The organism is Stenotrophomonas sp. YJH_SMC_20 (assembly GCF_059367845.1).
This window is the reverse complement of sequence record NZ_JCAFRG010000004.1, coordinates 336645-393565: the sequence shown is the minus strand read 5'-3', so window position 1 is coordinate 393565 and position 56921 is coordinate 336645. Positions and strand designations below refer to the sequence as shown.

Sequence of the window (56921 nt, the reverse complement as noted above, 5' to 3'; positions counted from 1 at the left end):
GATCGCATCCAGGTGCGGCCCCACCTGGTCGAGCAGGCGCTGTCCCTCCAGGGTGAGCGAGACACCCCGCGGCTGGCGGATCAGCAGCGGCTGCCCGAGCCGCTCTTCCAGTTGCCGCATCTGATGGCTGAGCGCGCTGACGGTCAGGTTCATCGACGCTGCCGCACGCGACAGGTTGCCCAGCCGGGCGGCAGCCACGAAGCCCTGCAGGGCATGGAGCGGAGCACGGGACATCAGGCTTGAAATCCTCTCACGTCACGCTTGCGGAAATGTCGCTTCTTGCCGCTTCATGCTGCCCGTATCGTGCAATCCACTCAAGTGGAGGCGCGCTCATGAACATCTTCGGCGGTTTGTTGTTCCTGCACGGCCACGTGGCCAGCGCCGAGCTGGCACGCCAGCTGGCCGGCCCGTCCACACCGGCTCCGCCGCGCGCGCCGCAACCGGCCACGCCGGTTCAGCGGCCGCGAACCCGTTGAACGCTCTTCAACCTGCATACCAGCGTTGGACGTGTTCAGGCAGCCACGGCATTGGATCGATATCCAATGCCCGACAACCGTCGAGGGTGTCCCGCAGCACACCCTCGCCGGGGCCGCCCGGCATCCGCAGGCCTTCCTCTTCCGGAAGCTGCACCGCCGCCCAGTCGTGCAGCCGGTCCATGCGCACGCGCAGCGCAGCCCGCAGCCATGCCTTCAGCGGGAAACAGCGATAGCCCTGTTCGCCCAACGCATCAACCGCGAGCAACAACGCCTGGTTGGCACCACGTACCCACTCGGTGTGGCCTCCGGCCTTGTCCTGGACCGTCATCGGCGCCGGTGCGCGGTGCGCCTTGAACGGCGAACGCAGCTGCAGCTCCAGATCCCGCGCATCGCGCTCGCTTTCCGCTTCCACCAGTGCGCCGGCGTCGAGGTCGAAGAGCTCGAACCAGCGCCGGTGCAATGCGCTGATGCGTCCGAGCGGATCACGTGAAAAGCCGATCTTCGCGTAGTCTTCCCACGCACAGGGGAAGACATAGGCAAAGACACGACCGTCGATGCGGATATCCGATTGCATGTGCGCAGGCTGCCTCGTCAACAGCCCGGGCGCAACCGGGCGTTACCGTGTGCACTGCGGCGCTTGGGCAGTGCGGCTTCATGCAGCCGCTGCGGACTATCCTTGCTGGCTGTCGCTGTCATCACCGCCGCCATGCCCTCTGCTGCACCTGCCCCCCTACCGGCCTCGTCCATCACTCTGGAAGCGGCCACCTTTGCGGTGATTCACCAGTACAACGCGGACATCGCCAGGCAACCGGCTTCGCTGACCAAGCTGATGACCGCCTATGCGGCTTACGAATGTGTGGAAGAGCGCGGGCGTTCGTGGGACGACGAAGTCCCCATCGCCGCCGACGACGTGCATGCGGTCGCCGACGATGAAACGCGCATGGGCCTGGTGCCCGGCGAGACAATCTCCCTGGCGCGCCTGCTGGAAGGGTTGATGGTGGTTTCCGGCAATGACGCTGCATTGGCGATCGCGCGCCACCTGGACGGATCGCAGGCGGCATTCCTGGAACGCATGAACCGGCACGCACGCCAGCTCGGGCTGGGCAGCACCTGTTTTGCCAGCGTGTCGGGCATCACCACACCGCACCATGCCTCCAGCGCGCGCGACATGGCGGTGCTGGCCGCCCGCCTGTTGAACGATCATCCGCAGATCCTGGCGATCACCGCGCAGCGCGCGTTCGCCCATGGCAGCTTCAACCGCAACAACCAGAACGCCCTGCTCGGCGAAGACGGCGTGGACGGCTTGAAGACCGGCTACACCCAGGCCGCAGGCTTCTGCCTGGCCGCCACCGCGTGCCGGCCAGTACCCGGGCGGGACCAGCCGGTACGGCTGATCACCGTGGTGCTGGGCTCTGCAAGCCGCGACGCGCGCGACGCGCTGGTGCGCGACCGGCTGGCCGCGGGATTCGCCGCTCTGGCCGGCGGCTGACCGCTCGTGCGGCTCAGCGCCGCTTGACCGTCGCCACGATCAGCCGCTGCAGCTCGGCCACGGCACCGGCCTTGTCCAACGCGCCGGCAACAACACCCTCTGAAAGGGCTTCAGCCGCACCGAGGATGGCCCAGCGCCCCGCCAGCGACACCGTGCCGCCGGTTGCGAACGGGCCCAGCCAGACCTGGCAGTTGTCGATGAAATCCTGCTGGTAGCGCCGTCGCACCTCATACAGTTCCGGCGCCCCCACCAGCGCGGCGAGGATGCCTTGCACTTCGCTGCCCTGGCTGAGGACGCAGTCGATGTAGCCGGAGGCGATGGCCGCCGCCCGATCGACCAGTTGCGCCCGGGCGCGGCCGATGCGCTCGTGGAAGACCACGGTCTGGCGTCCGTCATAGTCATCGTAGAGCGCCGCCAGCAAGCCATTGCGGGTCACGAAGTGATCGTAGGCCACAGGCTTGGTCACGCCCGCCGCCTCGGCCAGCCGCCCCAGCGTCAACGCTCCGGTACCTTCTCCGCGAACCAGTGCCCAGGCCACATCCAGCAACTGGCGGGTGCGTTGCTCCCGGGTCATTCGGCGGCGCGTGGGGGTGGCGTTGGCGGGCATCGGCGGAGCACGGCGATCAGCGCATCGGAACACCGATTTTACGGCCGATCGCCAGCGCGGTCTGCAGATGCGCTTCAGCGGCACCGGTATCGGCGTCCAACAGCAGGTCGGACGACAGCACGCGTGCGCCGCAATAGTCGAAGATGCCCATGTCGATCTGCGTCCTCATTGCCGCGTCGTAGCCACGACGTTCGACCATGGCTGCGTCGGCGCCGCCCAGCGCCACCAGATGCACATTCAGGCGCTGCAGCTTCTTCACCAGCCTGCCCTGCGCGTCCTGCGCGTAGGCCCAGCCGTTGGTGAACACACGGTCGATCCAGCCTTTCAGCAGCGCCGGGAACGACCACCAGTACAACGGGAACACCAGCACCAGCGTATCGGTGGCATCCAGCCTCGCGTGCTCGGCAGCGACATCGGCGGGTACCGCGCCGGTGCTGCGGAACAACGCCTGGTCCTGCGGGTTGAAGCGCGGATCGAAGCCTTCGGCCATCAGGTCGGCATAGGTCACGGTGTTGCCGGTGTCGGCCGCGGCAATGGCATCACCGATGCGACGCGCCATCGCGTGGGTCAGTGAACCGGGCTCAGGGTGGGCGATGACAATGAGGCTATGCATGGGGATCTCCAGACATCAATACCTACCAATGGTAAGTATCGATTCCGGGGAAACCAGCGCCACCGATGGGACGCTGTTTTCGTGTCCAACGTATAGTGCGGCGTTCCCGCTGAGCTGCCCGACGATGCACCGGTATCTGCTTGCCCTTCTGCTGGCCCTGCCGATGGCAATGGACGTTACGCCCGCGCTGGCCGGTGAACTCAGTCCGGAAGACTCGGCCGCATTGCGCAAGGAGGTGCAGGCGATGATGGGCGCCTTCGCCCGTGGCGATACCGAGCTGATCATCGCGCGTACCCATCCCAGCCTGAAGCAGCTGGCCGGTGGCGACGAGGCCTATGCGCGGGCGACCCGCGACACGGTGAAGGCGCTGCGCAAGGCCGGCGTCACCATCATCAGCGACGAGGCAGGCGTGCCGGGCCGCACCTATGCGGCCGGTGACGAGGAAGTCTGCTTCGTACCGCGCCAGTCACTGCTGCGCGTGCGCGAAGCGCCGATGCGCAGCACGTCATTCATGGTTGCTGTGCGACGCGTCGGTACAACGCAATGGCGCTATCTGGACGGCGCGGCGATGCTGGACAACCCGGCACTGCTGCGGCAACTGCTGCCGGCACTGGAGCCGGGTGTGACGCTGCCCAGGGGTGGGATGGAAGCGCTGTAGTCGCAGGCGCGCGTCCATCCACGCCCGGGCTGGATCCATTGCAGGCCTGGGTGTGTGTCAGCGGAACAGCGCGTTCAACGCCGCGCCCGAAGCCGCCTGCTGCAGGCCATCGAAGCGTCCGTCCTGCACGATCGGCTGGGTCGCCTGCATCAACCCACCCCACGCAGCTCGCGCCAGCGCACCACCCAGGCTGACCCGTCGCACGCCGAGTGCGGCGATGTCCTGCAGGCTCAGCGGTGTCGGTCCACCCACCAGCAGGTTCACCGGCTTCGCCCCCGCAGCGGCAACCACCGCGCTGATCTGTTCGCGCGTGCTGATGCCCGGTGCATACAGCACATCGGCGCCGGCCTCGGCATAGGCGCGCAGGCGCTGCAGGGTGTCCTCCAGATCCGGCACGCCAACGAAGAAATTCTCGGCCCGCGCGACCAGCAGCACATCGCCCCCCGCGCGGTCGATGGCCGCACGTGCTGCACACAGTCGCTCGACCGCCTGCCCGATCGGCCGCAGCGGCGCATCGGCCACGCCGGTGGCGTCCTCGATCGACAGCGCCGCGATACCGGTGTCGATGGCCGCCGCCACCGCCTCGCCCACTGCCTGTGGCGTGGCGCCGAAGCCATCACCGAAATCGGCGTTCAACGGCAGCGGTGTCGCGGCCGCCATCAGCCGCAGATGTTCCAGTGTGGCCTGCAGCGAAACCGCCCCATCCGGTCGCCCTTCACTCCAGGCGCAGCCGGCACTGGTCGTGGCCAGTGCCTGGAAGCCCTGCCGCTGCAGGTAGCGGGCGCTGCCCACGTCCCACGGATTGGGCAGCACGAAACAACCGCGCGCATGCAGCTGGCGGAAACGCGCGCGCTTGCGCTGGGTGTCGGCATCAAGCGAGGTCATGGCGGGTTCCCGGGCGGCGGACCTGCACCCTAGCCCGCCCCGCGGCGGCACTCAATCACGGCGTGGGCCAACGTGCATGAGGTGATGCCGGCTGCTTATTGGACACCACCGTGCACGCTGCCCGAGCGTGCTTGCCTGCCACACAGTGCCCCACGGAGCCCCAGATGCACCCGGACCCGCAGACCCTGATCGATGCCGGCGACGATGACACCCACTGGGCCGACCTGCTCTCGTCCGCACGCCGACGCCTGATCGCTTCGGCGGGTCTGGCCGCTGGCGGCCTGGCCAGTGCCTCGACCGCCGCCGCAGCACCGCGCGGCAACGACGCGGTGAACACCACCGAGCCTGGCCGCCCCGGCTTCCGGGCCATCGTGCCGCCAGCACCGGAAGGGCGCAGCCCCTGGGGCCAGGCCACGGCCAGCGAACCGACCCCGCGCCCGGCCAGCGTGCGTCCCGGCGAGGCCACCCTGCCCGTGACCCCACGCGCCTACACCGACATCAAGAGCTATCACGCTCACATCTACTTCGATGAGGACAGCTTCGAAAAGGCTGCGCTGCTACGGCGCTGGGCCACCGAGCGGTTCCCGGTGGAGCTGGGCAACTGGAACCTTGAGCCGCGCGGGCCGCATGTCACGCCCTCGTTCTATTTCGGCTTTACCAACGACCTACTCCCCGTGCTGGTGCCCTGGCTGCAGCTCAACAGCCTGGGCCTGACCATCCTGATCCATCCCAACACCGGCGACGGCCGCGCCGATCATCTGTATTACGCGTTGTGGGTGAACCGCGCGCAGCCGGTCAATGCCTACAACTGGCCGGCGCCGAAGCCCGGGCAGCCGGAACCGCTGGAAGAGGTGTTCCCGAACGTGGTGCCGACGGTGCCGCTGGAGACCTGACCCGCCCTTCCGGTGGGTGCGTGGCTTGCTGCATATGGAACTTCCTTCATCCACGCATGGCGTGGATCTACTGACCGCCGGCCCCGTCGCCCGCGCTTGGCGCGGATCCCCCGGCGTGGCCCTTGCCGCCATCGTCGGCCTACGTGCATCCATCCCCCGCCCGCAAGGCATTCAGCGCGCCTTGATCCGCCGCCCCGCATAGGGCCGCAAGCGCTTCCGCAGATTTCAAACGGTCGATTGAAACGCTGCAAACTTCGCCGAACTGGACAGCATCCGCCGGTTCCGCCAGACTGCCGCCCTTTCCCGTCTTCCGGATCCCATGGCGAAGCTGCTGGTCCTGCACGGCCCCAACCTCAACCTGCTCGGCACCCGCGAGCCGGAGGTCTACGGCCACACCACGCTGGCCGACATCGACCAGGCCCTGGTTGCCCAGGCCTCGGCCGCCGGGCATGCCGTAGAGAGCCTGCAGTCCAACGCCGAGCATGTACTGGTGGACCGCGTGCAGGCCGCACGCAACGACGGCACTGCCTTCATCCTGATCAACCCCGCCGCGTTCACCCACACCTCAGTGGCCTTGCGCGATGCGCTGGCGGCGGTGGCGGTGCCGTTCATCGAAATCCACCTGTCCAACCCGCATACCCGCGAACCGTTCCGCCAGCACAGCTACTTCAGCGACAAGGCGATGGGCGTGGTGTGCGGCTTCGGTGCCGACAGCTACCGCTACGCGATGGACGCGGCGCTGCTGCGGGTATCCGCCACCTGATTGTCGACCCGGGCGCCCACGGCGCTCTCCTCACCTAGAAGAAACCAAAGAGGCCCTCATGGATCTGCGCAAAATCAAGAAGCTGATCGACCTGCTGGAAGAGTCGAACCTGGCTGAGATCGAAATCAAGGAAGGCGAAGAGTCGGTGCGCCTGTCGCGCGCGCCGGTGGCCGGCTACGCCGCCCCGGTCGCCGCCCCGGTGTATGCCGCTCCGGCCGCTCCGGCGGCGCAGGCGATGCCGATGCAGTCGCCGACCGAAGCCTCCACCGGCGGCACCGCCAAGCCGGGCCCGGCACTGCCGGAAGGCCACGTGCTGCGCTCGCCGATGGTCGGCACCTTCTACGCCTCGTCCGCCCCGGACAAGCCGGCCTTCGTCACCGTTGGCCAGCAGGTCAAGGAAGGCGAGACCCTGGCCATCATCGAAGCGATGAAGATGTTCAACCCGATCGAAGCCGACACGTCCGGCACCATCGTCGCCATCCTCGGCCAGAACGGCCAGCCGGTCGAATTCGACCAGCCGCTGTTCGTGATCGGCTGAGGGGCACGCCATGCTCGACAAAGTCGTCATCGCCAACCGAGGGGAGATCGCGCTGCGCATCCTGCGCGCGTGCCACACCCTCGGCATTCGCACGGTGGCCGTGCACTCCACGGTCGACCGCAACCTCAAGCACGTGGCCATGGCCGACGAGTCGGTCTGCATCGGTCCGGCGCCGTCGCCGCAGAGCTACCTCAACATCCCGGCCCTGATCGCCGCCGCTGAAGTCACCGACGCCCAGGCCATTCACCCGGGCTACGGCTTCCTTTCGGAGAACGCCGACTTCGCCGAACGCGTGGAGGAGTCCGGCTTCATCTTCATCGGCCCCAAGGCCGACACCATCCGCATGATGGGTGACAAGGTCGAGGCCATCCGCGCGATGAAGGCCGCCGGCGTGCCGTGCGTGCCCGGTTCGGGCGGCCCGCTGGGTGAGGACATCGTCGCCAACACCAAGATCGCCCGCGAGATCGGTTACCCGGTCATCATCAAGGCGGCCGGCGGTGGCGGTGGTCGCGGCATGCGCGTGGTGCACGCCGAAGCCTCGCTGAAGACCTCGATCGAAACCACCAAGAGCGAGGCCAAGGCCGCGTTCGGCAATGGCGAGGTCTACATGGAGAAGTTCCTGGAGAATCCGCGCCACGTGGAAATCCAGGTGCTGGCCGACGGCCAGGGAAACGCCATCCACCTGGGCGAGCGTGACTGCTCGATGCAGCGCCGTCACCAGAAGGTGGTGGAAGAAGCGCCGGCACCGGGCATCACCGCCGAGCAGCGCGAGCAGATCGGCAAGGTGTGCGTGGAAGCCTGCATCCGCATTGGTTATCGCGGCGCCGGCACCTTCGAGTTCCTGTACGAGGACGGCCGCTTCTACTTCATCGAAATGAACACCCGCATCCAGGTGGAGCATCCGGTCACCGAAATGGTCACCGGCATCGACCTGGTGGCCGAGCAGCTGAAGATCGCCGCCGGCCAGAAGCTGTCGATCAAGCAGAGTGACGTGGTGCTGACCGGCCATGCCATCGAATGCCGTATCAACGCCGAGGATGCAGAAACCTTCGTGCCGAGCCCGGGCACCATCACCGGCTTCCATCCGCCGGGCGGTCCCGGCGTGCGCGTGGACACCCACATCTACAGTGGCTACCGCGTGCCGTCGAACTACGACTCGATGATCGGCAAGCTGATCGTGCACGGCCCGGACCGCGAAACCGCCATTGCCCGCATGCGCGTGGCACTGAGCGAAATGGTGGTCGATGGCATCAAGACCAACGTCGCGCTGCAGCAGCGGATCATGCGCGACAAGGGCTTCCAGGCCGGTGGCCAGAACATCCACTACCTGGAAAAGCGCCTGGCCGAACGCAAGAACAAGCCGATCGCGCTGACCTGATCGGCGCCGCGTGCTGGACATGAAAAGGGCGGGGATATCCCCGCCCTTTTCCGTTTGCTGCAGCGCCGAGCCCATGCCCGGTGCTACAGCAGGCGCATCAGCGCTTGTCGGCAGCTTCGGCCGGGATCTGCGAGTTCGCCAGCGGACGCACGCCGTTGGGCGAGGTCGGGTCGACGATCACCATGGTCTCGGTCGAACCGTCCGGCCACACCACCTGGAAGGTGCTGCCCGCCGGCAGCGACGCAAATGGCATGCCGCTCTGCGCCCGATAGACCGCGGCCACCTGGCTGGCACCGGCACGGCGCACGTCTTCCTGCGCCTTCACCGTAGTCAGTTCCACCTTCGACAGATGCCGGTAGCGATCTTCATAGGTATCGATCATCAACAGGCCAACGGCGCCGGCCGAGTAGGCCACGAACAGGGCCACCCAGAACCAGAACTTGGCCCCGTGCAGGAATCGGCGGTAGTTCATTGCTCGTTCCTCTTTCCAACCAATCGCTTGATCCATTCCTTCATCTTCCCAGCGCCCTGCCGCGATACCGCAGCGTCATACACGAAATCCCGGAAATCCTGCGTACCATCCTGCGAACAGATCCCTCCGTTCGCACAAAAACTGTTGACCAGCACACTGTCTGCCCCACACGGTAGACCGAGTTCGCAGGCCGCGAGCCGCCATGCGAGTTCACTCAGCTGCTCGCCCGCCACCAGCCCGCTGAGCGCGCGGTCACCCGAGGCACGCACGCCCATCCCCGGAGCGATGGCCATGAAGGCCTCCGGGTCGCGCGAGGTGCGCACCCGTTCAACCAGGTCACGGCGGTACTCGGGGCTGTCCTGCAGCGGTTCGCCCTCGGCGAACAGCGCAGCCTCGGCAGCCAGGTTGCCCTGTGCAGCCGCCTTGCGCCGTTCGGACAGCACCAGGGCCGTGCCCAGCTTGTCGCCCGGCACGAACCCGCCGCAACGCTGCGCGACGCGTTCGCGCGCCTGCACCATCGCCGGTGCGGCAGTCAGGCCCAATCCGGCCAGCACGTTGTTGTCCAGGCGGTAGCCACCCGGATCGACCGCATACTGCGCGCAATAGTCGTAGACACGGCTGAGCATCCAGCGCGCCTCGTGATTGCCTTCGTCCGCCTGCGCACGCAAACGCTGCGCATAGGCGTAGAGGTCGGTGGCCTCTTCGAGATCAGCGCGGATATCCAGGGGCAGCCCGGACGGCAATGCACCGCCACGCTCGAAGGGTGCCAGCCGGCGCGCGAGCGCCTCCGGCATCACCGGCAGCGGTGCCGCACTGTCAGTGGCCGCCCCCCCAACGGCCAGATCCGCCGAGGCTACCGAAGAAGCCGGAGCATGGCCGCTGGCCCGATAACCGGCCACGCCCAGCACGGCCACGGCCGGCAGCACGAGCAACCAGGTTTTCAGGGTAGGAGCGAAGGCCATCGGCGGCGGCGGGCGATACGGCACACAGGAAAGCACGAAGTTTAGCAAGGCCCGACGGGCCTGTCTGAACGGGCTTCGTTCAGACAGGCACAGCATCTCAGGCAATACGGAGACGCTCCGATGGTCTAGCATGGCCCCCTTTCCTGCGATTGCCCCCACCACCATGCCGTTCCTGGAACTGACCCTGCGCTGCACCGAAGCCACCCAGCCCCGCTATGAAAATGCGCTGGAGGACGTGGGTGCACTGGCCGTGACCCTGCTCGATGCCGAGGCCGATACCAGCAACGAACAGGCCATTCTCGAACCAGGCGTGGGCGAGACCCCGCTGTGGGACACCCTGGTGCTGAGCGCGCTGTTCCCCGCCGACAGCAACGCGCTGTTGCTGCTGGCCGCACTGGAATCCTTCGATCCAGAACTGGACTGGAGCAGCGGCAGCTTCCGCGCGGTCGAGGATGAAGACTGGGAACGCGCCTGGCTGGACCAGTTCCAGCCGATGGATTTCGGCAGCCGTACCTGGATCGTGCCGTGGAATCACGAACTGCCCGACGCCGCACAGGCCGCCGACGCCGCCGTGGTACGGCTGGACCCGGGCCTGGCGTTCGGTTCGGGTACCCACCCGACCACCGCACTGTGCCTGCGCTGGCTGGACCAGTTGGCCGTGGATGGCCTGCTGCAGGGCCAGCGCGTGCTCGACTTCGGTTGCGGCTCAGGCATCCTTGCACTGGCCGCGCTGAAGCTGGGCGCCGCTGAAGCCATCGGCGTGGACAACGATCCGCAGGCGCTGGTCGCCACCGCCGACAATGCCGAACGCAACGGCGAACAGGCCCGCATGCACGTGTACCTGCCGCAGGACGAACCGGCCGCGACCTATCCGATCGTGGTCGCCAACATCCTCGCCTCGGCGCTGGATGCGCTGGCCGAACTGCTGGCCGCACGCGTCGCCGCCGGCGGCCGCATCGCCCTGTCCGGCATCCTGCATGGTCAGGAAGGCGAACTGCTGCAGCGCTACGCGGCCTGGTTCGATGATCTGCAGGCCACCCAGGACGGCGACTGGATGCGCATCACTGGCGTGCGCCGCGCCTGATCGTGGTTGAATGACCGCTGGATCCGAGCCCGCGCCCTGAGCATGTCCGAGCCGAACCCACCCCGCCGCCCCCTGGCCACCTTCCTGCGCAAGACCCCGGAAGGTGAGGTTGCGCCTGCGTCCGATCCGCGCATGCAGGATCAAACCGGGCAGACAACGCCTGTGGAGCAGGTGCAGGCCGAGCCCAGCAATCTGGCGCAACCACCGGCCAGACAAATGCGACACGACGATGACGCTGTCATCGTTGCTGAAGCTGCAGCCATCGAACCGGCGCTGGCCGCGGTGCAGGCAACGGCGGTCACCAGCGATGCCCCCAGCTTCCTCGGCAGCGCACGCCAGCGCAGGCTGCCAGCCCCCCGCTGGCACTGGCTGCTGGTCGCCGGGCTGGCGTTGTTGCTGGTCCTGCAGAGTGTGCTGGCCGACCGTGCGCGGCTGGCTGCCGACGCCGGCAACCGCGTATGGCTGGGTGCACTGTGTGGCGTGCTGCGCTGCAGCCTGCCCGCCTGGCACGAGCCCGCTGCGTTCACCATGACCAGCCGCGAGATCCGCCCCTTGCCAGGCCAGGCCGGCGTGCTGCAGGTGCAGGCCAGCATCCGCAATGATGCGCGCTGGGCACAGGCGTGGCCGGACCTGCGGCTGTCATTGTCCGATGCCGATGGCCGGGTGATCGGCAGCGGCGTGTTCACGCCCGCGCAATACCTGGGTGAGAACCCCGGCGCAGCCCTGCTGGAACCGGGCCAGAGCGCGCGCATCGCGTTCCGGGTACAGGAGCCCGCTGCGTCCACCGTCGCATTCACCTTCGACTTTCTCTGACCGGGGGCAGGCGACCAGCCGTGGCAGGCTGGGCACGCTCGCGCTAGACTGGCCGCCACCACCTCGTCCGGCCGCGCGCTCCGCGCGCACGGGCCAACCGAATCGGGAACCCCCTTGAACGCTGTCCTTTCTCGTCCTGACAACAGTCGTGGCGCTCCCCGGCCACCGCTGCGTGAACACGTCGCCCAGTCCGTGCGCCGCTACCTGCGTGACCTTGATGGCTGCGATGCGGACGATGTCTACGAGATCGTGCTGCGCGAGATGGAGATCCCGCTGTTCGTGGAAGTGCTCAACCACTGCGAAGGCAACCAGAGCCGCGCCGCGGCGATGCTGGGCATCCACCGTGCCACCCTGCGCAAGAAGCTGAAGGAATACGGCATCAGCGCGTAAGCGCGCGCGTGGGTGGCGCCAGCCGCTGGCGGGCAACCCAATGATGCACGATGGCACGATGTTGCAGTTGCCGGCCAGCGGCCGGCACTACCGGTAGATCCACGCCATGCGTGGATGGAAGCCGGCAGAATCAACCGCCGCCGCCCGCCTTCCAGTAATACCGCACCACGTGGAAGAACACCGGCGCGGCGAAGCACACCGAATCCAGCCGGTCGAGCATGCCACCATGGCCCTCGATCATGTGGCCCCAGTCCTTGATGCCACGATCACGCTTGATCGCCGACATCACCAGGCCGCCCCAGAACCCCATCAGGTTGATCAGCAGCGACAGGCCGAACGCCTGCAGCGGCGTGAACGGGGTGATCCACCACAGCGCTGCGCCCAGCGCGCTGGCACTCAGCACGCCACCGACGAAGCCCTCCACCGTCTTCGATGGCGACAGCTTCGGCGCAATCAGATGCTTGCCCAGCAGCTTGCCCCAGATGTACTGCAGCACGTCCGAGGACTGCACCACGATCACCAGGAAAGCGAACAGCAATACGTTGCGCGCCGGATCGTAGCCCGGCACGTGCAGGTTCAGCAGCAGCGGCACGTGCGAGATGCAGAACACGCAGATCATCAGGCCCCACTGCACCTTCGCGGTCCGCTCCAGGTAGTGCGTGGTGTCACCGCCGATGGTCGACAGGATCGGCAGGAACAGGAACGCATAGACCGGAATCAGCAGCGTGTACATGCCGTACCAGTCGATCCACACCAGGTAGTACTGCCACGGCAGGACGATGTAGAACGCGGCCAGCAGCGCGTAGTAGTCGCCCGAGCGGGTCGGCGCCAGCGTGATGAACTCGCGCAACGCGAACAGCGAGATGATCGCGAACAGCACGATCACCCCGGCACGTCCGAAGAACAGCGCCAGCCCGACCACGATCGCCATCACCCACCAGGCGCGGATGCGTGACACCAGGTTGGCGATGACTGCACTGGGCTGGCCGCGCTGGCGCCAGCGCAGGGTCTCGGCCACCAGCGTGGCCAGCACCAGCACCGCCCCCACACCGGCAAACAGCAGGCCGGTCTGCTGGCCGACACTCTGCGTTGCCAGATCGCCAGATACATCCAGCACGAAACTCATGCACGACCTCCATTCGGCGCCAGGTCCAGCAGCGCCTGTCGGCTGCGGGCCAGGAAGGCGGCCTTGTCCTCGTCAGCCTGCAGCCGCAGCGGCGTACCGAAGGTGGCCGTGCACAGCAGCGGCAGCGGCAGGAACCGGCCCTTGGGCATCACCCGCTTCAGGTTGTCGATCCACACCGGCACGAACTCCAGTTCCGGTCGTTGCCGTGCCAGGTGGTAGATGCCGCTCTTGAACGGCAGCAGCGGCTCATCGCCCACATTGCGCGTGCCTTCCGGAAACAGGATCAGCGAGCAGTCTTCGTCCACGGCCTCGCGCAGTACCTGCAGCGGATCCTGCTGACGATGCCCGGCCTCGCGCTCGACCAGCACACCGTTGAACACCGCGTCGATCAGGTAGCGACGCAGGCCGTCGCGCTGCCAATATTCGGCCGCGGCCACCGGGCGCACCTGCCGTCGCAATGCCGGTGGCATCGACGACCAGATCAGCACGAAGTCACCATGGCTGGCATGGTTGCCGTAGTACACGCGACGCTCGCTGGACGGCGCACAGCCGATCCACAGCGCGCGGGCGCCGGTCACCACATGGATCGCGCCACTGCAGGCGCGGGCAATCAGTTCGGCAAGCATCGGTCCCTCCCGTTCACGTCTGCGGCCACAACACGGCCACCACCAGCAGTACGAACTGCACTGCGGTCAGCAGGTACTGGCGCAGCAGCAGGCGGCGCATGCCGGCCCAACGCGCATCCCAGCCGCGCAGTTGTGCAGCGGGCGAGGCACGGCGCAGGCCACTGTCGTGCAGCAGCTGATCGGTGCGGCGCGCGGCGGCTTCGTCGTGCAGGCCCTCATCGCGCAGCAGCTGCAGCAGGTTGGCATCCAGCCCCACACGCCACGCGTGGTAGGCCTGTGCGATGCCCGCGGCAACACTGAGCAGCAACAGCCCGGCAGCGATCATCGCCAGCCCCGTCTCGATGCCGAGCAGCAGCAACGCCACCAGCAACAGGCCCAGCGACAGGCATGCCGGCCAACGCCCCTGCCGCAGCAGCAGCTGCATGGTCGCCAGATCGGGAACGGTGCTCATGCGCGCGCTCCTGCTGCAGCGGTGATGGCATGCAGATGCGCCGCGCCCAGCACGATGCCGGGGCGTGCCACACGCACGATCGCGACCGCAGCGTCAGCATCGGCCGCACGACCGCTGCGCAGCAGCCAGGTGGCCACGCTGGCCGCACTGCGCGAATAGCCCAGCGCACAGCACACCAGCAACGGTCCGTGCGCATGGAGCCGCTCGATGGCCTCGACTGCCTCGCGCAGCTGCTCCGGCGTGGGCACTACCAGGTCCAGCATCGGCACACTGGCGTACGCCGCGCCTGGCGCGCGGCAGGACAGCTCGGCACAGGCATCCACCACGCCCGACAGTGGCGGCGGCAACGCGCCGTCGGGAATGCGCCCCAGCCACACGCCGTCCATCACCGGCACCGGCTGCGGCACACGCCGCGTCCATAGCCGCGAATTGATCCAGGCTGCACCCAGGTACGGCGCCAGCAGCCAGCACGCGGCCACGGTCAGGCGACCATCGGCGCGTTTCTGGAACACCGCCGTACCCAGCCCGGCATAGGCCAGCGCCACCAGCAGCAGCGACACCACCGGCCACAGCAGCCAAAGCGCCGTGCCCCCCAGCACCACCACCGGCACCAGCAGCACCCCCGCGCCCAGCAGATAGAACGAGGCCAGGCGCCAGCGCTTTGGATCACGCGCCGTGCGCCAGGCCCGCAGCGGCGGCGTACCCTGCTCCGGCCACAGCCATACGCACAGCCAGCCGGCCAGCAGGCCGGTCGGGATATCGATGAAATGATGCTGGAACGTGGTCAGCACCGAGACACCGATCAGCAGTGCCCACACATGCAGCACCCAGCGCCACACGCCGTGCAGGTACTGCGCGAACTTCACCCACAGCACGATCAGCAGCACGATGTGCAGCGATGGCGCCTGGTTGAACGGCTTGTCGAAGCCCAGCAGCACATCGAACAGCCAACCGAACACGCCGCCGATCTCCGGCCGCTCGAAACTGAAGCGCAGCGGCCACAGCAGGAAGCAGGTGACCGCGATCAGCTGTGCACTGAACAGCCGCAGCGCATGCCGGTCCAGTTCGAGGCGCTGACGGCACAGGAAGAAGGAGACCGCGTAGAACAGGTCGATCGACCAGTACGGCACGATCGTCCACGGCACGAAGGGAATGCGCGTCTCCCAGGCGAACGCCATCACCGGCAGTTCGGGATGGCGACCAGCCATCCAGTTGGCGAAGCCGTAGCTGGCGAAGAAGAACGGTCCCAGCAGAACCAGCCACAGCAGGGCGCGCCGCCAGGGGCGCCCTTCCGCGGCCAGTGGGGTTGCGGCCAGCGTCGCCATCACGCGGTCCGGCGCGCCAGCGACACGGTGAAGATGCCGAAGTCATCGATGCGCTGCGCCACCTTCTCGAACCCGGCCAGGCGCACCAGCTCATCCATCTCCTGCTGGGTACGGCGGCGCATCACCCACGCGGCGCCGCCTCGATGGCTGGTCAGCGCGCGGGCGATGAATTCCAGCTGCGGGTGCCAGGGCTGGCCGGTGTAGGCCAGGTAGCCGCCCACCGGTACGGTTGCGGCGATGCCCTGCAGCGAGCGCAGCACGGCGTCGTTGTCGGGGAATAGTTCGTACAGGCCCGATACCACCGCCAGCGTAGGCGCCGGGTCCACCGCCGCCAGTTGCGCCGGATCGAACGCATCGCCCTGCTCGAAGTGGGCGATGTCGGCTGCACCGAGGCGCTCGATCAAGGCCTGGCCCTGGGTCACGTTCAGATCGCTGAAATCACGCAGCACGATGCGGTCGGCGCGCTGTTCGCCCTGGCCCAGCGCTTCCAGCACATAGCGGCCATGGCCGGCGGCCACGTCCAGCACGCGCACCGGCGTGCCCTGCCCGCGCAGGCGCTGGGCAGCATCGCGCAGCAGATCCTGCAGGTGCTGGCCACGGATGCGGATGCCGCGCCAGCCGATTGCGTCCAGGTAATTGCGGTCGACCATGCGGCCCAGCGGGCCCTTGCCGCGCGCTTCGTTGCGATAGATGTAGTCGAGCGTGCTGCCGGAATCGAAACCGGTCTGCAGGCCCAGCGCAATGCCTTCGGACAGCGTGCCACCGAAGCGCAGGCCGCCGCGCACCACGCGCCAGCGCAGGTCGGCCAGGCTGTTGCGTTCGGGTGGCCACGCCAGGATCTCTGATTCCTCGAAGGTCGGTCCATGACGGTGCGCGTCACGCCGCGGCAGTTCGCGCAGCGGCTCGGCAAAACGCGCCTGGATGAAGCTGCGGATGCGCGCCAGTGCTGGTGCCCGATCGCGCTCGCCCAGCGTGTCGTGGAAGAAGCCCGGCAGATGCACCCGCTCCTTGATCGGGCTGGACAGGCGTTCATAGAAGCGATCCTGCGGGCCACGGTGCACCACGAAGTCCGAACCGGACACCAGCAGCTGCACCGGCACGCTGATGGCCTGCGCATCGGCGACGATGCGGTCAGCCGCTTCGTACAGGCCCAGCAGCACGCGCACCGAGATCGGCCGGGTGATCAGCGGATCGGTACGGTAGCTTTCCACCCGCGCCGGATCATGGGTCAGCCACTGCGGCTTGACATAGCTGTTGACGAAGAAGTTGCCGCGCAGCTTCTGCATCAAGGCCAGGCCCGGGCGCGCGAACGGCACGTACAGCTTCACCTTGAACGCCGGCGAAGCCATCACCAGCGCACGCAGGCGCGGCGCGTAATCGTGCACCCAGGTCGCGGCGACCACCGCGCCCACGCTCTGCGCGATCACCACGATATTTTCCACCGCGATGCCGTGCTCGGCACCGATGTGGGCAATGAAGCTATCGAGGTCGCGCACCAGCGCCGGGAAGCCCGGTGCATCGCCACGTGCGCCCGGCGAACGGCCATTGCCGCGCGCATCCCAGGCGAAGAAGGCGGTGTCGGGCAGGTCCAGCTCATCGACCAGGTGGGTGACCCGGCCGGAGTGCTCGTGGCCGCGGTGCAGCAGCACGATGGCCTTGGTGGCCGGGGTTGCGGTGGTGCCCGCCCAGTACCGGTAGAACAGCGGTACCTGGTCGAAGCTGTGGAATTCCCGTTCCTGCGCCTGACGCATGCAATCTCCTGATTGTCTTTTTGTATCTGCTTGATTAATTCGGCGAAACCGCCGCTTCCCGCAGTCCGCGACGGACGCGGTTGATCATCGTCAGCACGCACAACACTGCCATGGCTGCAGCCACGCCGCTGGCCGTCAGTGCACCGCCCCAGCCGAAGGCCAGCAGCAAGCCCAGCGCACCGATCACGAAGGCGCGGTCGCTCTTGCCCATCGGGCCGTCATAGCGGCGGCTGGCACCGACCATCAGCCCCAGCACGCCGGCGTACTCGCTCAGCGCCGCCGTCCAGGCCAGCAGCCACAGCGCCTCCGGGCGCACGCCGGGTACGCTGAGCAGGCTCAGGTACAGCGCCGCATCGGCGATCACATCGCACAATTCGTTCAGATAGGCGCCCAGCCGCGATTGCTGGCCGAATTCGCGCGCCAGCATGCCGTCCACCGCGTTGAGCGCCATGCGCAGCAGCATCCACAACGGCAGCAGCAGATACAGCAGAGGCTGGGCAGGCGCGCAGCGCCACACGGCCGCGGCCACCAGCAGCGAGACCACGGCAGCGGCCACGGTCACCGTATTGGCAGTGATCCCCATGCGGAACAGACCGCGTACGGCTGGACGCAACAGGTCCTGGAAACGTCCCTTCAATGCATAGATCGACATGATCCGTACCCGCTGATCCTTGGCAGTGCGGGCACAGCCTACCCCATCGTTGGCAGATTCCGACAACCCGGCTCTGGTCCGCAGCCCAGACTCCGGATCGGGCCGGATCGGTGTGCCCGACCCGGCCTTACGCCGATTGCCACGGCAAATTACCCCTTCCAGCGCCCGCCACGGGCCCCCACCGCCTACAATATCGGCCCCGCTCCGCTGCCGATTCTGTCCCATGACTGCTGATCTGTTGCCCGTCCGCCGGGCCCTCCTCTCCGTTTCCGACAAGACCGGTCTGGTCGAGCTGGCCACTGCGCTGGCGGCACGCGGCGTGGAGCTGCTGTCCACCGGCGGCACCGCCAAGGCGATCCGCGATGCGGGCCTGGCTGTGAAGGACGTGGCCGAGGTCACCGGTTTCCCGGAAATGATGGACGGCCGCGTCAAGACCCTGCACCCGATGGTGCACGGTGGCCTGCTGGGCCGCTCCGGCCTGGATGATGCGGTGATGGCCGAGCATGGCATCGGTGCCATCGACCTGCTGGTGCTGAACCTGTACCCGTTCGAGTCGGTCACCGCCAAGGCCGACTGCACCCTGGCCGACGCGGTCGAGAACATCGACATCGGCGGTCCGGCCATGCTGCGCTCGGCGGCCAAGAACTTCGCCCGCGTGGCGGTGGCCACCGATCCGTCGCAGTACGCCGAACTGCTGGCCTCGCTGGACGCCAACGACGGCCAGCTGTCGGCCGCCACCCGCTTCACGTTCTCGGTGGCCGCGTTCAACCGCGTCGCCCAGTACGACGCGGCGATCAGCAACTACCTGTCGGCGGTCACCGCCACCGACGCCGCCGTGCCGGTGCGTGCCGAGTACCCGGCACAGATGAACTCGACCTTCGTGAAGGTGATGGACCTGCGTTACGGCGAGAACCCGCACCAGAGCGGCGCGTTCTACCGCGACCTGTACCCGGTGCCGGGTACGCTGGCCACGTTCCAGCAGCTGCAGGGCAAGGAACTGAGCTACAACAACCTGGCCGATGCTGACGCGGCGTGGGAATGCGTGCGCCAGTTCGATGCGCCGGCCTGCGTCATCGTCAAGCACGCCAACCCGTGCGGCGTGGCCGTCGGTGCCGGCAACGGCGATGCCTACGAGCTGGCCTACGCCACCGACCCGACCAGCGCCTTCGGCGGCATCATCGCCTTCAACACGCCGCTGGACGCCGCCACCGCCAAGGTGATCCTGGACCGCCAGTTCGTGGAAGTGCTGATTGCCCCGGACTACGAGCCGGCCGCGCTGGAGTACGCGCAGAAGAAGGCCAACGTGCGCGTGCTGCGCATCCCGCATGGCGATGGCCTGAACAACTTCGACAGCAAGCGCGTCGGCTCGGGCCTGCTGCTGCAGTCCTCGGACAACCGCGGCATGACCCGCGACGAGCTGAAGGTGGTCAGCAAGCTGGCACCGACCGACAAGCAGTTCACCGACCTGCTGTTTGCCTGGAAGGTGGCCAAGTTCGTGAAGTCCAACGCGATCGTCTATGCCAAGGACAACCGCACCATCGGTGTCGGTGCCGGGCAGATGAGCCGCGTGTACTCGGCCCGCATCGCCGGCATCAAGGCCGCCGATGCGAACCTGGTGGTGGAAGGTTCGGTGATGGCCTCCGATGCGTTCTTCCCGTTCCGCGATGGCATCGATGCCGCCGCTGCCGCCGGCATCAAGGCGGTCATCCAGCCGGGTGGTTCGATGCGCGATGCCGAAGTGATCGCCGCCGCTGACGAACATGGCCTGGCCATGGTGTTCACCGGCGTGCGCCACTTCCGCCACTGATCCGCATCACCAAGCCGGGCCCTGCCCGGCTTTTCTTTTCCGCACCCGAGAACCCTGTCCCATGAAGATCCTCGTCATCGGCTCTGGCGGCCGCGAACACGCCCTGGCATGGAAGCTGGCCCAGTCCTCCCGTGTCACCGAAGTGATCGTGGCGCCCGGCAACGCCGGTACTGCCAGCGAAGACAAGTGCCGCAACGTGGCGGTGAAGGTGACCGACATCGAGGGCCTGCTGGCGCTGGCCCAGGCTGAAGGCGTGGCGCTGACCGTGGTTGGCCCGGAAGTACCGCTGGTGGCCGGCGTGGTCGACCACTTCCGCGCCGCTGGCCTGCGCATCTTCGGGCCGACCGCAGCCGCCGCGCAGCTGGAAGGCAGCAAGGCCTACGCCAAGGACTTCCTGGCCCGCCACAACATCCCCACCGCGTTCTACGCCGTGCACACCGACGTGGACGCCGCGCTGGCCTACATCCGCGAGAAGGGCGCCCCCATCGTGGTCAAGGCCGATGGCCTGGCCGCCGGCAAGGGTGTGATCGTTGCGATGACCCAGGCCGAAGCCGAGGACGCCGTGCGTGACATGCTCTCGGGCAACGCCTTCGGCGATGCCGGCGCGCGCGTGGTCATCGAGGAGTTCCTCGACGGCGAGGAAGCCAGCTTCATTTCGATGGTCGATGGCGTGCATGCGCTGCCGATGGCCACCTCGCAGGACCACAAGCGCGTCGGCGACGGCGACACCGGCCCGAACACGGGCGGCATGGGCGCGTACTCGCCGGCGCCGGTGGTCACCCCGGAAGTACACGCCCGCGTGATGCGTGAGGTGGTGAATCCCACCGTGCAGGGCATGATCGCCGACGGCATCCCGTTCACCGGCTTCCTCTACGCCGGCCTGATGATCGATGCCAGCGGCGCACCGAAGGTGATCGAATTCAACGTGCGCTTCGGCGATCCGGAAACCCAGCCGGTGATGCTGCGCCTGCAGTCGGATCTGGTGGACCTGGTGGAAGCGGCGATTGATGGCCGCCTGGACCAGATCGAGGCACAGTGGGATGCGCGCCCGTCGCTGGGCGTGGTGCTGGCGGCGAAGCCCTACCCGGAAGCGCCGATCACCGGTGACGTGATTTCCGGCCTGGACGACGTGCCGGCCGCTGCCAAGGTGTTCCATGCCGGTACCGCATTGGATGCGCAGGGCCAGGTGGTCAGCGCCGGCGGCCGCGTGCTGTGCGTGGCCGCACTGGGCGACAGCGTGCGCGACGCGCAGGCCAATGCCTATGCCGGCGTAGCCAAGGTGAGCTGGGCCAACGAATTCCACCGCAACGACATCGGCTGGCGCGCGATCGCGCGTGAGGGGTAAGGCCTGATAGATCCACCACGCAGCCTCCTGCATGGAACCAGATCACGGATTCTGGGAGTCTTCACCGTCCTCGGCATGGAAGCCGGGACGGTGCGCTTCGGGAAGAGGCGACGCACGTCAAGCGAAGGAAATTACGCTGAGTGAATCCGCTATTTCGCCGAGTCAAGATAACGTTTCCAGTTCTCGAAGAGCCGCGCAACGTTCTGCTCATGTGAGTGAGCAGACGGATCATACCCATCAGAAGCTGGCATGTACCTGACAAAGCTCTCCAGAGACTCCGGGTAATCAAAATCAGCGTAGATCCTCTCAACCTCTCCGAGCGGATCAGCAATCTCATCGCGCTTGGCGTAGGCGTCCGCGAGAAATGCAACAAGCCATCTTCTGAGAATCTCATCCTCGTTTGAGTTCTTATCGAATGCCGCCAACTGCGCAGCTACGCTATTACGCTCATCGGGAAGAACCCCTTCAAGCCTTTCAATCAAGGCGTTCAGATTGAACTTCCCTTCCAGTTCCTTCTGCTCCGACGCGCAGTGCTTCACAACCTCAAAGTCAATCAGATGGCGCCCCAGTGCCCATGCCACCTCGGTCTGATTCCAGGGTCCATAGGGTTGAATAGAGTCATACGTTCTCATGGGCACTCACTTCTTGTTTGGTATTCCGTTCATGCTGCCACCTTCCACAAATCTTTGATGGGTCAAGTCGCCAGCCTTGTCGACTATGTATTCAAATCGACCGGCCTTTCCATTGAGTTCACCTGGCAGCTGCGTCAGAGTGCGGACCACGCCGTCACCCCCTGTCAACGGAGTATGAACACCCGCTTCTGCAGCCGTCTCTCGCATAAAGGTCGCCGAATTGTGCCCAGCGTCGGCTTTGAGTGCACTTCCCACAGGTCGGGAATTCAGAAGTGCCCGACCTTCAACACTCAGAGCTTTGGATGCCGCCACACCTGCTCCACCGGCACCTGTAACTCCTGCGATATCAGCAGCGATACTGGTAGCTGCTGATATGACACTTGGATTGGCCATCGCAACCATGCCAGCTTCGATCAGCACTGGGGCAGCCATTGCCGCTGTAACAGCGATTGCGGCCGGTCTCATCGGCTCGTATACGGCGCCATTTCCGGCAGCAATATCCCTCCGATGCTGCTCAACGAATCGCTCTGCGGCCTGCCTTCCATCCGCATCGACGAACCTGTAGGGATTCCCGTTCGCGTACCGATACCTATTGAACTGCTCAACTGGCTTTTGGTGAGCGGTGACTGGGTCCACTGACAAAAACACACCCAATTGTGGATCCATGTAGCGCTGTTGCATGTAGCTCAGCCCTGTGGCCGAGTCACTCACATGTCCGGCGTACCCAGGTCCATCCGTGACCTGACCGCCTACCACGGCCCCGTAGGGCTCGTAGTCATATCGTTTGATGACGTTGCCGTTGGCATCGCTTTCGGCCACAACCGAGCCGAGGGCATCAGTGTGAATGTATGTGATCGTTGTCTGGGCGATTGCGGATGGTGACAGGCCAAGGCCCATCAGCAGCAAGCAGCACAGCCAGGCGCCTATGACACCAAGCTTGCGAGTTCGACCTTCAAATGCCCCGAAGCGGGTGGACACACCGCCTGCAGTTCCCCCGAACCTGCGCATCATTCCAATCCATGAAAGAGCCTTGAAGCAAGGCTTGGCATTCATAGCACAGGAAGGCAGTCATCGGAGTCCAACTCCAGGACTGAGGCCAAAGGGACCATTCTGAATTGGACCAGGCCCTTGGCTATAAACCTCGCGAGGGCTTGAACGGCCACCGGAAGCGCATGACTGCCAGCCATGGGCTGGTACTACTGAAGCAGCCGATCAGCGGCCTGCATTACCAACTGCCATGCCGGCCGAACAAAAAAGCCCCGACCAACGCCGGGGCTTTTCATCAGAACGGGTCCGGAAATAGGAACCGAACCTAAGATCCATGCCTTACGCGGTGAACAGCGCCTTCATCTTCTTCAGCGCGTTCGCCTCGACCTGGCGGATGCGCTCGGCCGACACGCCGTACTCGTCGGCCAGCTCCTGCAGCGTCACCTTGCTGTCGGCATCCAGCCAGCGACGACGGATGATGTCGCGCGAACGCGCATCCAGTTCGGCCAGGCCTTCGCGCAGCAGCTGCATCTGGTTGTCTTCGCTGTCCTCGCGCTCGTAAGCCATCGACGGGTCTTCATCATCGGCAACCAGGAACGCAGCCGGCGACGGCGGTGCGTGTTCGTTGTCCTCGTCGGACGGCGCATCGAAACCGATATCGCGGCCGGACAGGCGCGACTCCATTTCCATGACCTCGCGCTCGGACACGTTCAGGTCCTTGGCCACCGCGCTCACTTCCGCCGCGTTCATCCAGCCCAAGCGCGTCTTCGACTTGCGCAGGTTGAAGAACAGCTTGCGCTGCGCCTTGGTGGTGGCGACCTTCACGATGCGCCAGTTCTTCAGGATGAACTCGTGCATTTCGGCACGGATCCAGTGCACGGCGAAAGAGACCAGGCGCACGCCCATGTCCGGGTCGAAGCGCTTGACCGCCTTCATCAGGCCGATGTTGCCTTCCTGGATCAGGTCGCCCAGGGCGAGGCCGTAGCCGTTGTAGCCGCGGGCCACGTGCACCACGAAGCGCAGGTGCGAATGCACCAGCTCGCGGGCGGCGTCCAGATCGTTGCCGTCGCGGAAGCGACGGGCCAGGTCCTGTTCGTCATCGACCGACAGCACCGGAATCTGGTGCACGGCACCGATGTAGGCGTCCAGCGAACCGAGCGCACTGGGAATCGGGAGATTGTTTGCCACAAGGGCAGTAGAGGTGTTCTGGCTCATAGGCACCCATCTTAGCAGTCCGGGATTTGGACTGCTAAAGGAGGAAAAAGTTCCAGCATCCCATTGATGCAACACTGGTCCCAAACAGAGCCCTACCGTAGCGCGATTTGATGACAGTGGCGAGCACGCTTTTCGGGATTCACAATCCCTTGGAATTCAAGCAATTACCCACTGAAAACCTGCTGATTCCGGTCAAGCGGAGCTGAACGCGCCGTTCCGGAGGCCCATTCAGGACGGGGAACGTTGTCCGGCGTTCAGGCCCGGCCACTCGCCGGCGCTCAGAGCGCCGAGCGCGGCGGCAGCGACCAGTCGATCGGGGCCTGGCCGCGGCGCTGCAGGTACTCGTTGGCCATGGAGAAATGGCGGCAGCCGAGGAAGCCACGATGGGCCGACAGCGGCGACGGATGCGGGGCCTTCAGCACGCGATGGCGGCGGGTGTCGATGACCTTGCCCTTCTGCTGCGCGTAGGCGCCCCAGAGCATGAACACCAGGCCTTCGCGCTCGCGGTTGAGCACGTCCACCACATGATCGGTGAAGCCTTCCCAGCCACGGCCCTGGTGCGCGCCGGCCTTGCCCTCCTCCACCGTCAGCACGGCATTGAGCAGCAGCACGCCCCGTTGCGCCCACGGGATCAGGCAGCCGTGGTCCGGGCGCGGGATACCGAGATCGCTCTCGATCTCCTTGTAGATGTTCAGCAGCGACGGCGGCACCGGCACGCCGGGCGGTACCGAGAAACTCAGGCCGTGGGCCTGGCCGCGCCCGTGGTACGGGTCCTGGCCGAGGATCACCACCTTCACCTGCTCGAACGGCGTGGCGTCAAACGCTGCGAAGATCTGCGGCCCGGGCGGGAACACCGCCGCACCGCTGGCCTTGCGCTGGCGCAGGAAGGCCGACAGCTCGCGCATCTGCGGCTGCAACAGGTACTCACCGACGTGCTGCTTCCAGCTCGGTTCCAGCTGGATCGTCGGGGTGTCGGTTACTTCATCGATCATCGCAACAAAGGTCCATCATTCAATCGAGCCAGGCGCAGCTGGAACAGCACCTTGGTGACCAGCAGCCGCTCTTCGATCGGCTTGAGCACCAGGTCGTTGGCACCGGACTGCAGCAGCCCGGTCTGGTTGTGGGGGTTGCCGTCGCCGGTCATCACCAGCACGGGCAGGCGGCGCTTGCCGTAGCCGAAGTCCACGCGCACGCGCTGCACCACGTCGCGGCCGCTCAGCTCGCCCTTCAGGGTGACGTCGGTCAGCACCAGGTCGATGCGGTGGCGGCTGCGGCCCAGCGACTCGGCGGTGAGCAGGGTGAAGGCCTCTTCGGCGCTGACCACGTGCAGCACGTTCAACTGCTGCCGCTCGAGCATGCGCTTGGTGGCCTCGGCCACTACGCGGCTGTCCTCGATATAGAGGATGGTGGCGCCGGGGATGGTCTGCGGCTGCACATAGCCACGGATGAAGGTCGCCAGCGCTTCATGGCCCAGGGATTTGTCGAAATAGTCCGTGACGTACTCGGTGAAGCGGCGCTGCTCCAGGTGCTGCTGGGCGTCGCCGGAAACCACGATCACCGGCACATAGGCCTGTCCGGCCGCTTCGCGGACCATGCGCGCCAGCGCCAGGCCGTCGCCATCACGCAAGGTCAGCGAGGTCGTCACCAGGTCCACCGGGCCCTGCGCCAGCGCCTGCTGCGCGTCTTCGATGCTGTCGCAGCCAATCACATCCACGCCCGGCAGGTCGCGCTGCAGGACGTCGGCGATCAGCTTGCGGACCAGCTTCGAGCCATCGACCACCATCACCCGCGTCGCGGGCCCTTCAAGGTGCTTCAGCGCTTGCGGTTGCATGCCGGTCTCAGGTATCGGTCGGGCGGGTCTGGCGGAGGAAGTGGCCGGTCACCAGCCAGGCACCCAGCCAGCCCAGCAGCAGCGTGCCGAGCAGGACCAGGCCACCATGCAGCAGGTCCAGGCCATGCAGCACGAACGGGCTGCCGTAGCTGCGCGAGAGTTCGGCCAGCGGCACGCGCAGCGCGGCACCGGCGGCGCCGATCAGGGCCAGTGCAACCGCGCCTGCGCCCAGGCCATACCACGCACCCAGATACAGGAAGGGGCGGCGGATGAAGCCATCGCTGGCGCCAAGCAGCTGCAGCACGCCGATCTCTTCGCGGCGCGCCTGGATGTCCAGGCGCACCGTGTTGCCGACCACCAGCGCGGCACCCGCGCCGAGCAGCACCGACAGCACCTGCACCAGCCGCGCGCCGAACGCCAGCCAGGCGTCCAGGCGCTGGCGCCACAGCGCATCGTGCTGCACCAGATCGGCCTCGGGCAGGCTTTCCAGCGCGCGTGCCAGGCGTGCGTCGTCCTTGCCCTGGCCCGGGGTGATCACCAGCAGCGAGGGCAACGGATTGTCGTTGAGCGCATCGATCGCCTCACCGAGGCCGGCATCGCGCAGTTCCTGCAGGCCCTGCTCGGGTGTGCGCACATTCACTTCGGCCACGTCATCGCGGTCGCGCAGCTGGCCGGCCAGGCGAAGCGCGCCGGGACCATCGATGTTGCCCTTCAGGAACACGTTGATGTCGCGCGACTGCTGCACGCTGCCGGCGAACTGCTTGAGGTTGTCCAGCGCGATCGACAGCCCCAGCGGCAACGCCAGGGCCAGCGCCATGACCATCACGGTCAGCAGGGTCGCCCACGGCTTGCGGCAGGCGCGGCCCAGGCTGAACACCACGCTGTGCACGTGGTGCTGGAACCAGACGCCCACGCGCGACGGGGCGGCGGCTTCGCTGTTTTCGTTCTTCGCCATCGGTTACTCCGCCAGGTCCTGCGGCGAGATGTCATCCACCAGCCGGCCGTGGTCGAGGATCAATACGCGCTTGCGCATGCGGCGCAGCAGCGGCAGGTCGTGACTGACCACCAGCACGCTGGTGCCGCGCGCGGGCAGCTCGGCGAACAGGGCCATGATCTCCGCTGCCAGGGTGGGGTCGAGATTGCCGGTCGGCTCATCGGCCACCAGCAGCTTGGGCTCGCCGACGATCGCGCGGGCGATGCCGACGCGCTGCTGTTCGCCGGCCGACAGCTGCGAGGGCAGCGCCTTCTCGCGATGGCCCAGCCCCATCCGCTCGAGTACCGAGCGCACGCGCTTGTTGATGTCACTACGGCGGGTACCGCGCAGGATCAGCGGCAGTGCAACGTTCTCGGCGATGGAGCGGTCCATCAGCAGGCGGTGGTCCTGGTAGACCGCCCCCACCGCGCGTCGGTGGCGCGGCACGTCGCCGCCGCGCACCTTCAGCAGGTTGCGCTCGTCGAACACCACCGCGCCGCGGCTGGGCCGCTCGTCGAGGTGGATCAACTTGAGCAGCGTGCTTTTACCCGCACCGGAATGGCCGGTGACGAACAGCATCTCGCCCGGCGCGACCTCGAAGCTGACATCGGTCAGCGCCTCGTGGCCACCGGCGTACTGTTTGCTGACATTGTCGAAGCGCAGGACACTCATGCCCCGATTATGCAGGACCGGCGCGACGTCGTGGAGACGGTGGGTGCCACCGGCCCCGCCTGGTGGGTGCCGACCGTTGGTCGGCACACCTTTCAAAGCCACCCGACCAACGGTCGGGTGCTACCCGCTGATCGGCAGCGCCGATCAGCTGCCCGACAGCATCCGGCGGATCTTGCGGCCGATGCGGGTCAGGAACGAGTCACCGGTATCGGCGGCGGTACGCACCGGCTTGGCCACCACCTGCACCGGGGTCACCGGGCTGGCGCCGTTGCCGGCGTTGGCCTGTACACCCTCGGTACCTTCGACCGGACGGCCGTGGCGACGACGACGGCGCTTGCGCGGCTTGTGCTCACCGTCCACCGTGGCTGCCGGTGCGCCTTCGGCACGCGGCGGGCGCGGCGGACGCGGGGCCTGGGCGGCGGCGCCTTCGGCACCGGCAACCGCGGCGGCAGCGCCCTGCTCGCCTTCCACGCGCGGCTTGCGCGGGCCACGCGCACGGCGTTCGCCGCTGCGTTCACCGTCGCGACTACCGCGGCCACCACCACTGCCTGAGCGGCCGCCGCTGCGGCCACCGCCCCGACGCTCTTCCTCGGCGGCGCGGGCTTCGCGCGCTTCGCGGAAGATCTGGCCGACGCTTTCGTTGTCCTCGCCTTCCTCGCCTGCCGCCGGCGCCGGGCGTTCCGGGCGCGGCAGCGGGGTCAGCAGTTCCTTGGTGACCGGCTCGGACGGAATCTTCTGCTCGATATAGGCCTCGATGTCCGGCAGGCCCATGGCGTAGCGCTCGCAGGCGAAGCTGATCGCGTCGCCCTCCTCACCCAGGCGCGCGGTGCGGCCGATACGATGCACGTAGTCTTCGGCGTCGAACGGCAGGTCGTAGTTGTAGACGTACTTGATGCCGTCGATGTGCAGGCCGCGCGCAGCCACGTCGGTGGCCACCAGGATTTCCAGCTGGCCCTTCTGGAAGCGGTTGAGCAGGCTCTCGCGCTTCTTCTGCGGCACATCACCGGACAGCACGCCGACACGGTAGCCGGCCTTTTCCAGCGAACGCGCCACGCGCTCGACGAACACCTTGGTGTTGACGAAGACCATGGTGCGCGCGCCTTCGCTGCGCGACAGCAGGCCCAGCAGCAGCGGAATCTTTTCGTCGTCGGCCGGGAAGTAGATGCGCTGGCGCACGCGCGCGGCGGTGATGGTCTCGGCTTCGACCACCAGCTTCTGCGGTTCGTTCATGTGCTCGTAGGCCAGCTCCAGCACGCGATGGCTGAGGGTGGCACTGAACAGCAGGGTCTGGCGGGTGGTGCGCTCGGGCATGCGGCGGAGCAGGAAGCGGATGTCCTTGATGAAGCCCAGGTCGAACATGCGGTCGGCTTCGTCCAGCACGCAGATCTCGCAGGCGTGCAGCGACACCACCTTGTGCTGCTTCACATAGTCGATCAGGCGGCCCGGGGTGGCGATGATCACGTCCACGCCCTGCTGCAGCAGTTCGCGCTGCTTGTCGTAATCCACGCCGCCGTAGACCAGGGCGAAGCGCAGGCCCAGGTCGGAACCGAACTTCACCGCATCCTTGTGGATCTGGATGGCCAGTTCGCGGGTCGGGGCGAGGATCAGCGCGCGCGGATCTTCCGGCTTGCGGTCGGCCAGGGCCGGACGCGTCAGCAGGCGGTTCACGACAGCGACCAGGAAGGCCAGGGTCTTGCCGGTGCCGGTCTGGGCCTGGCCGGCAACATCACCACCGGGCAGCGCGACGGGCAGGGTCAGCGCCTGGATCGGGGTGCAACGGGTGAATCCGGCTCCTTCAAGACCGGCCTGCAGGGCCGGATGCAGCTCGAAGGAGGAAAAGGTCAAATCGGTCAGCGGTTTGTCGCTCATGAGTCCGTCTTGGTATGGCCGCCGGCCCGTGGGGCGGCTGGCACTTCAGCGTCTGGGGGCACCGTCGCAAACTGCGGCCCCTGCGGCGGGTTGGCAGGCTGGGACCACCTGGTCCGCGCGCCGCACAATGCCCCAGTTTACCGCACTCGGGCAGGCAAACCGGAATGCGGCGTCTCATGGCATCCAGAGACGCTACCTTCACCCAGCCACACCGGACTTGAACGGCCTGCCCGGGTTCGCTGGTGTCGCCCACTGCCAGCCCCATGTACAGGAAGACAGTGAAATCCGACACATACCGGCCATCGAAGCGATCACGATACGCTGGGTTCCAACCGGCGCCTGTCCCTGCCCTGCGATAGGGGTACACTGCCGGCCGTGAGCGTCCAGGCATCCCGCCGAACGCACCGCGGCAGTGCGCCGCGAGGCAACGACGAGGGTCGCGCCACCGGGCATGGCCCAGTTCACCCACCTCCGGCATGGCCGGGTGCAATCCAAGACGAGAAACCAAGATGAGCGACAAGGTTGTACATGTCGGCGATGCCGACTTTGATAGCGCAGTGCTGAATTCCAAGGAACCGGTGCTGGTCGATTTCTGGGCCGAGTGGTGTGGCCCGTGCAAGATGATCGCCCCGGCGCTGGACGAACTGGCCGATGCCTACCAGGGCCGCGCCAAGATCGCCAAGGTCAACGTTGACCACAACCGTGCGCTGGCCGCCAAGTACCACGTGCGTTCGATTCCGTACCTGGTCGTGTTCAAGGACGGCGAGAAGGTCGGCGAGCAGATCGGTGCGGTGGGCAAGGCCCAGCTGGCCGGCCTGCTGGACAAGGCCCTGGCCTGATCCTGCGGTTCTCCGGCAGCCGCCGAACGCGGCTGCCGGCGGCGCCCCTGCGCCCATGATGAATGCTGTTCCCGGCGACCCTTGCATGGCGCCGCAGGCCGATGATAGTGTCGGCATATCCGGCCGCGTTCGCGTGCCGCACCCTCTGGACGCAGTTTCTTCCAGACCCATTCCCAACGTTCGCCGCCCCAGCCGGGCGCTCGCACCTTCAAGCGAGGAATAACGCTCTTGTCCGATAACACTTCCGAAACCGGCAGCGCCGATGCGCCCGCCGAAAAGCGTGTGCGCAAGCCCCGCGTGAGCAAGGCCGCCGCCCCGGCAGCCGCCGAAACCAGCGCCGCTCCGGCGCAGCCGACGCTGCCGTTGGCCTCCGCGCCCGAAGCTCCCGCGCCGGCGCCTGCCGCAGCACCTGCACCGAGCGCGCCCGCCGCCGAGGCCCCTGCCAGCAGTGGCGGTGGCGAAGGCAGCGAAGGCCGCGAATCCGGCCAGCCGCGCCAGCAGCACAACCATCAGGGGGGCGGCCAGAACCAGGGCCAGAACCCATACAACCAGAATGGCCAGCAGGGCCAGGGGCAGGGCAACCGCCGCGACCGCTTCCGCAACCGCCGCGACCGTGACCGCAACAACCGCTTCCGCGACGAGGGCATGCCCAACGACGGCGGCGAGCAGCAGCCGTTCGTGCCGCGCCCGCACGCCAACGTGCCCGAGGGCTTCCCGGTCTATTCGCTGAGCGACCTCAAGCGCATGCCGGCACAGAAGCTGCTGGAAATCGCCGAGCAGCTGCAGATCTCCGAAGGCGTGGCCCGCGCCCGCAAGCAGGATGTGATCTTCGCCCTGCTGAAGGTGCTGACCCGCCACGGCGATGGCGTTGCCGCCGACGGTGTGCTGGAAATCCTGCCGGATGGCTTTGGCTTCCTGCGCGCGGCTGAAGCCAGCTACCTGGCCGGCCCGGACGACACCTACATCTCGCCCAGCCAGATCCGCCGCTTCAACCTGCGCACCGGCGACCACATCTCCGGCCGCATCCGCTTCCCGAAGGACGGCGAGCGCTACTTCGCGCTGAACATCGTCGACACCATCAACGGCGAGCCGATCGAAGCGTCGAAGAACAAGGTGCTGTTCGAGAACCTGACCGCGCTGTTCCCGCGCCGCCGCTTCACCCTGGAGCGTGGCAACGGTTCGTCGGAAGACATCACCGGCCGCATCCTCGACCTGATGGCGCCGCAGGGCAAGGGCCAGCGCTCGCTCATCGTGTCGCAGCCGAAGGCCGGCAAGACCATGATGATGCAGCAGGTCGCCACCGCCATCACCACCAACCACCCGGACGTGCACCTGATCGTGCTGCTGATCGACGAGCGCCCGGAAGAAGTGACCGAAATGCAGCGCACCGTGCGCGGCGAGGTCATCAGCTCGACCTTTGACGAGCCGGCCGCGCGCCACGTGCAGGTGGCCGAAATGGTCATCGAGCGCGCCAAGCGCCTGGTCGAGCACAAGAAGGACGTGGTGATCCTGCTCGACTCGATCACCCGCCTGGCCCGCGCCTACAACAACGTGGTGCCGAGCTCGGGCAAGGTGCTGACCGGTGGCGTGGACGCCAACGCCCTGCACCGCCCGAAGCGCTTCTTCGGTGCCGCGCGCAACGTGGAAGAAGGCGGCAGCCTGACCATCATCGCCACCGCGCTGGTCGACACCGGCTCGAAGATGGACGAGGTGATCTACGAAGAGTTCAAGGGCACCGGCAACAGCGAAGTGCACCTGAGCCGCCGTATTGCTGAAAAGCGCGTGTTCCCGGCCATCGACATCAACCGTTCGGGCACCCGCCGCGAAGACCTGCTGATCGAGCCGGAACTGCTGCAGAAGATCTGGATCCTGCGCAAGCTGCTGCATCCGATGGATGAAATGGCTGCGATGGAGTTCCTGCTCGACAAGATGAAGAACACCAAGTCCAACGACGAGTTCTTCGGTTCGATGAAGCGCTGATCCACGGCATTGATGGAACGAGAAGAGGCCCCGCCATGCGGGGCCTCTTCATTGGGACCATCGCTACCGTTCATGGGCACCATGGAGTTATCGGCAGATCTGCCTCGGGTCCAACCCCAGATCACGACAGATGCGATCATGCGCCAGATGCGCGGCCCGATGCCGGAGGCCAACGGCAGCCAGCCAGCCGGGAATGGAGGGCAAGAGCATCTCCCATACATCAGCCTGCAATCGCCCCCTCAATGCGATCAGCAGCTGGCGGGCCTCGTCCTTCGCACCCGCGAAGTACGCCGCAAAAGCAAATGTCTCCATGCAGACCCCGTGATAGCTGTCGCCATGAACGGATGCAATGTCCTGCAGACGACACTCCAGGGTTTCGGGCGTGGCACCGGCCCATTTCAGTATTGCGCGGCGTAGCCACGCAGCGGTTTCCTCGTTTCCGAGATGGCGGGAGATTCCTCGCATCGTGCTGAAGCTGTCTGCCGCGGTCAGGGCGTCATCCAGCACCGCTTGTGCAGCCACGATGTGCGAGCAGCTACCAGCGGGCGCGTTCTCAACCACCCAATCGGCAAATCGAAAATGATCATCGGGCTTGCCTCCCCAGCGCTGCCATGTCCCTCTCGCATACTGCACGATCGATGGGCAATGGAACGGCTCGGCCGCCATCGCCGCATCGAGCCATTCCTCCCTGTTTCCGTCACCTGCGCCGACCACGACGTTGCAGTGAATCAGGCCAGCCAGCGCCATTGCATTGCCAGGCTCCTGGGCCACGATGTTCGAGAGCTTCCGATATGCCTGCATCATGATCCCGGGGTATCTGCGTCGCCGCAACATCGGGATATCCGCTGCGTAACTCTCACCGCGGACTGTCCATGCCTTGTTGATGTCCGCATATGCAGAAACCAATAGAGGATGAGAGGACTGTGGCAACGCCTGCGTCCACGTCTTGATCCATCGACCAACCCGGCGTTCCACCGACAGGCGCCAGACAAGGTGCTCATGGGTTTCAGCCGCCCCCCCCGCCATCACGGCCTCGGCCGAAGCGTGGTCACCGGCATTCAGGTGCATGCGAACCCGCGAAAGATGGGATTCGACAAAGTGGCTTCGATGGGTTGCACAAGGAAGAACTCCCAAGCTCTGCAGCAGATATCGCATGAACGTGCATCCTCCAAACGCACCATGCTTTCAGTTCCCGAGGGCAGGTACCATGCGAATAGTTGTAGATTTCCTTGACCAGCCAGACTGGCACTGCGCCCACGCGTCTTGGCACCGAGCTCGCTGCGGCAGGTTTTTTTTTGCCTGCAGGGCGACCTGTTTCACTTTGCCGCCTCCGACTTTTGGCGATAATTCGCCCTATACCCTGCCCGGCCCCGAGGGCCTGGCCACCGATTCCCGCTGTCGCCCCTTCCGGAGAACCGGTCGGGTCCAGCCTCCTGCCGGATCCGTCGACGCATGCGAACGCTGTCTCCCCGCCTCAACCTGGGCAAGCTGATCCTCGCCCTGGCCCTGCTCAGCGCCATCATCGCCCTGGCCAATACCCTGCTGGCCAGCTACCGGGTGCAGCGCGACCAGCTGGTCGGCAATACCCTGGAAGCCAACCGCGTCTATGCCACCAAGCTGGCCGAGACCACCCAGAACTTCCTGCTGGCCGCGCAGCAGGAGTTGGCCTACGCCGCCACCCGGCTGGGCCAGAGCAATCTCGATCCGGCACAGGCGCAGGACGAAGCCAGCCGCCTGCAGTTGCAGACCAACAGCTTCAATTCCTCGCTGGTGGTCGATGCCGATGGCCTGGTGATCGCCACCTCGCCACAGACCCTGCAGTTGCAGGGCGAGATCCTGCACAGCGTCGGCAACAACGCGGCACTGGCGGCGCGCCAGCCGATGATCAGTGACCCGTACCAGTCGGCCACCGGCAAGCTGCTGGTCTCGCTGTCGCACCCGATCTTCGACCGCCAGGGCCGCTATCGCGGCTACGTCAGCGGCACCCTCTACCTGCGCCAGCGCAGTGCGCTGCACACGCTGCTGGGCAAGCACTACTACCGCGACGGCTCGTACCTGTACGTGGTGGACCGCAATGGCCGCCTGCTGTACCACGCCGATGGCAAGCGGGTCGGCGACTACGTGGTCGGCAACCCGGCGGTGAAGGCAGTCGTGCGCGGTGAACGCGGTGCGCAGCAGGTCCGCAACAACCTGGGCGTGTCGATGCTGGCCGGCTATGCACCGGTACCGGCCACCGGCTGGGGCATCGTCGCCCAGCGGCCGACCGAGGCCACGCTGCAGCCATTGTCGCGGTTGATGACCGCGGTGATCTGGAACGCGATCCCGCTCGGCCTGCTGTCACTGCTGGTCACCTGGTGGTTCGCCCGCCGCATCTCGCTGCCACTGTGGCAGCTCGCACGCAACGTGCAGGGCGGCGAAGACACTGGCAATGCGATCAGCCACGTCAGCGGCATCCGCGCGTGGTACTTCGAGGTCGCCCAACTCAAGCAGGCAGTGCTGCACAGCTTCAATGCCCTGCAGGACCGTATCGGTACGCTCAACCGTGCCAGCCGTACCGACCCGCTGACCGGCCTGTTCAACCGCCGCGGCCTGCAGCAGGCGCTGGACGCGCTGCAGGTGCAGGGCATCCCGTTCGCGATCCTGGCGCTGGACATCGACCGCTTCAAGTCGATCAACGACAGCCATGGCCACGACGTCGGCGACGCCGCCATCGTCCACATCGCCGACCAGATGCGCCGCTATTCGCGCGACAGCGACATCCTCTGCCGCGCCGGCGGCGAGGAATTCCTGCTGCTGCTGCCGGGCATCAGTACCGACTCGGCCCGCCAGGCCGGTGAACGCCTGCGCCAGCATATCGCCGATCACCCATTCGAACCGGTCGGCACCATCACCGTGTCGCTGGGCGTGGCTCACTTCCCCAGCTTCCATGTCGACGCCGAGCAGGCATTGCGGCTGGCCGACAAGGCGCTGTACATGGCCAAGGAACAGGGCCGCAACCGGGTGGTGGTCTACCCGTACGCCGACTGACGCGGAGCCGGGCTGCCCGGCTCCGCAGCGGGTCTCAGCTCTGTTGCAGCGGGGTCAGCAGGCGCAGGCCGCGCTTGGCGCCGTCCACCATGTAGACGCCGCCTTCCGGCAGCAGATCGCTGCCGGCCTGCTCGACCGGGTCAGCCTCGTGCCACGGCACGCTCTGCCGCGGCCCCGGAATGAAGGCGCGCCAGCGGCCATAGCGTTCCGCCTCTGCATTGGGATCATGGTTCAGGGCGAAGTTCACCGGGATGCGAACCGTCCAGCTGTCCCGGGTGCTGTCCTCGCCGGTGGTCGGCGGCTTGAAGGTCCAGGTACGGGCGGTGCTGACGCTGGCTCTGGCCAGGATGTCGCGCATCTTGGCCAGGGTCCGCTCGGACGCGACCACAGCCATGTTCACCTGCTCGGCGGCCACGTCGGCCACTGTTCCGTCGCGCGCCACCTTGACCAGCAGCAGCACCTCACCCTGGCCACCGTTTCGGTAGGCTGCCTCCGGGTAGCGCGGCGGTGTCATGTGCAGCGGGGTCACCGAATCAGTGGCCTTCGGATCGTACTCGCTGAAGTCGACACTGGTCATGCTGATTTCATAACCGCCATCGGCCGCAGCCTTGCCGCGCAGGCGAACGCGCAAAGGGGCCCGCGTGGCCACCGCCTGGCCAGCGCGCAGCGTGGGCTCGAAGCGCCAGCCCCCGATGGTGCCTTCGACGAAGGAGGCGATGCCCGGGGCGACCATGGCTTTCTGGTCCAGCACCAGCGAACTGACCGCGCCCTCCGGCGTGACCTCGATATGACCGGACAGCACCATGCTCATTTCCGCAGTCGCACGTACAGCGCGTGCGGTCTGCGCAGTGGCGTCACCTGCAAGCAGGGGGGCGCCGGCACCGACGGCCAGCGCGAGGGCGAGAAACAGTGGAGAACGCATCATTGCCGGATCCTTGGTGATGATCGGCGAGAGTACCTCAGCCCAAGCGCCCAGGACAGCCGGCTCAGGCCAGCCGGTGCGCGCCCGAATAGGGCGGCGTGTCCGGATAGTCACCTCGGCCGAAGCGTTCCTGCAGGCCCTGCCACCAGCCCGGGTCGAACAGGTGCCGGTAGTGCTCGCGCACCGCTGCCAGCTCTGCAGCGGGCAGGCCCATGAACGGGCCGAAGCGCTCGGGAAACACATCGCGCGGACCAACATGGAACCACGGCTCGTCGGACATCGCTTCCTCCGGCGTACGCGGCTGCGGCCAGGCGCGGAACACGCAGTCGCTGACCAGGCACAGCTCGTCGTAGTCGTAGAATACGGCCCGCCCATGCCGTGATACGCCGAAATTCTTCGGCAGCATGTCACCGGGGAAGATGTTGTTGCGCGCCATGTCGGTGATCGCCTGCGCATAGTCGAGCACCGCCGCCCGCACCGCCTCCGCGCCCTGCTCGCGCAGGTACAGATTCAATGGACGGAAACGGCGCTGCACATAGCACAGTGCGACTTCGACCTCATCGCCATCGATGCGTACGCTCTGCGCGCACTGCTGCAGCAGTTCATCCAGCAGGGCCGGCGCGAAGCGCTCGCGCGGGAAGCGCAGATGACGATACGGCTGTGCATCGAGCAGGCGGCCGACACGATCGAGGTTGAACACCAGCGCGTACTTCTCTTCCACCTGCTGTCGCGACATCGCCTTGGGCCACGCGAAGCGGTCGCGGATCAGCTTGAACACCAGCGGGTAACTGGGCAGGGTAAACACCGCCATGACCATGCCCGGCGTGCCTTCGGCATGCACCAGCCGCTCCTGCGGGTGCTCGCTGAAGTGGCGGAAGAAGGTGCGGTAGCGCTCGGTCTTGCCCTGCTTGGCGCGTCCCAGCACCGTGTAGATCTCATCGATGGGCTTGCCCGGCAGCAGGCTGCGCAGGAACACCACGGCATCGCCCACCGTGCCCAGGTCGGCCTGGAAGTAGCTGCGCGACACGCCAAACAGATGGGCGACATCACGGCGCCGGGTGAGCACCGCATCGGCTCGCAGCCCGCGCTCATCGTTGACCAGCGCGATCACGCAGGGCGAGAAGCGATGCTCACCGAACACGCGGCCAACCAGGTAGGCGCGGCGCTCGCGGTAGAACACCGTGTCGAGCAGTTCAATGCTGCGCACCGGCGTGTCCCCCCAATGGGCGAGGTCGTCCTGCAGGCGCACGGCAATGGCCGCCGCGCAACGCAACTGGTGCGCGTAGGGAATGTCGAAGCGGTAGTCGGCCAGCACGCGTTGCAGGGCCTCCACCGGTCGCGTCGGCGACACCGCGTAGGTATGCCGCGCGACGGGATGGGTGATCGCATCGGACGGCTCGACGTCGAAAGCGATGAATTCCAGCGCCGGGTCCACGCCACGGGTGGAGAACAAGCGCCGCGACAGGGTGTTGTAGAACGTCTTGTACAGCTCGGCGTCAATCAGGCCCTGCAGCAGCGCGCTGTACCGCGCGTGCACCTGCAGCCACAGCGCACGCTCGCCGATCGCGTCACCGGCGAGCCGACGCAACGCATCCATCTGCTCGGCGATGCACAGGTCGTACAGGGCAATGCGCTCGACCGCATCCTGCCGCGCACCGGCCCAGTCGCGCTGCTCGAAGCGCTGCCGTGCCCGCGCGGTGATCGCCGCGAAACGGGCGTGGTACTGCTCGAAACCGTCGCGGATGGCACCTGCGATACGCGGTGCCAGCTCGGCAGCGATGTCAGGCTTGGACATGCGTAGCTAACCCGGGGAGGACCGGCTTCACCATACGCTGGCGTGGGGTTGCTTGTGTAGAGCCGAGCCCATGCTCGGCTGATCCAGGCAGAAGCAGCCGAGCATGGCTCGGCTCTACAGTTGCAAAGAGCAGTCGGGCGGGCTCGACTCTACCGAAGCCAATGGCTCAGATCGCCAGTTCGGCCTCCACGTCCTGCACCTTGCGTCGGGCCAGTGCAAGGTTGGACTTGGTCCGGTCCAGCACGATGTAGAAGAACAGTCCCTTCTTCTTCGCGACCGGTCGCATGATGTGGTACGCCTTGCCCAGCGAGATCAGGATGTCCTCGATGCTGTCATTGAGGTTCAACGAGGCGGCGGTCTTCATCTTGGCCCGGATCACTTCGGTGTTGCCGGCAGCGGCCACCTCCATGTCCATGCCGGCACCGGCTTCGCCCAGCAGCATGCCGCTTTCGTAGTCGACCAGCGCCACTGCCTGCGCGCCGTCGATGCCCATCAGTGCGTTCAACGATTCATTCAATCCAGCCACGTCGCCCCCCTTGTCGATGTTGGTTCGAGCCCCTCGTTCCCCTGCGGCCGGGCTCACGATCCGCCGAGTTCGGCCAGGATCGCCTGGCCACATTCCCTGCTCTGCCACAGCACCTGGCCGATCACGCTGCGCTGGTCGCAGGCCGCCATCAGCAGCAGCGGTGCACGTCCCTCGGCCTGGATCGCCAGCATCAGCACCTTCCCGCCCATCGCTTCCAGCATCAGCGTCTGCAGATCCCCCAGCAGCAGCTCGCGCCCGACCGCCGCGGCCAGCGCCAGCATCGCGCTGGTCATTGCCGCCAGCCGTTCGCCGCGCCCTTCGGCACCAGCGCTGACCAGGGCAAAGCCATCGACACTGGCCAGCACTACCGTGCGCACGCCTTCCACCCGCTGCTGCAGGTCCTGCAGCAGCGGCTGCAGGCGCGCACGCTGGCCGGCATCGGGCAGCACCGCCATCTGCCCGTCAGCCATGCGCGGCCACCAGTGCGTGCGCTTCCATTTCGCTCATCAGTACATCCATCAGCAGCAATCCCTGTTCGCGGTCGCGGGCATCCACCGCCAGCAAAGGCAGCGGTTGATCATCCAGGCTGGCGCGTGCAGCCCAGTCGTCCAGCGCAGCGTGCGGCGCCTGGTCGAGATGGGTGACCGCCACCACCAGCGCCAATGACGCTGCGAACGGCTGCAGCACCTGCAGGTAGTCCTCCAGCTCGCCGGCCAACCCGGCACGGCGCGCGTCCAGCAGCAGCACCGCACCACGTGCCCCCTGCAGCAGGATCGGCCACAGGAAATCAAAGCGCTGCTGGCCGGGTGTCCCGTAAAGCCGCAGGCGTTCGCCGTTGGGCAGGTCGATGTCTGCGTAGTCCAGCGCGACGGTGGTGGAGGCCTTGTCGGCACCGAGGCGATCACTGTTGGCCACATCGGTGTCGATCACCGCGCCGGCTGCGATGCTGCGCACGAGTGTCGACTTGCCGCTGCCCATGCCACCGAGCACGACCACCTTGTGCTCACGCATTGCGCTCGCTCCCACGCAGGTGGCGCCACAGGCGGGCAAGCAGGCCGTTGTCGGTGCCATTGCCGCGTAGGGCCGTCATCGGTGCCGCCGGGGCGCTCTGCAACTGCGCGTAACCGCAGAGATAGGCGGCATGGATGAAATCACGCACCGCCGCAGCCGGCAACTCGAGCAGCATCGCGCATTCTTCAACCGTGCACGCGCGCTTGAGCAGCAGCGAACACAGGCGGAAGCCATCGTGGTCGTGACCCAGCACGCGGAAATCCGGCCAGCGCAGCAGCTTCACCGAGGCGCCACGCAGGCGTTCGTCCAGTGCCTGCCAATGTCGGCTGCGCTGTGCCCACTGCCATAGCAGGGGCCGCAGTGGCTGGCGCGGCCGCTCACCGGCCAGGGCCTGCAGGCGAGCCGGCGTGAGCGCATCCAGCTGCAGGCGTTCGAAGGCATCGGCCAGGCGCTCTACCAGCGCGCTCGCGGGCTCCTGCAACAGCACGGCCTGGTCATGCTCGAGGTCCATCAGCAGGACGGGGTCACCCGCGTCACTCAGCAGTGCCTGCCCCTGGCGCAGGGGCAGCCGCTCGCGCAGCAGGCGGGTGATGGCGTGCGCACCATCGGCAAGACGGATCGGTGCGGGTGCGTGCATGGTCAGGGGCTCCACTGCCAACTGCATCCCGCGCAGGGCGCGGCCGATGGCACCGTCATCAAGTATGTCCTGAGGGCCATCGCCGTCGCGCAGCTGGCCCCCCAGATCCTCGATCCAGCACTGCAGTCGCGGGCGTTGCTGGCGCATGCGCAGGGCCGCGTTGCGCAGCGCCGGCGTATCGCGGATGACCAGCAGGTCGCAATCGTCCAGATCCTGGCTGCGGCGGATCTGGCCGTCCGGCAGCGCCGATGCTACGCGTAGCCGCTGCAGCAGGGCCTGCTCGCCCTGGATGTCGGTTCCCACTACCAGCACGCGTGCCATCCGTGTTCCCCGTGCGGCCACCTCCCCGGTGGCCTCGCGTCGCCAAGGCTAGGACATCGCCAGCGGCAGCCGTCGTGATCGACTGCTCAGATCGGGAGCGGTTGCAGACGGTGTCCGATCGGTTCTGCGACGGCCATCGCGGGCAAGTTTCATGCCGCTTTGACGGCATTCCGACGGCCAACGGATGTCACGGTTCTGGACGCGGGTCGAATGGGGCCGCCCAAAAAGAAACCCGCGCCGAAGCGCGGGTTCCGGGGTCACGACCGAACGGCGACGGATCAGCCGCGCAGCTGCTCCAGCGCGGCATTGAAGGTCGCGCTCGGGCGCATCGCCTTGCTGGCCTTGGCCACGTCCGGACGGTAGTAGCCGCCGATGTCCACGGCCTTGCCCTGCACCGCGACCAGCTCTTCGACGATCTTCTGCTCGTTGTCGGTCAGCGCCTTGGCCAGCGGGGCGAAGCGCGCCTTCAGGGCGGCGTCTTCGTCCTGCGCGGCCAGGGCCTGGGCCCAGTACAGCGCGATGTAGAAGTGGCTGCCACGGTTGTCGATGCCACCCAGCTTGCGCGACGGCGACTTGTCGTTGTCCAGGAACTGGCCGTTGGCTTCGTCCAGCGCCTTGGCCAGCACACGGGCAGCGGCGTTGTCGTAGCGGTTGCCCAGGTGTTCCAGCGACGCGGCCAGGGCCAGGAATTCACCCAGCGAATCCCAGCGCAGGTAGTCTTCCTCGACGAACTGCTGCACGTGCTTCGGAGCCGAACCACCGGCACCGGTCTCGAACAGGCCGCCACCGGCCATCAGCGGCACGATCGACAGCATCTTGGCGCTGGTGCCCAGCTCCATGATCGGGAACAGGTCGGTCAGGTAGTCACGCAGCACGTTGCCGGTCACCGAGATGGTGTCCTCGCCCTTGCGGATGCGGTCCAGCGAGAACGCGGTGGCTTCCACCGGCGGCAGGATGCGGATGTCCAGACCGGCAGTATCGTGGTCCTTGAGGTACTGCTCGACCTTGGCGATGACCTGCGCGTCGTGGGCACGGGCGGCATCCAGCCAGAACACGGCCGGGGTGCTGCTCAGGCGGGCGCGCTCGACGGCCAGCTTTACCCAGTCCTGGATCGGCGCGTCCTTGGTCTGGCACATGCGCCAGATGTCACCGGCTTCGACGGCATGCTCGAACACCACGGTGCCAGCATCGTCGGTGACCTTGACCACGCCATCGGCGGCGATCTGGAAGGTCTTGTCGTGCGAGCCGTACTCCTCGGCCTTCTGCGCCATCAGGCCGACGTTCGGCACCGAACCCATGGTGGCCGGATCGAAGGCACCGTGCGCCTTGCAGTCGTCGATGACGGCCTGGTACACGCCTGCGTAGCAGCGGTCCGGAATGACGGCCTTGGTGTCCTGCAGCCTGCCTTCGGCATTCCACATCTTGCCGGAGTCGCGGATCATCGCCGGCATCGAGGCGTCGACGATCACGTCGCTCGGCACGTGCAGGTTGGTGATGCCCTTGTCCGAGTTGACCATGGCCACGCCCGGGCGCTGTGCGTACTCGGCAGCCAGGTCGGCTTCGATCGCAGCACGGGTGGCTTCCGGCAGCGACGGCAGGCGCGCAGCCAGGTCACCGATGCCGTTGTTGGCATCGAAACCGGCCTGCTTCAGCACGTCGGCGTGCTTGGCCAGCACGTCCTTGTAGAACTCGTTCACCGCCACGCCGAACATGATCGGGTCGGAGACCTTCATCATGGTCGCCTTCAGGTGCAGTGAGAACAGCACGCCCTGGGCCTTGGCATCGGCAATCTGCTCGCCGATGAACGCGGCCAGTGCCTTGCGGCTCATCACGGCGGCATCGACGATCTCGCCGGCCTTGACCGCGGTCTTTTCCTTCAGCACAGCGGTGCTGCCGTCATTGCCGTGGAAGGTGATCTTCAGCGAACCGGCATTGGCCAGGGTGGCCGACTTCTCGCTGCCGTAGAAATCACCGGCGGCCATGTGCGCGACATGCGACTTCGAATCCGGCGCCCAGGCGCCCATGCGGTGTGGGTGCTTGCGCGCGTAGTTCTTCACCGACAGCGGTGCACGGCGGTCGGAGTTGCCTTCGCGCAGCACCGGGTTCACCGCGCTGCCCTTGACCTTGTCGTAGCGCGCCTTGTAGTCGCGCTGCTGGTCGTCGGCCGGGGTTTCCGGGTAATCCGGCAGCGGATAGCCCTGGTCCTGCAGTTCCTTGATGGCCGCCTTCAGCTGCGGCACCGAGGCGGAAATGTTCGGCAGCTTGATGATGTTGGCGTCCGGGGTGGTCGCCAGCTGGCCCAGCTCGGCCAGGTCGTCGCTGACCTTCTGCGCGTCACTGAGCAGTTCCGGGAACTGCGACAGGATGCGGCCGGACAGCGAGATGTCACGGGTTTCCACCACGATGCCGGCTGTACCGGTGTAGGCGTCAACGATCGGCAGCAGCGACTGGGTGGCCAGGAACGGGGCTTCGTCGGTCAGCGTGTAGAGAATCTTGGACATGGGGGACTTGGACTCTGTAGCAGTGCTCAGGGGAAGGCCGGCGCCAGCGCCGGGCCACGTGCAACCGTGTCGCGCGCGGGGCGGAGCCCCACGCTTTCCCCGTCGCCGTCAGGGTGGGCGCGCGGCGGGGAAACCCCTGCATTGTCGCGTTTTCAGCCGCGCGGGGCAAAGCCACGCCATACGCGACGGTACTGCATGCCGGCAACGCTGTGATCCATCCACGCCTGGATGAAGCCCGCCCACAGCATCAGTGGATCCACGCCATGCGTGGATGAAGCCGACCATCGCACAACAAAAAAGGACGCAGCCTCGCGGCTGCGTCCATCGTGAGCCCTGCCGGGAGAGAGTCGGCTGGACTTACTTGACCTCGAACTCCTGCGGCGTTCCGGCCGCCTTGCCATCGACGGTGACTTCGGCGCGGTACTTGCCGGCCGGCCAGCCCTTTGCATTCTTGAACGTGACGTTGGTGGTTTCCGCACCACTGGTGTTCAGGGTGGCGGTCTGTTCGCCGGCCACCTGGCCGTCCTGATAGGTCAGCTTCGCGCCAACGTTGACATTGTTTGCCGCACCGTCGGTCTTGACCGAGACGATGATGTCGTCCTTCGGTGCGAACAGAGCCGTCGTCGCAACCGACTTGTCGGCGGCGGCGGTCTTTCCGACCGTGACCGACGAGACGCTGACAGCAGCGGCTTCGGCCATCGGCGGCGGCGCGCCGGTCATCGGGGCCGGTGCTGCCGGTTCGGCCGGAGCGGTCGCTGCCGGAGCGGCATTGTTGTCGGTCGACTCTTCTTTCTTCTTGCAACCGACCAGGGCGACGCTGCCCAGCAGGGCGGCGATCAGGGCGGTCTGGAGCGGGGTGGTCTTGATCATTCGGGGTTCCTCCCAGGGATTGTCGGACGGCGTTCTGGCCGGCTTACTTCGGCGGCAGTTTCAGGGTCTGGCCCGGGAAGATCTTGTCCGGGTCATCAAGCACATCGCGGTTGGCTTCGAAGATCTTCTTCCAGGCATTGGCGTCGCCCAGATGCTGCTTGGCGATCTTCGACAGCGAGTCACCCTTCTGCACGGTATAGGTGCCGCCGCTGACAACGTCTGCGGTGCTGTCCACCGAAGCGCTGACGCCGGAGAAGTCCGCCTTCGGCACCTGCTCGGCGGTACTGTCGACACTGCCACTGACGCCGGAGAAATCGGCTTTCTTCTCGGTACTCATCCACAACTCCCGTCTGCATGACTACGTGATTGGCACGGTGCCATGGCGGTTGTTAAATGGGGATGGTGCAGATGTGAAGCCGGCCCCGGGGGCGGCTGAACAATCGGGGGAATGGACACCCGGTAGTGCCGGCCGCTGGCCGGCTGTGCCACGGGATCCGGCCTTGGCCGATTGCCGGCCAGCGGCCGGCACTACCGGTAACCGCCTGCGGCGGTTACTGCCGCAGCTCGCGGTAGGTCGCGGCCGGGGCGACGATGCCCGGGCTGGCACGCCAGGGGTTGATGTCCAGGCCACCACGGCGGGTGTAGCGGGCCTCAACCTCCAGCCAGTGCGGCTGGCAGCGCGCGGACACCTCGCTGAAGATCCGCTCAACACACTGCTCGTGGAACTCGGCATGCTCGCGATAGCTGACCAAGTAGCGCAGCAGGCCGGCGCGGTCGATCTTCGGCCCACGGTAACGCAGGCTGACCGTGGCCCAGTCCGGCTGGCCGGTGACCGGGCAGTTGGACTTCAGCAGCGCCGAGACCAGAGTCTCCTCCACCACCTCGCCCGCATCGGCGGCGAGGAAGTCCGCCTGCGGCGGGCCGTAGCAGTCGATCTCCACGTCCAGCCCGTCGATGGATTCGCCAAGCGGCGTCTCTTGCAGCTCCGGCAGGCCGAACTCCACCTGGACCGGCGCACCGGCGCAGGCCGACAGATCCGCCACGATGCGCGCGCGCAGCGCCTCGGCGCTGTCGATGCGGGTGCTGTTGAGGGAGTTCAGGTACAGCTTGAACGACTTCGATTCGATCAACCGCGGCGAGGTGCACGGCACCTGGACGGTGGCGACGGCGACCTGCGGCTTGCCACGCGGGTCGAGCCAGCTCAGCTCGAAGGCGTGCCAGCGGTCGTGGCCGACGAACGGCAGCGCGCCGTCATCGAGACCGATCTCGGCGCGGGCGCCGCTGCGCGGGATCGGAAACAGCAGGCCGGGATCGTACTGCGACGGGTAACTGACCTCGCGACCGAGGCTGGAATCCTGTGGGGTGTTCATGGGGGGCATTGTATCGCGCGGAGGGCGGGCCTTCGGCCGGGCCGGCCAACGGCGGAGCCCCTCCGTGGTGGGGTGTTGGGTCGTCGAAAGCCTGGATTCCCGGGAGTGGGCCGGGCGGATGGGGCTGGCGGGGACGCCGTGAATCCGTCCCTGGAGGCTTAGCCGCGCCATCCATGGCGCGGATACCCCGCCAGCCCCACCCGCCCGGCCCCCCGACACATTTCTGCCGCCGATCCACCACGGGAAAGATCAGAAAATCAAAATCCGATCCTTCGGACATTTTCGATGTCTGCCATCCACGCATGGCGTGGATCTACCGGCAAGCCACGGGATCGGGTCTGGAGGAAAGCCCCCTGAGTAAGGGGGCGGCCGCGAAGCGGCAGGGGTCTGGAAGCTGGTAAGGGGGGCCCACCGTTCGCGCAGCGAACTGTGGGAGCGACAGCGCGCATGCGATGTCGCGTACCCAGGGCTGCAAGCCCTGCCGGAAACCCTCACCCCGCCGGAGTGCCGGCACCGTGCAGGTAATCCAGGCTCACCTGCAGCAACGCGCGCAGACCCACATCCAGCGCCTTCTCATCCAGCAGGAACTTCGGCGAATGATTGGCCGGCGCCGTCGCCGGGTCGATGCCCACGCTGGTGGAACCGACGAAGAAGAACATGCCAGGCACTTCCTTCGCGTACAGCGAGAAATCCTCCGCGCCCATCTGAAGCGGTGGCTCGTACACGTTGTCCTTGCCCACCACCGCCTGCAGGCTCGGCAGCATCTTCGCGGTCAGCGCCGGGTCGTTCACCGTGGCCGGGTTGCCCTCCGATTCGTAGATGTCGGTCACCGCCTTGGCACCGTGCGCGGCGGCCGTGTGCTCGGCCACGTTGCGCAGGTCGGCGAAGATCTGCTGGCGCATCCCTTCGTCGAAGGTGCGGATGGTGCCGACCATCTCCACTTCATCGGGAATGATGTTGTAGCGGATGCCGCCGTTGATTGCGCCGAAGGTCAGCACCGCCGGTTGCTTGGACAGGTTGGCACGGCGGCTGACGATGGTCTGCGCGGTGCCGACCAGATCGGCGGTGGCGACGATCGGGTCAACACCGTTCCACGGTGCCGAGCCATGCGTCTGGCGCCCGATCACTTTGATGCCGAAACGGTCCGAGGCGGCCATCAACGGGCCACCGCGCACCGCGATCTGGCCGGCCTGCACGCTGGAGAACACATGCAGGCCAAACACCGCCTCCGGCTTGAAATCGGCGAACAGCCCTTCCTTCAGCATGAGTGCGGCACCGCCCTCTTCCGGCGGCGGCGCGCCCTCCTCGGCCGGCTGGAAGATCAGCATCACCTGGCCCGGCAGGTCCTTCTTCATCGACACCAGTGCTTCGGCCACGCCGAGCAGCGTCGCGGTGTGCGCGTCGTGGCCACAGGCATGCATCACGCCCACGGTCTGCCCGCGGTACTGGTCAGTGGCCTTGGAAGCGAACGGCAGGCCGGTCTGCTCGGTCACCGGCAGCGCGTCCATGTCCGCGCGCAATGCGATCTTCGGGCCCGGCTTGCCGCCTTCGATGATCGCCACCACGCCGTGGTGGGCGATGCCGGTCTTCGGCTTCAGGCCCATCGCCCGCAGGCGCTTGGCGACTTCGGCCGAGGTACGCACTTCGCGGTTGGACAGCTCCGGGTGCTGGTGGAAATCACGACGCCACTCGATCACCTTGGACTGCAGCCGCTGCGCGGCGGCGGTCACTTCCGGGCGCTGCCCGTCCTGGGCGTGGGCAAGGGCCGGCAGGGCCAGCAGCAGGGCGGACAGCAGCAGCGAACGGCGCATCACAATCTCCACGGCAGGGGGTTCCAGCTGAATGTAGGGCAACACTGCCGCCACGGGAACCTCCGGCGCGGCATCCGGTCTTAGCGCCCGTCCCATCCGTCATGCAGGAAACGTGATGTGGCACAGGTATGCTTTGCGCATTGCCCCCGGGTCGCGCCCGGTCCAGCCCTTTTGGAGTCCTCGTAATGTCACGTGTTTGGAAGATCGTGCTGCTGGTCGTGGCAGTGCTGGTGCTGGCCGTGGTCGGCCTGCGGGTCATCGGCGGCGGCAAGGACGAGGCTGGAAAACCGGCTGCGGGCGCGCGCCAGGGCGGCGAAGACCCGGATGCGGGCCCGGTGCCGGTGACCGTGGTCGATGCCACCCGCCAGGACGTACCGGTGTACGCCAGCGCGCTGGGCACGGTGACCGCAATGAATACCGTTACGGTCAGCCCGCAGGTCGGCGGCCAGCTGATGAGCCTGAATTTCCGCGAAGGCCAGGAAGTGAAGCAGGGTGATGTGCTGGCGGTGATCGATCCGCGCACTGCCCAGGCCAGCTATGACCAGGCCGCGGCAGCCAAGCGCCAGAACGAAGCCCTGCTGGCCACCGCGCGCTCCAACTACCAGCGCTCCAACGCGCCGGAATACCGCCAGTACGTCGCCAAGACCGATCTGGATACACAGCGAAACCAAGTGGCACAGTACGAAAGCGCAGTCGCTGCGAACGAGGCCAGCATGCGCTCGGCGCAGGTGCAGCTGCAGTACACCCGGGTCACTGCGCCGATCTCCGGCATCGCCGGCATCCGTGCGGTCGATGCGGGCAACGTGGTCAACGCCGGCACCGCGCTGGTCACGCTGACCCAGATCCATCCGATCCACGTGCTGTTCAACCTGCCCGAGCGCCAGCTGGGTGATGTGCGCCAGGCACAGGCCGCCGGCACGGTGCCGGTGGCCGCGCTGGACCGCGCCGACTCGCATGTTCTGTCCGGCGACGGCAAGCTGGACGTGGTCGACAACCTGATCAGTGCGGACAGCGGCACGTTCAAGGCACGTGCGGTCTTCGACAACACCGACAATGGCCTGTGGCCGGGCCAGTTCGTCAACGTGCGCATGCAGCTGCGCACGATCGCCGGTGGCGTGGTCATCCCGACCCAGGCGGTGCTGCGTGGCCCGGATGGCGAATATGTCTATGTCGTGCAGGGCGACAACACGGTGAAGATGCAGACCGTGCGCAGCGGCGTGGAAGTGGGCGACAGCCAGGTGCAGATTGCCGAAGGCCTGAAGGGCGGCGAGCGGGTGGTCAGTGAAGGCCAGTTCCGCCTGAAGCCGGGCAGCAAGGTCACCGCACTGAAGCCGGGCCAGACCCCGGCCGCACCGACCGAGGCCGAGCTGAAGGCGGCCGAGCAGAAGAACGGTGGCGGCGGTGGCCGTCGCGGTGGTGGCCCGCGCTGAGCGCAGGCGACTGTTCTCCCTCGCGCCGGCATGCTCGTCGGCGCCGACATTGAAGTGCCAGCAAGGATCAGTCCGTGGGCTTTTCGACGATCTTCATCCGCCGCCCGATCGCCACCTCGCTGTTGATGGCGGGCCTGTTGCTGCTGGGCATCCTCGGCTACCGCAAGCTGCCGGTGTCGGCGCTGCCGGAAATCGATGCGCCCAGCCTGGTGGTCACCACCCAGTACCCCGGCGCCAACGCCACCACCATGGCCTCGCTGGTCACCACGCCGCTGGAGCGCCAGTTCGGGCAGATCTCCGGGCTGGAGCTGATGACCTCCGACTCGTCGGCCGGGTTGTCCACGATCATCCTGCAGTTCTCGATGGACCGGAACATCGACATCGCCGCGCAGGACGTACAGGCGGCGATACGCCAGGCCACCCTGCCCTCGTCGCTGCCCTACCAGCCGGTCTACAACCGGGTGAACCCGGCTGACGCGGCCATCGTTACCTTGAAACTGACGTCTGACACGCGTCCGCTGCGCGATGTCAACAACTACGCCGACTCCATCCTGGCCCAGCGCCTGTCACAGGTGCAGGGCGTCGGCCTGGTCTCGATTGCCGGCAACGTGCGCCCGGCCGTGCGCATCCAGGTCAATCCGGCGCAGCTGTCGAACATGGGCCTGACCCTGGAACAGCTGCGCAGCGCGCTCACCCAGGCCAACGTCAATGCGCCCAAGGGCTCGTTGAACGGCAAGACCCAGTCCTACAGCATCGGCACCAACGACCAGCTGGCCAGCGCCGCCGAGTACCGCGACACCATCATCAGCTACAAGAACGGCCGCCCGGTGCGGCTGTCGGACGTGGCCGAGGTGGTCGATGGCGTGGAGAACGACCAGCTCGCCGCCTGGGCCGATGGCAAGCCGGCGGTGCTGTTGGAAGTGCGGCGCCAGCCCGGTGCCAACATCGTGCAGACGGTCGAGCGCATCCGCGCGATCCTGCCGCAGCTGCAGGGCGTGCTGCCAGCCGACGTGCACCTGGAGATCTTCAACGACCGTACCGAGACCATCCGCGCCTCGGTGCACGAAGTGCAGTTCACCCTGATCCTCACCATCGGCCTGGTGGTGGCGGTGATCTTCGTGTTCCTGCGCCGGTTGTGGGCCACGATCATTCCCTCGGTGGCGGTACCGCTCTCGCTGGCCGGCACTTTCGCGGTGATGGCCTTTGCCGGCATGTCGCTGGACAACCTCTCGCTGATGGCGCTGGTGGTGGCCACCGGTTTCGTGGTCGACGATGCGATCGTGATGATCGAGAACATCGTGCGGTATATCGAACAGGGCAAGAGCGGCAAGGAAGCGGCCGAGATCGGTGCACGCCAGATCGGCTTCACCGTGCTGTCGCTGACCATCTCGCTGGTGGCGGTGTTCCTGCCGCTGCTGCTGATGCCCGGTGTGACCGGCCGCCTGTTCCATGAGTTCGCCTGGGTGCTGAGCATCGCGGTGGTGCTGTCGATGCTGATCTCGCTGACGCTCACCCCGATGATGTGTGCCTACCTGCTCAAGCCCGATGCCCTGCCCGAGGGCGAGGACGCGCATGAGCGCGCGGCGGCGGCCGGCAAGCAGAACCTGTGGACGCGCACCGTCGGCCTGTACGAGCACAGCCTGGACTGGGTGCTGGGCCACCAGCGCCTGACCTTGGCCGTGGCCGGCGGCGCACTGGTGCTGACCGTGCTGCTGTACGTGCTGATCCCCAAGGGCCTGCTGCCCGAACAGGACACCGGCCTGATCACCGGCGTGGTGCAGGCCGACCAGAACATCGCCTTCCCGCAGATGGAGCAGCGCACCAGGCAGGTGGCCGAAGCGCTGCGCCAGGATCCGGACGTGACCGGCGTGTCGGCCTTCATCGGCGCCGGCAGCATGAACCCCACGCTCAACCAGGGCCAGCTGTCGATCGTGCTGAAGGAACGCGCCGAGCGCGATGGCCTGGAGGAGATCCTGCCGCGCCTGCAGAAGGCAGTGGCCGGCATTCCGGGGGTGGCGCTGTACCTGAAGCCGGTGCAGGACGTAACCCTGGATACCCGTGTGGCCGCCACCGAGTACCAGTACTCGCTGTCGGACGTGGATTCGGCGACGGTGGCGACCCAGGCCACGCGCCTGACCGAAGCGCTGCGCAAGCGCCCGGAACTGGCCGACGTCGACAACAACCTGTCCAGCCAGGGCCGCGCCCTGGAGCTGAACATCGACCGCGACAAGGCCAGCGTGCTGGGCGTGCCGATGCAGACCATCGACGACACGCTCTACGATGCGTTCGGCCAGCGCCAGATCTCGACCATCTTCACCGAGCTCAACCAGTATCGCGTGGTGCTGGAAGTGGCACCGGAGTTCCGCACCAGCACCGCGCTGATGGAACAGCTGGCGGTCGCCTCCAACGGCGCCGGCGCATTGACCGGCACCAATGCCACCAGCTTCGGCCAGGTCACCTCCTCCAACTCGTCCACCGCCACCGGCATCGGCGCGCAGAACACCGGCATCACGGTCGGCGCCGGCAACATCATTCCGCTGTCGGCGCTGGCCGAAGGCAAGGTGAGCAGCGCACCGCTGGTGGTCAGCCACCAGCAGCAGCTGCCGGCGGTGACGGTGTCGTTCAACGTGGCGCCGGGCTATTCGCTGTCCGAAGCGGTGCGAGCGATCCAGGAGACCAAGGACAGCCTGGACATGCCGGCACATCTGCATGCCGAATTCATCGGCAAGGCAGCCGAGTTCACCGGCAGCCAGACCGATGTGGTGTGGCTGCTGCTGGCCTCGCTGGTGGTGATCTACATCGTGCTGGGCGTGCTCTACGAGAGCTACATCCACCCGATCACGATCATCTCCACCCTGCCGCCGGCCGGTGTCGGCGCGCTGCTGGCGCTGATGCTGTGCGGGCTGAGCCTGTCGGTGGATGGCATCGTCGGCATCGTGCTGCTGATCGGCATCGTCAAGAAGAACGGCATCATGATGGTCGACTTCGCGATCGAGGCGCGCCGCGCCGGTGCCAACGCGCATGACGCGATCCGTCGCGCCTGCCTGCTGCGCTTCCGCCCGATCATGATGACCACCGCCGCAGCCATGCTCGGCGCACTGCCGCTGGCGCTGGGCACCGGCATCGGTTCGGAGCTGCGCCGCCCGCTGGGTATCGCCATCGTCGGCGGCCTGCTGCTGTCGCAGCTGGTCACGCTGTACACCACGCCGGTGATCTACCTGTACATGGAGCGCTTCTCCGAGTGGCTGGCGCGCCGCCGCGAACAGCGCGCGCTGCGCAATGGTTCGCTGCAGGAGCCGCAGGCATGATCCACGCCCCGCTGCTGCGGGAGGCCGCACGATGAACCTGTCCGGCCCTTTCATCCGCCGCCCGATCGGCACCGCGCTGCTGGCCATCGGCCTGTTCATGGTCGGCCTGATCTGCTACCTGCGCTTGGGCGTGTCGGCGCTGCCGAACATCGAGATCCCCGTGATCTTCGTGCACGCCAGCCAGTCCGGCGCCGATGCGGCAACCATGGCGTCCACGGTCACCGCACCGCTGGAACGCCACCTCGGCCAGCTGCCGGGCATCGACCGCATGCGCTCGTCGAGCTCGGAAGGCAGCTCGCTGGTGTTCATGATCTTCCAGAGCGGCCACGACATCGATTCGGCCGCGCTGGACGTGCAGACCGCGATCAACTCGGCGCAGGCCGACCTGCCCTCGGGCATGGGCTCGCCGATGTACCAGAAGGCAAACCCGAACGACGATCCGGTCATCGCCATTGCGCTGACCTCGCAGACGCAGTCGGCCGACGAGCTCTACAACGTCGCCGATTCGCTGCTGGCACAGCGCATCCGCCAGATCAGCGGCGTGGCCTCGGTGGACATCGCCGGTGCCTCGACGCCGGCCGTGCGCGTGGACGTCAACCTGCGCCTGATGAACGCGCTGGGCCTGACTGCCGATGATCTGCGCAACGCCGTACGCGCAGCCAATGTCACCTCGCCCACCGGCTTCCTCAGCGATGGAAATACCACCACCGCGATCATCGCCAACGATTCGGTCGCGCGTGCAGCCGACTTCGCCGACCTGGTGGTGAAGACCCAGGGCGATGGCCGGGTGATCCGCCTGAAGGACATCGCCAACGTCTATGACGGCCAGCAGGATGCCTACCAGGCCGCCTGGTTCGACCACAAGCCGGCGGTGGTGATGTACGTGTTCACCCGCGCCGGGGCCAACATCGTGGAGACCGTGGACCGGGTCAAGGCGCAGATTCCCGCGCTGCGCGACTACCTGCAGCCCGGCACCACGATGACGCCGTACTTCGACCGTACGCCGACCATCCGCTCGTCGCTGCATGAAGTGCAGATTACCCTGCTGATCAGCCTGGCGATGGTGGTGCTGACCATGGCGCTGTTCCTGCGCCGGCTGGCGCCGACGCTGATCGCCGCCGTAACCGTGCCGCTGTCGCTGGCCGGTGCGGCGCTGGTGATGTACGTGATGGGCTTCACCCTGAACAACCTGAGCCTGCTGGCGCTGGTGATCGCGATCGGCTTCGTGGTGGACGATGCGATCGTGGTGATCGAGAACATCATGCGCCATCTCGACGAGGGCATGCCGCGCATGCAGGCGGCACTGACCGGCGCGCGCGAGATCGGCTTCACCATCGTCTCGATCACTGCCTCGCTGGTGGCGGTGTTCATTCCGCTGCTGTTCGCCAGCGGCATGATGGGCGCGTTCTTCCGCGAGTTCACCGTCACCCTGGTGGCGGCCATTGTGGTCTCGATGATCGTCTCGCTGACGCTGACCCCGGCGCTGTGCAGCCGCTTCCTCAGTGCGCACGACCACAGCGCGCCGCCGTCGCGTTTCGGCCGCTGGCTCGATGCCGGCCACGAGCGGATGCTGCGCATCTACACCGTGTTCCTCGACTTCTCGCTGCGCCACGCGCTGCTGCTGTCGTTGACGCCGTTGCTGCTGATCGCCGCCACCATCTTCCTGTTCGGTGCAGTGAAGAAGGGTGCGTTCCCGCCGCAGGACACCGGCCTGATCTGGGGCCGGGCCAATTCCAGCGCCACTGTTTCCTTCGAGGACATGGTCAGCCGCCAGCGTCGCATCACCGACATGCTGATGGCCGACCCGGCAGTGAAGACCGTGGGCGTTCGCCTGGGCAGCGGCCGCCAGGGGTCGAGTGCGCAGTTCAACATCGAGCTGAAATCGCGCAGGGAAGGCCGTCGCGAAACCACCGCGCACGCCCTGGCGCGGCTGAGCGCCAAGGCCGACCGCTACCCCGACCTGCAACTGCGCCTGCGCGCTATCCAGGATCTGCCCAGCAATGACGGCGGCGGCTCAAGCCAGGGCGCGCAGTACCGCATCTCGCTGCAGGGCAACGACCTGGCATCACTGCAGGAGTGGCTGCCCAAGCTGCAGGCGGAGCTGAAGAAGAACCCGAAGCTGCGCGACGTCGGCACCGACGTGGACAATGCCGGCCTGCGCCAGAACATCCAGATCGACCGCGCAAAGGCCGCGCGCCTGGGCATCACGGTGGGCGCCATCGACGGCGCGCTGTACGGTGCGTTCGGCCAGCGCCAGATCTCCACCATCTATTCGGACATCAACCAGTACAGCGTGGTGGTCAATGCCCTGCCCTCGCAGACCGCCACCCCGGCGGCGCTGGATGAGGTGTACGTGCGTGCGCGCAACGGCGACATGGTGCCGATCACCGCGGTGGCCACCCAGGTGCCCGGCCTGGCACCGTCGCAGATCACCCATGAAAACCAGTACACGACGATGGACCTCAGCTACAACCTTGCTCCGAACGTGAGCATGGGCGAAGCCAAGGCGATCATCGACGCCACCGTAGCCGGCATGCGCATGCCCGGTGACATCCGCCTGGCCGACGACGCGGGCTTCGGCTTCAATTCAGATCCCAGCGACATGCTGATCCTGGTGTTTGCCGCGATCCTGACCGTCTACCTGGTGCTGGGCATGCTCTACGAGAGCCTGATCCACCCGGTCACCATCCTGTCCACGCTGCCGGCGGCGGGCGTCGGTGCGCTGCTGGCGTTGTTCGGCACCAACACCGAACTGTCGGTGATCTCGATGATCGCGCTGGTGCTGCTGATCGGCATCGTCAAGAAGAACGCGATCATGATGATCGACTTCGCGCTGGTGGCGCAGCGCGAGCATGGGCTGGCGCCGCGCGAGGCGGCACGCGAGGCCAGCATCGTGCGCTTCCGTCCGATCATGATGACCACGATGGTGGCGATCCTGGCAGCGGTTCCGCTGGCGATCGGCCTGGGCGAAGGGTCCGAACTGCGTCGTCCGCTGGGTATCGCGATGATCGGCGGCCTGCTGTTCTCGCAGAGCCTGACCCTGCTCAGCACGCCGGCGCTGTACGTGATCTTCTCGTGCCTGGCCGAACGCTGGCGGGCCCGTCGCGCGCGCAGGCGCGAAGCGAAGCTGCTCAAGCGCGCGCAGCGGGCGTAGAGCGGCCCATCCACGCATGGCGTGGATCTACGGGGGTAGAGCCGGCCACTGGCCGGCTTTCTCCGTACGGCGAATCTGCCGGCCAGCGGCCGGCACTACCGTGGATGCGAATGGTGGGTACGGACCGTGGGCGCGGACCGTTGGTCCGCACGCCTCCAGGTTTGACGTGCCGTAACGAAAAGAGAACAATTCTCATCCAGCCACGGTCCTGCGCCCCGTTGCGGCGCCCCGCTGCCTTCCCCGGCCAGCCTGCGTGATCCCAGCCACTGCCCCTTCCCCCACCCGTGGGCGGATGGCCTGTGGCCGTCCGTCGAGGACCACCATCGATGCTGCCTTCCCGTCTCCCCCGCCTGGCCCTGCTGGCCTCCGCCCTGTCCGCCGCCTGCGCTGCCCATGCCGAAGCGCCGGCCGTCAGCCGCAAAGCCACCGATCTGGATGCGGTGAATGTCACCGCCGAACGCACCCATACCGACGCCGGCGCACTGGGCGACCGCGCCCTGCGCGACACTCCGTTTGCGATCACCGCTGTTGGCCGCGAGCAGATCGAGCAGCGCCAGGTGGTCTCGCTGGGCGAAGCCTTCCTGCTCGACCCTTCGGTCACCACCCAGGTCAGCGCCTACGCCAGCGGCTGGAGCTCACCCATCCGCAATCGCGGTATCGAACTGAATTTTGACAGCTATCGCGTCAATGGCCTGCAGGTCTCTTCCTGGGGTACCGAATGGCCGCTGGAAGTGATGGAACAGGTCGATCTGCTGAAAGGCCCGGGCGGCTTCCTGTACGGGTTCGGTGCACCCGGCGGCATCGTCAACTACATCACCAAGAAGCCGACGGACACGCCCACCTTCTCCGCCCAGCTGGGTTGGCGTGAACAGGGCATCGTCAGCGGCGGCATCGACGTTGGCGGACGTTTCGGCAACGAGCAGATGTTCGGCTACCGTTTCAACGCCTTCCAGGAAAAGGGCGAGACCTTCAATGGTGGGCACGTCGATCGCAAGGTTGGCGCACTCTCGCTGGATGCCCGTCTGAGCGATATACTGACCTGGACCTTCGACGGCGTATTCCAGTCACGCGATCTGCGCGAAGAATCGCCGCAGTACTACTTCCGTGGCCTGACATCGCTGCCGCGACCGATTGCCGGGGATACCCACAACAGCGTGCCCGGCACCTACTACGACACCCGATCCAGCCTGCTGTCGACCGGCTTGAACTGGCAGATCAACAGCGACTGGAAAGCCAGCCTGAGTTACGGCGTCACCACCTCGTGGAACGACGTCAACAAGATCTTCGCCTACATCGACAATCCCAACGGCGACTATGACGTCAACGTCTACGAACTGGGCGGCAAGAGCGAGTGGAAGCTGGCCCAGGCGATGCTGCAGGGCAGCTTCCGCACTGGCCCGCTGCAGCATCAGGTGGTGGCGGGCATCAGCCACCAGACCGGGCTGGGCTGGGACCGCCCCTACGAATGGAACCTGATCGGCCGCGGCAACCTGTACCAGCGCCACGCCATCCGCCACGATGCCGTCGGTTCACGAGTGATGACCCGTGGCGACGAAGCCGTGCAGCAAGCGGTGTTCGCAAGCGATACCGTCGATCTCGGCAGTGGCTGGTCGGTATTGGCAGGCTGGCGTTACAACGACTACGAGACCAGGGGCCGCTACCACACCTACCCGGTCACACCGACCTACGCGGTGATGCTCAAGCCCCGCGAGGCCGTCACCCTCTACGCCAGCTACATCGAATCGCTGGAAGCGGGCAGCCGCGTGGGCAACAGCTACGTCAACGCCGGCGACGTGCTCGACCCGACCATCAGCAAGCAGTACGAGATCGGCGCGAAGGTCGAGGGGGCACGCTGGAATGCGAACCTGGCGGCGTTCCGGCTGGAGCGTGGCGCCAACATCGATGAGCTCACGCCTGCCGGCAAGCGCCTGGTGCAGGACGGCATCACGCTGTACGAAGGCATCGAAGCCAGTGCCGACCTGCACCTCAACGATGCCCTGACGGTCGGCGGTGGCGTCACCTGGCTGGACCCGACCTACGACAGGCTGTCGCCGGCCAGCGCCGCACAGGAAGGCAACCGTACCGCAGGTGCCGCGCGCTGGAGCGGCGTCATGCATGCCACCTACCAGCTGCCGT

52 protein-coding genes (2 of these 52 cut by a window edge) are annotated in these 56921 nt (G+C 66.7%); 19 read left to right on the top strand and 33 right to left on the bottom strand.

Annotation, left to right across the window (positions count from 1 at the left end; translation table 11 throughout):
• On the bottom strand, window positions 1-234 hold the 5' portion of the coding sequence (locus AC5P6A_RS10200; protein ID WP_495222308.1) for a LysR substrate-binding domain-containing protein. It extends 666 nt beyond the left edge of the window; the window shows 234 of its 900 coding nt (coding positions 1-234); its start codon is at window positions 232-234; its stop codon lies off the left edge, out of view.
• A gap of 98 nt (window positions 235-332) precedes the next feature.
• Here AC5P6A_RS10200 and AC5P6A_RS10195 point away from each other — a divergent pair, with 98 nt between their 5' ends.
• The gene (locus tag AC5P6A_RS10195; protein ID WP_019660816.1) at window positions 333-476 is read left to right on the top strand and encodes a hypothetical protein; all 144 of its coding nucleotides are present in this window, start codon (window positions 333-335) and stop codon (window positions 474-476) included.
• A 7-nt stretch (window positions 477-483) separates the two neighbouring features.
• Here the strand turns inward: AC5P6A_RS10195 and AC5P6A_RS10190 are convergent, their stop codons facing one another.
• A complete protein-coding gene (locus AC5P6A_RS10190; protein ID WP_155030205.1) occupies window positions 484-1050 on the bottom strand; it encodes a GIY-YIG nuclease family protein in 567 nt (188 codons plus the stop codon).
• A gap of 132 nt (window positions 1051-1182) precedes the next feature.
• Here AC5P6A_RS10190 and AC5P6A_RS10185 point away from each other — a divergent pair, with 132 nt between their 5' ends.
• Window positions 1183-1965: a D-alanyl-D-alanine carboxypeptidase family protein gene (locus AC5P6A_RS10185; RefSeq protein WP_134735091.1), complete on the top strand. Its 783-nt coding sequence runs from the start codon at window positions 1183-1185 to the stop codon at window positions 1963-1965.
• Window positions 1966-1978: 13 nt separating this feature from the next.
• Here AC5P6A_RS10185 and AC5P6A_RS10180 read toward each other — a convergent pair whose 3' ends face one another.
• Together AC5P6A_RS10180 and AC5P6A_RS10175 are read right to left on the bottom strand one after the other, a co-directional pair.
• A complete protein-coding gene (locus tag AC5P6A_RS10180) occupies window positions 1979-2572 on the bottom strand; it encodes a TetR/AcrR family transcriptional regulator (RefSeq protein ID WP_021203264.1) in 594 nt (197 codons plus the stop codon).
• 16 nt (window positions 2573-2588) lie between these two features.
• Window positions 2589-3185 (bottom strand): NAD(P)H-dependent oxidoreductase, encoded by a 597-nt coding sequence (locus AC5P6A_RS10175; protein WP_180877950.1) that lies wholly within the window; start codon window positions 3183-3185, stop codon window positions 2589-2591.
• Window positions 3186-3309: 124 nt separating this feature from the next.
• Between AC5P6A_RS10175 and AC5P6A_RS10170 the strand changes: the two genes are divergently transcribed.
• Entirely contained in the window at window positions 3310-3843 is a 534-nt protein-coding gene (locus AC5P6A_RS10170; protein ID WP_049407907.1) for a hypothetical protein, read from the top strand.
• A 57-nt stretch (window positions 3844-3900) separates the two neighbouring features.
• Here AC5P6A_RS10170 and AC5P6A_RS10165 read toward each other — a convergent pair whose 3' ends face one another.
• Complete coding sequence (locus tag AC5P6A_RS10165) at window positions 3901-4728, bottom strand: isocitrate lyase/phosphoenolpyruvate mutase family protein (RefSeq protein ID WP_180877949.1); 828 nt, start codon at window positions 4726-4728, stop codon at window positions 3901-3903.
• Window positions 4729-4892: 164 nt separating this feature from the next.
• Between AC5P6A_RS10165 and AC5P6A_RS10160 the strand changes: the two genes are divergently transcribed.
• The 4 genes from AC5P6A_RS10160 to accC all read left to right on the top strand — a co-directional run bounded on the left by AC5P6A_RS10160 (window position 4893) and on the right by accC (window position 8300).
• Window positions 4893-5621, top strand: a complete 729-nt coding sequence (locus AC5P6A_RS10160) for a DOPA 4,5-dioxygenase family protein (protein WP_180877948.1) — start codon at window positions 4893-4895, stop codon at window positions 5619-5621.
• A 319-nt stretch (window positions 5622-5940) separates the two neighbouring features.
• Entirely contained in the window at window positions 5941-6384 is a 444-nt protein-coding gene (gene aroQ / locus AC5P6A_RS10155) for a type II 3-dehydroquinate dehydratase (RefSeq protein WP_019660823.1), read from the top strand.
• Between the two features lie 58 nt (window positions 6385-6442).
• Window positions 6443-6922, top strand: coding sequence for an acetyl-CoA carboxylase biotin carboxyl carrier protein (gene accB / locus AC5P6A_RS10150; protein WP_346715059.1), 480 nt, complete (start codon window positions 6443-6445; stop codon window positions 6920-6922).
• A 10-nt stretch (window positions 6923-6932) separates the two neighbouring features.
• Window positions 6933-8300, top strand: a complete 1368-nt coding sequence (gene accC, locus AC5P6A_RS10145; RefSeq protein WP_019660825.1) for an acetyl-CoA carboxylase biotin carboxylase subunit — start codon at window positions 6933-6935, stop codon at window positions 8298-8300.
• 97 nt (window positions 8301-8397) lie between these two features.
• On the opposite strand, the gene AC5P6A_RS10140 is transcribed toward accC, so the two are convergent.
• Together AC5P6A_RS10140 and AC5P6A_RS10135 are read right to left on the bottom strand one after the other, a co-directional pair.
• The gene (locus AC5P6A_RS10140) at window positions 8398-8772 is read right to left on the bottom strand and encodes a hypothetical protein (protein WP_010481078.1); all 375 of its coding nucleotides are present in this window, start codon (window positions 8770-8772) and stop codon (window positions 8398-8400) included.
• The gene (locus tag AC5P6A_RS10135) at window positions 8769-9734 is read right to left on the bottom strand and encodes a hypothetical protein (protein ID WP_021203258.1); all 966 of its coding nucleotides are present in this window, start codon (window positions 9732-9734) and stop codon (window positions 8769-8771) included. The genes AC5P6A_RS10140 and AC5P6A_RS10135 overlap by 4 nt, the downstream gene beginning before the upstream one ends.
• A 163-nt stretch (window positions 9735-9897) precedes the next feature.
• Here AC5P6A_RS10135 and prmA point away from each other — a divergent pair, with 163 nt between their 5' ends.
• The 3 genes from prmA (at window position 9898) to fis (ending at window position 12021) form a co-directional block, all read left to right on the top strand.
• Window positions 9898-10818, top strand: a complete 921-nt coding sequence (gene prmA, locus AC5P6A_RS10130; RefSeq protein WP_026347109.1) for a 50S ribosomal protein L11 methyltransferase — start codon at window positions 9898-9900, stop codon at window positions 10816-10818.
• A 42-nt stretch (window positions 10819-10860) separates the two neighbouring features.
• Window positions 10861-11631 carry a DUF3426 domain-containing protein gene (locus AC5P6A_RS10125; RefSeq protein ID WP_180877947.1) on the top strand — a complete coding sequence of 257 codons (771 nt, stop codon included), beginning with the start codon at window positions 10861-10863 and terminating at the stop codon, window positions 11629-11631.
• Between the two features lie 114 nt (window positions 11632-11745).
• Window positions 11746-12021 carry a DNA-binding transcriptional regulator Fis gene (gene fis / locus AC5P6A_RS10120; RefSeq protein ID WP_005419706.1) on the top strand — a complete coding sequence of 92 codons (276 nt, stop codon included), beginning with the start codon at window positions 11746-11748 and terminating at the stop codon, window positions 12019-12021.
• 130 nt (window positions 12022-12151) lie between these two features.
• Here fis and AC5P6A_RS10115 read toward each other — a convergent pair whose 3' ends face one another.
• The 6 genes from AC5P6A_RS10115 to AC5P6A_RS10090 are packed head-to-tail and all read right to left on the bottom strand — an operon-like array spanning window position 12152 to window position 17952.
• Window positions 12152-13147 (bottom strand): phosphatidate cytidylyltransferase, encoded by a 996-nt coding sequence (locus AC5P6A_RS10115; protein WP_021203256.1) that lies wholly within the window; start codon window positions 13145-13147, stop codon window positions 12152-12154.
• Window positions 13144-13773: a lysophospholipid acyltransferase family protein gene (locus AC5P6A_RS10110; protein WP_021203255.1), complete on the bottom strand. Its 630-nt coding sequence runs from the start codon at window positions 13771-13773 to the stop codon at window positions 13144-13146. The genes AC5P6A_RS10115 and AC5P6A_RS10110 overlap by 4 nt, the downstream gene beginning before the upstream one ends.
• Before the next feature lie 13 nt (window positions 13774-13786).
• Window positions 13787-14224 (bottom strand): hypothetical protein, encoded by a 438-nt coding sequence (locus AC5P6A_RS10105; protein WP_058978822.1) that lies wholly within the window; start codon window positions 14222-14224, stop codon window positions 13787-13789.
• Window positions 14221-15549 (bottom strand): phosphatase PAP2/dual specificity phosphatase family protein, encoded by a 1329-nt coding sequence (locus tag AC5P6A_RS10100; protein WP_346715057.1) that lies wholly within the window; start codon window positions 15547-15549, stop codon window positions 14221-14223. Before AC5P6A_RS10100 ends, AC5P6A_RS10105 begins: the two co-directional genes overlap by 4 nt.
• A complete protein-coding gene (locus AC5P6A_RS10095; protein ID WP_346715056.1) occupies window positions 15549-17300 on the bottom strand; it encodes a bifunctional alpha/beta hydrolase/class I SAM-dependent methyltransferase in 1752 nt (583 codons plus the stop codon). The genes AC5P6A_RS10100 and AC5P6A_RS10095 overlap by 1 nt, the downstream gene beginning before the upstream one ends.
• Before the next feature lie 34 nt (window positions 17301-17334).
• Window positions 17335-17952: a CDP-alcohol phosphatidyltransferase family protein gene (locus AC5P6A_RS10090; protein WP_155030210.1), complete on the bottom strand. Its 618-nt coding sequence runs from the start codon at window positions 17950-17952 to the stop codon at window positions 17335-17337.
• A gap of 223 nt (window positions 17953-18175) precedes the next feature.
• Here AC5P6A_RS10090 and purH point away from each other — a divergent pair, with 223 nt between their 5' ends.
• Both purH and purD read left to right on the top strand, forming a co-directional pair.
• Window positions 18176-19759, top strand: coding sequence for a bifunctional phosphoribosylaminoimidazolecarboxamide formyltransferase/IMP cyclohydrolase (purH, locus tag AC5P6A_RS10085; protein WP_180877943.1), 1584 nt, complete (start codon window positions 18176-18178; stop codon window positions 19757-19759).
• A gap of 61 nt (window positions 19760-19820) precedes the next feature.
• Window positions 19821-21104, top strand: a complete 1284-nt coding sequence (gene purD, locus AC5P6A_RS10080) for a phosphoribosylamine--glycine ligase (protein WP_171952565.1) — start codon at window positions 19821-19823, stop codon at window positions 21102-21104.
• Between the two features lie 149 nt (window positions 21105-21253).
• On the opposite strand, the gene AC5P6A_RS10075 is transcribed toward purD, so the two are convergent.
• The 8 genes from AC5P6A_RS10075 to rhlB form a co-directional block, all read right to left on the bottom strand.
• Window positions 21254-21736, bottom strand: a complete 483-nt coding sequence (locus AC5P6A_RS10075) for a DUF2247 family protein (RefSeq protein ID WP_021203248.1) — start codon at window positions 21734-21736, stop codon at window positions 21254-21256.
• 6 nt (window positions 21737-21742) lie between these two features.
• On the bottom strand, window positions 21743-22714 hold the full coding sequence (locus tag AC5P6A_RS10070; protein ID WP_227844016.1) for an RHS repeat domain-containing protein: 972 nt from the start codon (window positions 22712-22714) through the stop codon (window positions 21743-21745).
• 348 nt (window positions 22715-23062) lie between these two features.
• The gene (gene rpoH / locus AC5P6A_RS10065) at window positions 23063-23938 is read right to left on the bottom strand and encodes an RNA polymerase sigma factor RpoH (RefSeq protein WP_019660835.1); all 876 of its coding nucleotides are present in this window, start codon (window positions 23936-23938) and stop codon (window positions 23063-23065) included.
• Between the two features lie 278 nt (window positions 23939-24216).
• Window positions 24217-24930, bottom strand: coding sequence for a uracil-DNA glycosylase (ung, locus tag AC5P6A_RS10060; protein WP_099559903.1), 714 nt, complete (start codon window positions 24928-24930; stop codon window positions 24217-24219).
• Window positions 24927-25769 (bottom strand): response regulator, encoded by an 843-nt coding sequence (locus AC5P6A_RS10055; RefSeq protein ID WP_346474643.1) that lies wholly within the window; start codon window positions 25767-25769, stop codon window positions 24927-24929. Before AC5P6A_RS10055 ends, ung begins: the two co-directional genes overlap by 4 nt.
• Window positions 25770-25776: 7 nt before the next feature.
• Complete coding sequence (gene ftsX, locus AC5P6A_RS10050) at window positions 25777-26724, bottom strand: permease-like cell division protein FtsX (protein WP_227844015.1); 948 nt, start codon at window positions 26722-26724, stop codon at window positions 25777-25779.
• A gap of 3 nt (window positions 26725-26727) precedes the next feature.
• A complete protein-coding gene (gene ftsE / locus AC5P6A_RS10045; RefSeq protein WP_032129538.1) occupies window positions 26728-27414 on the bottom strand; it encodes a cell division ATP-binding protein FtsE in 687 nt (228 codons plus the stop codon).
• 144 nt (window positions 27415-27558) lie between these two features.
• Window positions 27559-29283, bottom strand: a complete 1725-nt coding sequence (rhlB, locus tag AC5P6A_RS10040) for an ATP-dependent RNA helicase RhlB (protein ID WP_019660839.1) — start codon at window positions 29281-29283, stop codon at window positions 27559-27561.
• A 509-nt stretch (window positions 29284-29792) separates the two neighbouring features.
• On the opposite strand from rhlB, the gene trxA reads away from it, so the two are divergent.
• Both trxA and rho read left to right on the top strand, forming a co-directional pair.
• The gene (trxA, locus tag AC5P6A_RS10035; protein WP_005411275.1) at window positions 29793-30122 is read left to right on the top strand and encodes a thioredoxin; all 330 of its coding nucleotides are present in this window, start codon (window positions 29793-29795) and stop codon (window positions 30120-30122) included.
• Between the two features lie 228 nt (window positions 30123-30350).
• Window positions 30351-32102, top strand: a complete 1752-nt coding sequence (gene rho / locus AC5P6A_RS10030) for a transcription termination factor Rho (protein WP_019660840.1) — start codon at window positions 30351-30353, stop codon at window positions 32100-32102.
• Window positions 32103-32189: 87 nt separating this feature from the next.
• Here the strand turns inward: rho and AC5P6A_RS10025 are convergent, their stop codons facing one another.
• Window positions 32190-33257 carry a hypothetical protein gene (locus AC5P6A_RS10025; RefSeq protein ID WP_180877941.1) on the bottom strand — a complete coding sequence of 356 codons (1068 nt, stop codon included), beginning with the start codon at window positions 33255-33257 and terminating at the stop codon, window positions 32190-32192.
• Between the two features lie 297 nt (window positions 33258-33554).
• Between AC5P6A_RS10025 and AC5P6A_RS10020 the strand changes: the two genes are divergently transcribed.
• Entirely contained in the window at window positions 33555-35129 is a 1575-nt protein-coding gene (locus AC5P6A_RS10020) for a diguanylate cyclase (RefSeq protein ID WP_180877940.1), read from the top strand.
• Between the two features lie 34 nt (window positions 35130-35163).
• On the opposite strand, the gene AC5P6A_RS10015 is transcribed toward AC5P6A_RS10020, so the two are convergent.
• From AC5P6A_RS10015 to AC5P6A_RS09965, 11 genes are all read right to left on the bottom strand, one after another.
• Entirely contained in the window at window positions 35164-36054 is an 891-nt protein-coding gene (locus AC5P6A_RS10015) for an energy transducer TonB (protein ID WP_134730138.1), read from the bottom strand.
• A gap of 61 nt (window positions 36055-36115) precedes the next feature.
• Window positions 36116-37846: a bifunctional isocitrate dehydrogenase kinase/phosphatase gene (gene aceK / locus AC5P6A_RS10010; protein WP_180877938.1), complete on the bottom strand. Its 1731-nt coding sequence runs from the start codon at window positions 37844-37846 to the stop codon at window positions 36116-36118.
• Between the two features lie 166 nt (window positions 37847-38012).
• Window positions 38013-38372: a hypothetical protein gene (locus AC5P6A_RS10005; protein WP_005419760.1), complete on the bottom strand. Its 360-nt coding sequence runs from the start codon at window positions 38370-38372 to the stop codon at window positions 38013-38015.
• Window positions 38373-38425: 53 nt separating this feature from the next.
• The gene (locus tag AC5P6A_RS10000; RefSeq protein ID WP_019660844.1) at window positions 38426-38842 is read right to left on the bottom strand and encodes a roadblock/LC7 domain-containing protein; all 417 of its coding nucleotides are present in this window, start codon (window positions 38840-38842) and stop codon (window positions 38426-38428) included.
• Window positions 38835-39383, bottom strand: coding sequence for a GTP-binding protein (locus AC5P6A_RS09995; RefSeq protein ID WP_010481027.1), 549 nt, complete (start codon window positions 39381-39383; stop codon window positions 38835-38837). Before AC5P6A_RS09995 ends, AC5P6A_RS10000 begins: the two co-directional genes overlap by 8 nt.
• Entirely contained in the window at window positions 39376-40341 is a 966-nt protein-coding gene (locus AC5P6A_RS09990) for a hypothetical protein (RefSeq protein WP_021202039.1), read from the bottom strand. The genes AC5P6A_RS09995 and AC5P6A_RS09990 overlap by 8 nt, the downstream gene beginning before the upstream one ends.
• Window positions 40342-40619: 278 nt before the next feature.
• A complete protein-coding gene (locus AC5P6A_RS09985) occupies window positions 40620-42842 on the bottom strand; it encodes an NADP-dependent isocitrate dehydrogenase (protein WP_346715055.1) in 2223 nt (740 codons plus the stop codon).
• A 357-nt stretch (window positions 42843-43199) separates the two neighbouring features.
• Complete coding sequence (locus tag AC5P6A_RS09980; RefSeq protein WP_019660848.1) at window positions 43200-43712, bottom strand: hypothetical protein; 513 nt, start codon at window positions 43710-43712, stop codon at window positions 43200-43202.
• Between the two features lie 43 nt (window positions 43713-43755).
• Window positions 43756-44049 (bottom strand): LysM peptidoglycan-binding domain-containing protein, encoded by a 294-nt coding sequence (locus AC5P6A_RS09975; RefSeq protein WP_005419771.1) that lies wholly within the window; start codon window positions 44047-44049, stop codon window positions 43756-43758.
• Window positions 44050-44263: 214 nt separating this feature from the next.
• The gene (gene queF, locus AC5P6A_RS09970) at window positions 44264-45082 is read right to left on the bottom strand and encodes an NADPH-dependent 7-cyano-7-deazaguanine reductase QueF (protein ID WP_019660849.1); all 819 of its coding nucleotides are present in this window, start codon (window positions 45080-45082) and stop codon (window positions 44264-44266) included.
• Window positions 45083-45573: 491 nt separating this feature from the next.
• Window positions 45574-46893 carry a M20 family metallopeptidase gene (locus AC5P6A_RS09965; RefSeq protein WP_155030218.1) on the bottom strand — a complete coding sequence of 440 codons (1320 nt, stop codon included), beginning with the start codon at window positions 46891-46893 and terminating at the stop codon, window positions 45574-45576.
• 185 nt (window positions 46894-47078) lie between these two features.
• On the opposite strand from AC5P6A_RS09965, the gene AC5P6A_RS09960 reads away from it, so the two are divergent.
• The 4 genes from AC5P6A_RS09960 to AC5P6A_RS09945 all read left to right on the top strand — a co-directional run.
• Window positions 47079-48323, top strand: coding sequence for an efflux RND transporter periplasmic adaptor subunit (locus tag AC5P6A_RS09960; RefSeq protein WP_019661485.1), 1245 nt, complete (start codon window positions 47079-47081; stop codon window positions 48321-48323).
• A 74-nt stretch (window positions 48324-48397) separates the two neighbouring features.
• Window positions 48398-51631, top strand: coding sequence for an efflux RND transporter permease subunit (locus AC5P6A_RS09955; RefSeq protein ID WP_346715054.1), 3234 nt, complete (start codon window positions 48398-48400; stop codon window positions 51629-51631).
• 31 nt (window positions 51632-51662) lie between these two features.
• The gene (locus AC5P6A_RS09950) at window positions 51663-54785 is read left to right on the top strand and encodes an efflux RND transporter permease subunit (protein WP_019661487.1); all 3123 of its coding nucleotides are present in this window, start codon (window positions 51663-51665) and stop codon (window positions 54783-54785) included.
• A 326-nt stretch (window positions 54786-55111) separates the two neighbouring features.
• Window positions 55112-56921, top strand: partial view of a TonB-dependent siderophore receptor gene (locus tag AC5P6A_RS09945; RefSeq protein ID WP_346715053.1) — the 5' portion only. The gene runs 248 nt beyond the window's last position; 1810 of the gene's 2058 nt are visible here — the first part of the coding sequence; the start codon lies at window positions 55112-55114; the stop codon falls past the right edge of the window.

Coding starts and splice junctions, on each gene's coding strand:
- AC5P6A_RS09990 (WP_021202039.1), bottom strand. CDS start 40,341: ATGGCACGCGTGCTGGTAGTGGGAACCGACATCCAGGGCGAGCAGGCC.
- AC5P6A_RS10100 (WP_346715057.1), bottom strand. CDS start 15,549: ATGGCGACGCTGGCCGCAACCCCACTGGCCGCGGAAGGGCGCCCCTGG.
- AC5P6A_RS10165 (WP_180877949.1), bottom strand. CDS start 4,728: ATGACCTCGCTTGATGCCGACACCCAGCGCAAGCGCGCGCGTTTCCGC.
- purD (WP_171952565.1), top strand. CDS start 19,821: ATGAAGATCCTCGTCATCGGCTCTGGCGGCCGCGAACACGCCCTGGCA.
- AC5P6A_RS09960 (WP_019661485.1), top strand. CDS start 47,079: ATGTCACGTGTTTGGAAGATCGTGCTGCTGGTCGTGGCAGTGCTGGTG.
- AC5P6A_RS09985 (WP_346715055.1), bottom strand. CDS start 42,842: ATGTCCAAGATTCTCTACACGCTGACCGACGAAGCCCCGTTCCTGGCC.
- AC5P6A_RS10185 (WP_134735091.1), top strand. CDS start 1,183: ATGCCCTCTGCTGCACCTGCCCCCCTACCGGCCTCGTCCATCACTCTG.
- AC5P6A_RS09980 (WP_019660848.1), bottom strand. CDS start 43,712: ATGATCAAGACCACCCCGCTCCAGACCGCCCTGATCGCCGCCCTGCTG.
- AC5P6A_RS10135 (WP_021203258.1), bottom strand. CDS start 9,734: ATGGCCTTCGCTCCTACCCTGAAAACCTGGTTGCTCGTGCTGCCGGCC.
- purH (WP_180877943.1), top strand. CDS start 18,176: ATGACTGCTGATCTGTTGCCCGTCCGCCGGGCCCTCCTCTCCGTTTCC.
- AC5P6A_RS10160 (WP_180877948.1), top strand. CDS start 4,893: ATGCACCCGGACCCGCAGACCCTGATCGATGCCGGCGACGATGACACC.
- AC5P6A_RS10105 (WP_058978822.1), bottom strand. CDS start 14,224: ATGAGCACCGTTCCCGATCTGGCGACCATGCAGCTGCTGCTGCGGCAG.
- accB (WP_346715059.1), top strand. CDS start 6,443: ATGGATCTGCGCAAAATCAAGAAGCTGATCGACCTGCTGGAAGAGTCG.
- aroQ (WP_019660823.1), top strand. CDS start 5,941: ATGGCGAAGCTGCTGGTCCTGCACGGCCCCAACCTCAACCTGCTCGGC.
- AC5P6A_RS10170 (WP_049407907.1), top strand. CDS start 3,310: ATGCACCGGTATCTGCTTGCCCTTCTGCTGGCCCTGCCGATGGCAATG.
- AC5P6A_RS10175 (WP_180877950.1), bottom strand. CDS start 3,185: ATGCATAGCCTCATTGTCATCGCCCACCCTGAGCCCGGTTCACTGACC.
- AC5P6A_RS10140 (WP_010481078.1), bottom strand. CDS start 8,772: ATGAACTACCGCCGATTCCTGCACGGGGCCAAGTTCTGGTTCTGGGTG.
- AC5P6A_RS10075 (WP_021203248.1), bottom strand. CDS start 21,736: ATGAGAACGTATGACTCTATTCAACCCTATGGACCCTGGAATCAGACC.
- AC5P6A_RS09965 (WP_155030218.1), bottom strand. CDS start 46,893: ATGCGCCGTTCGCTGCTGCTGTCCGCCCTGCTGCTGGCCCTGCCGGCC.
- AC5P6A_RS10095 (WP_346715056.1), bottom strand. CDS start 17,300: ATGCGTCAGGCGCAGGAACGGGAATTCCACAGCTTCGACCAGGTACCG.
- trxA (WP_005411275.1), top strand. CDS start 29,793: ATGAGCGACAAGGTTGTACATGTCGGCGATGCCGACTTTGATAGCGCA.
- accC (WP_019660825.1), top strand. CDS start 6,933: ATGCTCGACAAAGTCGTCATCGCCAACCGAGGGGAGATCGCGCTGCGC.
- AC5P6A_RS10025 (WP_180877941.1), bottom strand. CDS start 33,257: ATGCGATATCTGCTGCAGAGCTTGGGAGTTCTTCCTTGTGCAACCCAT.
- prmA (WP_026347109.1), top strand. CDS start 9,898: ATGCCGTTCCTGGAACTGACCCTGCGCTGCACCGAAGCCACCCAGCCC.
- AC5P6A_RS10090 (WP_155030210.1), bottom strand. CDS start 17,952: ATGTCGATCTATGCATTGAAGGGACGTTTCCAGGACCTGTTGCGTCCA.
- AC5P6A_RS10195 (WP_019660816.1), top strand. CDS start 333: ATGAACATCTTCGGCGGTTTGTTGTTCCTGCACGGCCACGTGGCCAGC.
- AC5P6A_RS10190 (WP_155030205.1), bottom strand. CDS start 1,050: ATGCAATCGGATATCCGCATCGACGGTCGTGTCTTTGCCTATGTCTTC.
- ftsX (WP_227844015.1), bottom strand. CDS start 26,724: ATGGCGAAGAACGAAAACAGCGAAGCCGCCGCCCCGTCGCGCGTGGGC.
- ung (WP_099559903.1), bottom strand. CDS start 24,930: ATGATCGATGAAGTAACCGACACCCCGACGATCCAGCTGGAACCGAGC.
- AC5P6A_RS10015 (WP_134730138.1), bottom strand. CDS start 36,054: ATGATGCGTTCTCCACTGTTTCTCGCCCTCGCGCTGGCCGTCGGTGCC.
- AC5P6A_RS10000 (WP_019660844.1), bottom strand. CDS start 38,842: ATGGCTGACGGGCAGATGGCGGTGCTGCCCGATGCCGGCCAGCGTGCG.
- AC5P6A_RS10180 (WP_021203264.1), bottom strand. CDS start 2,572: ATGCCCGCCAACGCCACCCCCACGCGCCGCCGAATGACCCGGGAGCAA.
- aceK (WP_180877938.1), bottom strand. CDS start 37,846: ATGTCCAAGCCTGACATCGCTGCCGAGCTGGCACCGCGTATCGCAGGT.
- AC5P6A_RS10020 (WP_180877940.1), top strand. CDS start 33,555: ATGCGAACGCTGTCTCCCCGCCTCAACCTGGGCAAGCTGATCCTCGCC.
- AC5P6A_RS09950 (WP_019661487.1), top strand. CDS start 51,663: ATGAACCTGTCCGGCCCTTTCATCCGCCGCCCGATCGGCACCGCGCTG.
- AC5P6A_RS10115 (WP_021203256.1), bottom strand. CDS start 13,147: ATGAGTTTCGTGCTGGATGTATCTGGCGATCTGGCAACGCAGAGTGTC.
- rhlB (WP_019660839.1), bottom strand. CDS start 29,283: ATGAGCGACAAACCGCTGACCGATTTGACCTTTTCCTCCTTCGAGCTG.
- AC5P6A_RS10125 (WP_180877947.1), top strand. CDS start 10,861: ATGTCCGAGCCGAACCCACCCCGCCGCCCCCTGGCCACCTTCCTGCGC.
- queF (WP_019660849.1), bottom strand. CDS start 45,082: ATGAACACCCCACAGGATTCCAGCCTCGGTCGCGAGGTCAGTTACCCG.
- AC5P6A_RS09995 (WP_010481027.1), bottom strand. CDS start 39,383: ATGCGTGAGCACAAGGTGGTCGTGCTCGGTGGCATGGGCAGCGGCAAG.
- ftsE (WP_032129538.1), bottom strand. CDS start 27,414: ATGAGTGTCCTGCGCTTCGACAATGTCAGCAAACAGTACGCCGGTGGC.
- AC5P6A_RS10055 (WP_346474643.1), bottom strand. CDS start 25,769: ATGCAACCGCAAGCGCTGAAGCACCTTGAAGGGCCCGCGACGCGGGTG.
- AC5P6A_RS09975 (WP_005419771.1), bottom strand. CDS start 44,049: ATGAGTACCGAGAAGAAAGCCGATTTCTCCGGCGTCAGTGGCAGTGTC.
- rpoH (WP_019660835.1), bottom strand. CDS start 23,938: ATGAGCCAGAACACCTCTACTGCCCTTGTGGCAAACAATCTCCCGATT.
- AC5P6A_RS10110 (WP_021203255.1), bottom strand. CDS start 13,773: ATGCTTGCCGAACTGATTGCCCGCGCCTGCAGTGGCGCGATCCATGTG.